Source organism: Aquimarina amphilecti (genome assembly GCF_900109375.1).
Lineage (GTDB): Bacteria > Bacteroidota > Bacteroidia > Flavobacteriales > Flavobacteriaceae > Aquimarina > Aquimarina amphilecti.
This window is the reverse complement of the sequence record NZ_FOAB01000003.1, coordinates 437186-494856: the sequence shown is the minus strand read 5'-3', so window position 1 is coordinate 494856 and position 57671 is coordinate 437186. Positions and strand designations below refer to the sequence as shown.

Annotated in this window: 47 protein-coding genes (2 of these 47 running past the window's edge); 41 read left to right on the top strand and 6 right to left on the bottom strand. The window is 33.6% G+C overall.

Annotated elements, in window-relative coordinates; translation table 11 throughout:
• A protein-coding gene (gene nusA / locus BMY33_RS09900; RefSeq protein ID WP_091407940.1) for a transcription termination factor NusA crosses the window boundary here: on the top strand, window positions 1–372 show its final stretch. The gene continues 861 nt to the left of window position 1, outside the view; the window shows 372 of its 1233 coding nt (coding positions 862–1233); the start codon falls outside the window, past its left edge; it ends in the stop codon at window positions 370–372.
• Between the two features lie 45 nt (window positions 373–417).
• Window positions 418–3225, top strand: a complete 2808-nt coding sequence (gene infB / locus BMY33_RS09895; RefSeq protein ID WP_091407938.1) for a translation initiation factor IF-2 — start codon at window positions 418–420, stop codon at window positions 3223–3225.
• Window positions 3226–3300: 75 nt separating this feature from the next.
• On the opposite strand, the gene BMY33_RS09890 is transcribed toward infB, so the two are convergent.
• Entirely contained in the window at window positions 3301–3753 is a 453-nt protein-coding gene (locus BMY33_RS09890; protein WP_091407937.1) for an SPOR domain-containing protein, read from the bottom strand.
• Between the two features lie 223 nt (window positions 3754–3976).
• Between BMY33_RS09890 and BMY33_RS09885 the strand changes: the two genes are divergently transcribed.
• The 37 genes from BMY33_RS09885 to tsaB all read left to right on the top strand — a co-directional run bounded on the left by BMY33_RS09885 (window position 3977) and on the right by tsaB (window position 51602).
• On the top strand, window positions 3977–5293 hold the full coding sequence (locus tag BMY33_RS09885; protein ID WP_091407935.1) for a c-type cytochrome: 1317 nt from the start codon (window positions 3977–3979) through the stop codon (window positions 5291–5293).
• A 57-nt stretch (window positions 5294–5350) separates the two neighbouring features.
• Window positions 5351–8464, top strand: coding sequence for a TAT-variant-translocated molybdopterin oxidoreductase (locus BMY33_RS09880; RefSeq protein WP_091407933.1), 3114 nt, complete (start codon window positions 5351–5353; stop codon window positions 8462–8464).
• A 34-nt stretch (window positions 8465–8498) separates the two neighbouring features.
• Window positions 8499–10247 (top strand): NrfD/PsrC family molybdoenzyme membrane anchor subunit, encoded by a 1749-nt coding sequence (gene nrfD, locus BMY33_RS09875; RefSeq protein WP_091407931.1) that lies wholly within the window; start codon window positions 8499–8501, stop codon window positions 10245–10247.
• Between the two features lie 4 nt (window positions 10248–10251).
• Window positions 10252–10791, top strand: a complete 540-nt coding sequence (locus BMY33_RS09870; protein ID WP_091407930.1) for a DUF3341 domain-containing protein — start codon at window positions 10252–10254, stop codon at window positions 10789–10791.
• Between the two features lie 5 nt (window positions 10792–10796).
• On the top strand, window positions 10797–11444 hold the full coding sequence (locus tag BMY33_RS09865; RefSeq protein ID WP_091407928.1) for a c-type cytochrome: 648 nt from the start codon (window positions 10797–10799) through the stop codon (window positions 11442–11444).
• 40 nt (window positions 11445–11484) lie between these two features.
• Window positions 11485–12831, top strand: coding sequence for a quinol:cytochrome C oxidoreductase (locus BMY33_RS09860; RefSeq protein ID WP_091407927.1), 1347 nt, complete (start codon window positions 11485–11487; stop codon window positions 12829–12831).
• Between the two features lie 33 nt (window positions 12832–12864).
• Window positions 12865–13941, top strand: coding sequence for a cytochrome c oxidase subunit II (locus BMY33_RS09855; RefSeq protein WP_091407925.1), 1077 nt, complete (start codon window positions 12865–12867; stop codon window positions 13939–13941).
• A 48-nt stretch (window positions 13942–13989) separates the two neighbouring features.
• Window positions 13990–15810, top strand: a complete 1821-nt coding sequence (locus BMY33_RS09850) for a cytochrome c oxidase subunit I (RefSeq protein ID WP_091407923.1) — start codon at window positions 13990–13992, stop codon at window positions 15808–15810.
• Between the two features lie 174 nt (window positions 15811–15984).
• Entirely contained in the window at window positions 15985–16686 is a 702-nt protein-coding gene (locus tag BMY33_RS09845) for a hypothetical protein (protein WP_170837052.1), read from the top strand.
• 183 nt (window positions 16687–16869) lie between these two features.
• On the top strand, window positions 16870–17892 hold the full coding sequence (ruvB, locus tag BMY33_RS09840) for a Holliday junction branch migration DNA helicase RuvB (protein WP_091407920.1): 1023 nt from the start codon (window positions 16870–16872) through the stop codon (window positions 17890–17892).
• A 22-nt stretch (window positions 17893–17914) separates the two neighbouring features.
• On the top strand, window positions 17915–19237 hold the full coding sequence (locus tag BMY33_RS09835) for a cytochrome P450 (protein WP_091407918.1): 1323 nt from the start codon (window positions 17915–17917) through the stop codon (window positions 19235–19237).
• Window positions 19238–19242: 5 nt separating this feature from the next.
• The gene (gene queG / locus BMY33_RS09830) at window positions 19243–20166 is read left to right on the top strand and encodes a tRNA epoxyqueuosine(34) reductase QueG (protein ID WP_091407916.1); all 924 of its coding nucleotides are present in this window, start codon (window positions 19243–19245) and stop codon (window positions 20164–20166) included.
• Window positions 20167–20374: 208 nt separating this feature from the next.
• Window positions 20375–22093 carry a sodium:solute symporter gene (locus BMY33_RS09825; RefSeq protein ID WP_091407915.1) on the top strand — a complete coding sequence of 573 codons (1719 nt, stop codon included), beginning with the start codon at window positions 20375–20377 and terminating at the stop codon, window positions 22091–22093.
• Window positions 22094–22107: 14 nt separating this feature from the next.
• On the top strand, window positions 22108–24042 hold the full coding sequence (locus BMY33_RS09820; RefSeq protein ID WP_091407913.1) for a trehalase family glycosidase: 1935 nt from the start codon (window positions 22108–22110) through the stop codon (window positions 24040–24042).
• A gap of 142 nt (window positions 24043–24184) precedes the next feature.
• Window positions 24185–26497, top strand: a complete 2313-nt coding sequence (locus BMY33_RS09815) for an NADP-dependent malic enzyme (protein ID WP_091407911.1) — start codon at window positions 24185–24187, stop codon at window positions 26495–26497.
• 132 nt (window positions 26498–26629) lie between these two features.
• Window positions 26630–27211 (top strand): Holliday junction branch migration protein RuvA, encoded by a 582-nt coding sequence (ruvA, locus tag BMY33_RS09810; protein WP_091407910.1) that lies wholly within the window; start codon window positions 26630–26632, stop codon window positions 27209–27211.
• A 5-nt stretch (window positions 27212–27216) separates the two neighbouring features.
• Complete coding sequence (gene sov / locus BMY33_RS09805) at window positions 27217–34401, top strand: T9SS outer membrane translocon Sov/SprA (protein WP_342028424.1); 7185 nt, start codon at window positions 27217–27219, stop codon at window positions 34399–34401.
• Window positions 34402–34566: 165 nt separating this feature from the next.
• Window positions 34567–34947, top strand: coding sequence for a glycine cleavage system protein GcvH (gcvH, locus tag BMY33_RS09800; RefSeq protein WP_091407908.1), 381 nt, complete (start codon window positions 34567–34569; stop codon window positions 34945–34947).
• A complete protein-coding gene (locus BMY33_RS09795; protein ID WP_091407907.1) occupies window positions 34940–35332 on the top strand; it encodes a VanZ family protein in 393 nt (130 codons plus the stop codon). The genes gcvH and BMY33_RS09795 overlap by 8 nt, the downstream gene beginning before the upstream one ends.
• Window positions 35333–35485: 153 nt before the next feature.
• Entirely contained in the window at window positions 35486–36211 is a 726-nt protein-coding gene (locus BMY33_RS09790) for an energy transducer TonB (RefSeq protein WP_091407905.1), read from the top strand.
• Between the two features lie 110 nt (window positions 36212–36321).
• Window positions 36322–37065, top strand: a complete 744-nt coding sequence (locus BMY33_RS09785) for an energy transducer TonB (protein ID WP_091407904.1) — start codon at window positions 36322–36324, stop codon at window positions 37063–37065.
• 108 nt (window positions 37066–37173) lie between these two features.
• Entirely contained in the window at window positions 37174–37914 is a 741-nt protein-coding gene (locus BMY33_RS09780; protein WP_091407902.1) for an energy transducer TonB, read from the top strand.
• A 230-nt stretch (window positions 37915–38144) separates the two neighbouring features.
• Entirely contained in the window at window positions 38145–39047 is a 903-nt protein-coding gene (gene cyoE / locus BMY33_RS09775; RefSeq protein ID WP_091408183.1) for a heme o synthase, read from the top strand.
• Entirely contained in the window at window positions 39038–39619 is a 582-nt protein-coding gene (locus BMY33_RS09770) for a cytochrome c oxidase subunit 3 (RefSeq protein ID WP_091407900.1), read from the top strand. The genes cyoE and BMY33_RS09770 overlap by 10 nt, the downstream gene beginning before the upstream one ends.
• 48 nt (window positions 39620–39667) lie before the next feature.
• On the top strand, window positions 39668–40651 hold the full coding sequence (locus tag BMY33_RS09765; protein WP_091407899.1) for a cytochrome c oxidase subunit 3: 984 nt from the start codon (window positions 39668–39670) through the stop codon (window positions 40649–40651).
• Window positions 40652–40678: 27 nt separating this feature from the next.
• Window positions 40679–41038, top strand: coding sequence for a cytochrome C oxidase subunit IV family protein (locus tag BMY33_RS09760; protein WP_027393456.1), 360 nt, complete (start codon window positions 40679–40681; stop codon window positions 41036–41038).
• Window positions 41039–41147: 109 nt separating this feature from the next.
• Window positions 41148–41801 (top strand): hypothetical protein, encoded by a 654-nt coding sequence (locus BMY33_RS09755; protein ID WP_091407897.1) that lies wholly within the window; start codon window positions 41148–41150, stop codon window positions 41799–41801.
• A gap of 3 nt (window positions 41802–41804) precedes the next feature.
• A complete protein-coding gene (locus BMY33_RS09750; RefSeq protein ID WP_091407896.1) occupies window positions 41805–42539 on the top strand; it encodes an SCO family protein in 735 nt (244 codons plus the stop codon).
• Entirely contained in the window at window positions 42532–43077 is a 546-nt protein-coding gene (locus tag BMY33_RS09745; RefSeq protein ID WP_091407894.1) for a DUF420 domain-containing protein, read from the top strand. The genes BMY33_RS09750 and BMY33_RS09745 overlap by 8 nt, the downstream gene beginning before the upstream one ends.
• 44 nt (window positions 43078–43121) lie before the next feature.
• Complete coding sequence (locus BMY33_RS09740; RefSeq protein WP_091407893.1) at window positions 43122–43346, top strand: hypothetical protein; 225 nt, start codon at window positions 43122–43124, stop codon at window positions 43344–43346.
• 233 nt (window positions 43347–43579) lie between these two features.
• Window positions 43580–44281 (top strand): ABC transporter ATP-binding protein, encoded by a 702-nt coding sequence (locus BMY33_RS09735; protein ID WP_027393461.1) that lies wholly within the window; start codon window positions 43580–43582, stop codon window positions 44279–44281.
• On the top strand, window positions 44274–45521 hold the full coding sequence (locus BMY33_RS09730) for an ABC transporter permease (protein ID WP_091407891.1): 1248 nt from the start codon (window positions 44274–44276) through the stop codon (window positions 45519–45521). The genes BMY33_RS09735 and BMY33_RS09730 overlap by 8 nt, the downstream gene beginning before the upstream one ends.
• Window position 45522: 1 nt before the next feature.
• The gene (locus tag BMY33_RS09725; protein ID WP_091407889.1) at window positions 45523–46788 is read left to right on the top strand and encodes an ABC transporter permease; all 1266 of its coding nucleotides are present in this window, start codon (window positions 45523–45525) and stop codon (window positions 46786–46788) included.
• A gap of 57 nt (window positions 46789–46845) precedes the next feature.
• Window positions 46846–47958, top strand: coding sequence for an efflux RND transporter periplasmic adaptor subunit (locus BMY33_RS09720; protein WP_091407888.1), 1113 nt, complete (start codon window positions 46846–46848; stop codon window positions 47956–47958).
• A gap of 125 nt (window positions 47959–48083) precedes the next feature.
• A complete protein-coding gene (locus BMY33_RS09715) occupies window positions 48084–49535 on the top strand; it encodes a TolC family protein (protein ID WP_091407886.1) in 1452 nt (483 codons plus the stop codon).
• A gap of 77 nt (window positions 49536–49612) precedes the next feature.
• Window positions 49613–50899, top strand: coding sequence for an efflux RND transporter periplasmic adaptor subunit (locus BMY33_RS09710; protein ID WP_091407885.1), 1287 nt, complete (start codon window positions 49613–49615; stop codon window positions 50897–50899).
• Window positions 50900–50942: 43 nt separating this feature from the next.
• Window positions 50943–51602 carry a tRNA (adenosine(37)-N6)-threonylcarbamoyltransferase complex dimerization subunit type 1 TsaB gene (tsaB, locus tag BMY33_RS09705; RefSeq protein ID WP_091407883.1) on the top strand — a complete coding sequence of 220 codons (660 nt, stop codon included), beginning with the start codon at window positions 50943–50945 and terminating at the stop codon, window positions 51600–51602.
• 110 nt (window positions 51603–51712) lie between these two features.
• Here tsaB and BMY33_RS09700 read toward each other — a convergent pair whose 3' ends face one another.
• The 3 genes from BMY33_RS09700 to BMY33_RS09690 form a co-directional block, all read right to left on the bottom strand.
• Window positions 51713–52417, bottom strand: coding sequence for a hypothetical protein (locus tag BMY33_RS09700; protein WP_139195626.1), 705 nt, complete (start codon window positions 52415–52417; stop codon window positions 51713–51715).
• 422 nt (window positions 52418–52839) lie between these two features.
• Window positions 52840–53040 (bottom strand): dodecin family protein, encoded by a 201-nt coding sequence (locus tag BMY33_RS09695; RefSeq protein WP_091407880.1) that lies wholly within the window; start codon window positions 53038–53040, stop codon window positions 52840–52842.
• A gap of 127 nt (window positions 53041–53167) precedes the next feature.
• A complete protein-coding gene (locus BMY33_RS09690) occupies window positions 53168–54073 on the bottom strand; it encodes a NifU family protein (RefSeq protein WP_091407878.1) in 906 nt (301 codons plus the stop codon).
• A gap of 249 nt (window positions 54074–54322) precedes the next feature.
• Here BMY33_RS09690 and BMY33_RS09685 point away from each other — a divergent pair, with 249 nt between their 5' ends.
• A complete protein-coding gene (locus tag BMY33_RS09685) occupies window positions 54323–55345 on the top strand; it encodes a PorP/SprF family type IX secretion system membrane protein (protein WP_091407876.1) in 1023 nt (340 codons plus the stop codon).
• 59 nt (window positions 55346–55404) lie between these two features.
• Here the strand turns inward: BMY33_RS09685 and BMY33_RS09680 are convergent, their stop codons facing one another.
• Both BMY33_RS09680 and BMY33_RS09675 read right to left on the bottom strand, forming a co-directional pair.
• Complete coding sequence (locus BMY33_RS09680; protein ID WP_091407874.1) at window positions 55405–55908, bottom strand: rhodanese-like domain-containing protein; 504 nt, start codon at window positions 55906–55908, stop codon at window positions 55405–55407.
• A gap of 14 nt (window positions 55909–55922) precedes the next feature.
• A complete protein-coding gene (locus tag BMY33_RS09675) occupies window positions 55923–57095 on the bottom strand; it encodes a vWA domain-containing protein (RefSeq protein WP_091407873.1) in 1173 nt (390 codons plus the stop codon).
• Window positions 57096–57313: 218 nt separating this feature from the next.
• Between BMY33_RS09675 and BMY33_RS09670 the strand changes: the two genes are divergently transcribed.
• Window positions 57314–57671, top strand: the start of a protein-coding gene (locus BMY33_RS09670) for a tetratricopeptide repeat-containing sensor histidine kinase (RefSeq protein WP_170837051.1). It continues 1883 nt past the right edge of the window; only the first 358 of its 2241 coding nucleotides appear in the window; the start codon lies at window positions 57314–57316; its stop codon lies off the right edge, out of view.

Below are 57671 nucleotides of genomic sequence, written 5' to 3'. Positions count from 1 at the left end.
ACTAGAGCGTTAAGTCCGGCTAGGGTAACATCTATAAAGCTTAACGAAGAAGGTAGTCGTGCAGAGGTTATGTTAAAACCAGAAGAAGTTTCTAAAGCGATTGGTCGTGGAGGTCACAATATTAGATTGGCAGGTCAATTAACTGGTTACGAGATTGACGTGTTTAGAGAAGGAGTAGAAGAAGATGTTGAATTGTCAGAGTTTTCTGATGAAATCGACTCTTGGATTATAGCAGAATTTGCTAAAATTGGGCTAGATACAGCTAAGAGTATTTTAGAACAAGATATTAAGGACTTAGTAAAAAGAACAGATCTTGAAGAAGAGACTGTTAGTGAAGTTATTAGAATATTAAAATCAGAATTTGAAGATTAATAACTTCAATTAATTTATATTTGAGCATAAAATAATAAGGCATTTATGGCTGAAGCAAAAACAATGAGATTAAATAAGGTATTACGCGAATTCAATATCTCGTTAGATCGGGCTGTTGACTTTTTGAATTCAAAAGGTCATGAGATAGACTCGCGTCCTACCACAAAGATTTCTACGGAGATCTATCAGCTGTTGTTTGATGAGTTCCAGACAGACAAGAGTAAGAAGGTAGCTTCTAAAGAGGTGGGTGAGGAAAAAAGAAAGGAGAAAGAAGCGCTAAGAGTGCAAATTGAAACGGAACAAGAGGAGAGACGCAAGCGTGCTGAAGCTCGTGAAGTTGTGAAAGCCAAAGCCCAATTATCTGGACCTAAACAAGTAGGTAAAATCGAATTAGATAAGAAAGAAGAAGTTGTTGAAAAGCCCGAAGAAAAAGCAGCAACGGAAACTCCTGAAAAGGAAGAGGTAAAAGAAAAGGAGAAAGAGGTAGAAAAGGAGAAAGAAAAAGCTCCTGAAGTAGTCTCTAATAGACCTGCTAAGAAAGGTATAAAAATAGCGAAAGTTGCGGCGATAGATTTAGAGCAAAAGAAAGCTTCTAAGCCTGTGGAGCAACCTACGAAAAAAGAGGCTTCTGCTCCGAAAGAGCCAGAGCCGCAAGGAGACCCTGTGAAGGTGGAGACTCAGTATAAAAAGCTAGATGGACCTAATTTTACCGGTCAAAAGATAGATTTAACTAAGTTTCAGAAACCTCCAAAAAAGAAAGAAGATAAATCTAAATCTTCAGATAGCGATCCGAAAAAGCGTCGTAGAAGAATTAGTAAAGATGGAGGTGCTAAGTCAGGAGGACCTGGTAATAGACAAGGTGGAAATCGTGGTCGTGGTCCAGGAAATCGTGGCCCAGGAAATCGTGGTCCAGGAAAAGGTAAAAGACCTGCTGTAGTTAAGGAGGAGCCTAGTGAAGAAGAAGTACAAAAACAAGTAAGAGAAACTCTTGAGAAACTTCAAGGGAAATCAAATAAATCTAAGGCAGCTAAATATCGAAGAGATAAGCGTGATCAGCACCGTCAAAAAGCGGAAGATGATGTGGCTCAGCAAGAACAAGCAAGTAAAGTTCTTAAGGTAACTGAGTTTGTTACTGTTTCTGAAGTAGCTACGATGATGGATGTGCCTACTACGCAAGTAATTTCGGCTTGTATGTCACTAGGTATTATGGTGACAATGAATCAACGTTTGGATGCAGAAACGCTATCTATTGTTGCTGATGAATTTGGATATGAGGTTGATTTTGTAACATCCGATATTGAAGAGTCAATTGAAGAAATAGTTGATGCTCCAGAAGATCTTGTGTTAAGAGCTCCAATTGTTACTGTAATGGGACATGTAGATCATGGTAAAACTTCCTTGTTAGATTACATTCGTGAAGAGAATGTGATAGCAGGTGAGAGTGGGGGTATTACTCAGCATATTGGTGCTTATGGTGTGCAGTTAGATAATGGTCAAAAAATTGCTTTCTTAGATACGCCAGGTCACGAAGCGTTTACCGCAATGCGTGCCCGTGGTGCTCAGGTAACAGATTTAGCGATTATTGTGATAGCGGCAGACGATGATGTGATGCCACAAACAAAAGAAGCAATCAGCCATGCTCAGGCAGCTGGTGTTCCTATTGTTTTTGCAATAAATAAAGTAGATAGACCAGAAGCTAATCCTGATAAGATTAAGGAAAAATTAGCTTCTATGAATTTACTAGTAGAAGATTGGGGAGGAAAAATTCAATCCCACGATATTTCTGCTAAAACAGGGCAAGGAGTTAAGGAACTTTTAGAAAAAGTTCTTTTAGAAGCCGAAATATTAGAGCTTAAGGCGAATCCAGATAGATTAGCATCTGGAACTGTTGTAGAAGCATTTTTAGATAAAGGTAGAGGTTATGTGTCGACTATTTTAGTGCAAACTGGTACGCTTCAGGTGGGAGATTATGTCTTAGCTGGTAAAAATAGTGGTAAGGTTAAAGCTATGCAGGATGAACGTGGTAAAAACGTTAAAAAAGCGGGCCCTTCTACACCTGTATCTATTTTAGGTCTAGATGGTGCTCCTCAAGCTGGTGATAAGTTTAGTGTGTTGGAAGACGAAAGAGAGGCGAAAGATATAGCTTCGAAAAGAGCTCAGTTGCATAGAGAACAATCTGTACGTACACAGAGACATATTACACTGGATGAAATTGGACGTCGAATTGCACTTGGAGACTTTAAGGAATTGAATATTATTCTTAAAGGAGATGTGGATGGTTCTGTGGAAGCATTAACAGATTCGTTCCAGAAGTTGTCGACAGAGGAAATTCATGTTAATATTATTCACAAGGCAGTAGGAGCGATAACGGAAAGTGATGTGTTATTAGCATCTGCTTCTGACGCAATTATTATAGGGTTTAATGTGAGGCCTGCGGGTAATGCTCGTCAGGTTGCTGATAAGGAAGAAATTGATATCAGAACATATTCGATCATATACGATGCAATTAATGATCTAAAGGATGCAATGGAAGGTATGCTTTCTCCGGTTATGAAAGAGGAGATTACTGGAACGGCTGAAATTAGAGAAACTTTCAAGATATCTAAGGTAGGAACAATTGCAGGTTGTATGGTTCAGACTGGTAAGATAATACGTAACGCTGGAATTCGATTAATACGTGAAGGTGTGGTTGTTTATACTGGTGAGCTAGCTTCTCTGAAAAGATTTAAAGATGATGCAAAAGAGGTTTCTAAAGGGTATGATTGTGGATTGCAGGTTAAAAATTACAATGATATTAAAATAGGTGATGTAATTGAATCATTCCAGGAAGTGGCTGTGAAGAAAAAATTATAAAGCTATTATAGAGGTTATAATTAAAAAGCCCGATCATAAATGATCGGGCTTTTTGTTTTTGAAAAGTAATGGTATTTATTTTTTTTCTGGCTTAAAAGGAAATGCATTAGGGAATTCTTTTCTGATTTCTTTTAAAGCACGATCTGTTTCTAATTTACTTCGGTAATTTCCTATCCATACTTTATGATTAGGAGTTTCGTAAACAATATCAGCTCTCCATTGCGGAAAAGTTTTTTCGGCATTGTTTCTAATGGTGTTTGCTTTGTTTAGATCTCCTGTGTATAATTGAATTCTATAATTTTCGCTAAGAACACCGTCTTTATCCATTTTTGTTTTGATATCCAGTAATTGATTAATTCTTGGATCTTGGTTGATAGTAATGGTCGGTTCGACTGGTGGAGTCATTTCTACAGTGGTAAAAACTGTTGGATTGTCTAAATTAGTTGAGTCTTGTGCACTTATATAGGTGATTCCTGTGAAACAAAAACCTAATAATAAAAGGTTGTTTTTTTTGTTTAAAATTCTCATTACAAATAGATTTGATACAAAGGTAAAGTTTAATAACTCAAAATCCTTTAAAAATATTATTTAGAATTATTATAAATTACCACTTAACACTTCGCTAACATTTCTAAAATCGACTTATTATAGTACTTTTGCTGTCGAATTAAATGGACGTGGTTTTTGTCTCATTTTTTACGAATAATGAAAAAACCATACCAAAATTTAGACGATAATTCTACTTAATAATATGAAACAGGTGAAATACCGAAATTCAGCCTCAAAACTCCTACTCTTAGGAACTGTTTTTTTATTCTCTTTATTGAATCCAGTTTTTGCTCAGGAAGAAGCTGTATCAACAGAAGCTGCTGCTGTAGAAACAGCTGCAGGTGGAGATGTAGCAAAAGGAGAAGCGTTATTTAAATCGTTATGTGCAGCTTGTCACAAACGTTATAAGAAAATGACAGGCCCTGCGCTTTTTGGAGTAACAGAGAAACACGATAGAGAGTGGTTGTACTCTTGGGTTAAGAATAGCGCGGCAATGATTGCTTCAGGTGATGCAGCAGCCGTTGCAATTTGGGAGGAGTATAATAAGACTCCAATGAATGCATTTCCTCAATTGACTAATGTTGATATAGATAATATATTGGCGTATGTTATGGTTCCTAAAGCGGAGCCTAAGGTTGTAACAGAAGACGTTGGTAGTAAAGGCGGTTCTGATTCTGGAGTGTCTTCTAATCTTGTATTAGCTGCTTTGGCATTAGTGTTTCTGATGTTAGTGGTAGTGTTGTTTTTGGTTAATAAAACACTTAGAAGTTTTGCAGAGGCAAATGGTGTAGAGTTGTCAGAAGCGGAAGCAAGAACTCCAATATGGAAAGCGTTTGTGCAAAACCAATTTTTAGTATTGGTGTCAGCGATATTTGTATTGCTAGCTAGTGGGTACTTTGTATATGGTTACTTTATGCAAGTAGGAGTTGATCAAGGATATATGCCGATTCAACCAATACATTATTCTCATAAAATTCACGCTGGAGATAATAAGATAGAGTGTAAGTATTGTCACTCTTCTGCTAGAGTTTCTAAGCATTCGGGAATTCCTTCTCTTAATGTGTGTATGAACTGTCATAAGTCAATTAGTGAAGTTGCGGAAGGAACTGCAACTGCTGATTATTCAAAAGAGTTCTATGATGGAGAAATCAAGAAGCTATACAAAGCTGTAGGTTGGGATGAAAACTCGCAATCTTATACCGGTGAAACTGAGCCAGTGAAATGGGTGCGTATTCACAATCTTCCAGATTTCGCATATTTTAATCACTCTCAGCACGTAAGTGTGGCTGGTATAGAATGTCAGAAATGTCATGGTCCCGTAGAAGAAATGGAAATTATGTATCAACATGCTCCATTAACAATGGGTTGGTGTATTAATTGCCATAGAGAGACAAATGTGAAGATGGAAGGCAATGAGTATTACGATAAGATACATAAAGAATTGTCTAAGAAGTATGGTGTGGATAAGCTAACAGCTGCTCAGATGGGTGGTCTGGAATGTGGTAAGTGTCACTATTAATAAAATGATTTGTTCGTTTAAGCGAAAAAATAAGTAAGAAGCTAATATCAATTATATATGTCATCAAACAAGAAATACTGGAAAAGTGTTGAAGAGCTGAACGAAAATAGCTCTATTGTTGAGACGCTACAACAAAATGAATTCGTTCAGGAGATTCCTACGGATGAGTTTTTAGGAGATAAAGAATCTCTAGAAAGTTCTTCGACTTCTCGTCGTGACTTTCTTAAATATGTAGGTTTTAGTACAGCAGCTGCATCTTTGGCAGCTTGTGAAGGACCAGTAATTAAATCAATACCTTATGTAGTTCAGCCGGAAAGAATTGTTCCTGGTGTTGCTAATTATTATGCAACTACTATTGCTGATGGTTTTGATTTTGCAAGTGTTTTAATTAAAACAAGAGAAGGTCGTCCGATCAAAGTAGAAAATAATAATCTTGCTACTTCTAATGGAGATGCAAACGCAAGGGTACATGCTTCAGTATTGTCCTTATATGATAATACTCGTTTGCAAGGTCCTAGAAGAGGTGATGAAGATATTAGTTGGGATGATCTGGATAAAGAAGTAGGAGCAAAACTAAAAAGTTTAGGAGGAAAACAAATTGTATTGTTGACTCAAACTTTTGCAAGTCCTTCTACATCTAAATTGATCTCAGAATTTAAAGCAAAATATTCAAACGTTTCTCAAGTTGTATATGATGCAATATCTTATAGCGAGGCATTAGATGCTTATGAGATGATGTATGGTGAAAGAGCGTTAGGTGATTATGATTTTTCTAAGGTAAATACAATAGTTAGTGTTGCAGCAGATTTCTTAGGAGATTGGCAAGGAGGTGGTTATGATAGTGGGTATGCACAAGGACGTGTTCCTAAAAATGGAAAAATGTCAAGACATATTCATTTTGAGGCAAATATGTCGCTTTCCGGAGCGAATGCAGATAAAAGAGTAAAAGCAACGCCAACTCAGCAAAAGCAGGTGTTAGCAGCTTTGTATAAGTATGTTACTGGTGCTGGTTCTAAAGGAGCTTTGGATGCAGGATTAGATGCAGAGGTTGTTAAAGCAGCTAAGCAGATACAGAAAGCAGGAAGCAACGCAGTTGTAGTTTCTGGAATTCAAGATGTCGATGCTCAATTGTTAGTTTTAGCGATTAATAAATATATTAGTAGTAAAGCATTTAATGAAGCTACGCCAAGAAAAATTCGTCAAGGTAATGCTAAGGCGGTTGCTCAGTTGGTGAAAGATATGAATGCTGGACGCGTTGGAGCGCTTTTAATAGCAGGTGTTAATCCAGCATATTCTCTTCCGAATGCAAATGAATTTAAGGAAGGTCTTAAGAAAGTAGATGTTTCTGTGGCATTTAGTATGCATAATGATGCTACCGCATCTGAGTGTACTTATATTGCTACTACACCTCATTATTTAGAATCATGGGGAGATGTAGAGTTAAAGAAAGGTAGTTATAGTTTAATGCAGCCTACTATTCGTCCTTTGTTTGATACAAGACAATTTCAAGAAACATTATTAAAGTGGACAGGTAATACTGCTGCTTATAACGATTATATTAAAGACGCTTGGACAGGTGTTCTGGGAGGTACCTCTTGGAATCAGGCATTACACGATGGAGTATTGGTGAAGCCAGTACTTGCTAAGGAGTCTTTAGAAACAGCTATAGCTACCCCAGAGGGTGATGCAGAAGTTGTAGAGGCAGTACCTGCTGGGCCTAATGTTGGTGCCGCGGCTAGGAGGTTATCTACGGCAAAATCAAATGGATTAGAACTTACTTTATATACAAAAACTGCTTTAGGTGATGGACAGCAGGCTAATAACCCTTGGTTACAAGAGATGCCTGATCCAATAACTAGAGCTTCGTGGGATAATTATCTTACAATTTCTAGAGCAGATGCTGAAGCGAACAGCCTGATAAATGAAAATGTTGCCAATGGTGCTTTGGATGGTAGTTATGCTACTGTAACGGTAAATGGAGTTAATGTGACGGCGCCTGTTATTATACAACCTGGTCAAGCACAAGGAACTGTAGGTTTAGCTTTAGGGTATGGTAAGAAAGTTGGTGTAAAAGAAGAAATGCAAGTAGGTATCAATGCATTTGCTTTATATCAGAATCAAAATGCGGTTCAATCTGTTTCTATTGCAGCAGCTGAAGGCACACATGAATTTGCTTGTGTGCAATTACATAATACATTGATGGGTCGTGGAGATATTATTAAAGAAACGACTCTTGAAATATTTAATACAGGCAATCCGAAAGATTGGAATAAAATGCCTCAAGTAAGTAAGGATCATATAGAGTTTGATGTTACTTCGCCAGAGGTTGATCTTTGGGATGAGTTTGATCGTTCTGTAGGACATCATTTTAATCTTTCTATCGATTTAAATGCTTGTACAGGATGTGGAGCTTGTGTTATTGCTTGTCACGCAGAGAACAATGTTCCTGTTGTTGGTAAGTCTGAAATTAGAAGATCTCGTGATATGCATTGGTTGCGTATTGATCGTTATTATTCTTCAGAAGAAAGTTTTGATGGAGATAATAAAAAGAAAGATGCTATTTCTGGTCTAGGTAGTTCTCTATCGGAATTCGGCGAAATGGAAGTTCCTTCTGATAATCCAGAAGTTGCATTCCAACCAGTAATGTGTCAGCATTGTAATCATGCACCTTGTGAAACTGTTTGTCCTGTAGCGGCAACATCACACGGTAGACAAGGTCAGAATCATATGGCTTATAACCGTTGTGTAGGTACAAGATATTGTGCAAATAACTGTCCTTATAAAGTACGTAGATTTAACTGGTTCTTATATAACGAAAATGATGAATTTGATTATCATATGAACAATGACTTAGGTCGTATGGTATTGAATCCAGATGTTACTGTTCGTTCAAGAGGGGTTATGGAAAAATGCTCTATGTGTATCCAAATGACGCAAAAAACCATTTTGGACGCTAAAAGAGATGGTAGAGCTATCAAAGATGGAGAATTTAAAACTGCTTGTTCAGCTGCTTGTTCTTCTGGAGCAATGACATTTGGTGATATAAATGATAAGGGTAGTAAAGTAGCTAAATTAACAGAGGATAATCGTATGTATCATTTACTTGAACACGTAGGTACTAAACCAAATGTTATGTATCAAACGAAAGTAAGAAATACTACGGAAGCCTAATTAACTAAATAAAGAATCAATTCAATTATAAAGGATTATGTCTCATTACGAAGCACCTATAAGAAAACCTTTAGTAACTGGCGATAAAACCTACCACGATGTAACTGTGGATGTGGCTGCACCAGTTGAAGGAAAAGCAAATAAATCTTGGTGGATTGTCTTTTCTATCGCGCTTATTGCTTTCCTTTGGGGAATAGGTTGTATAATTTATACAATTTCCACAGGTATTGGTACCTGGGGACTTAATAAAACAGTAGGATGGGCCTGGGATATTACCAACTTCGTATGGTGGGTAGGTATTGGTCACGCCGGAACATTAATTTCTGCTGTATTATTGTTATTCCGTCAGAAATGGAGAATGGCGATTAACAGATCTGCAGAAGCGATGACCATATTTTCGGTTATTCAGGCAGGATTATTCCCTATTATTCACATGGGTCGTCCTTGGCTAGCATATTGGGTACTACCTATTCCAAATCAGTTTGGGTCACTATGGGTAAACTTTAACTCACCACTACTTTGGGATGTATTTGCGATCTCTACGTATCTCTCAGTTTCTTTAGTATTCTGGTGGACTGGATTGTTGCCTGATTTTGCAATGATAAGGGATAGAGCGATTACGCCTTTCAATAAAAAAATATACGGTATTCTATCTTTTGGATGGAGTGGTAGAGCAAAAGATTGGCAACGTTTTGAAGAAGTTTCTTTGGTTCTTGCAGGTTTAGCAACACCATTAGTACTTTCGGTACATACCATTGTATCGTTTGACTTCGCAACCTCGGTTATTCCTGGATGGCATACTACGATATTCCCTCCTTATTTTGTAGCAGGTGCGATTTTTTCTGGATTCGCAATGGTAAATACCTTACTTATTATAATGAGAAAGGTGTCTAACTTAGAAAATTATATTACAATACAGCATATCGAATTAATGAACATTGTAATAATGATTACAGGTTCTATAGTTGGTGTTGCATATATAACCGAACTGTTTGTAGCTTGGTACTCTGGAGTAGAGTATGAACAATATGCTTTCTTAAATAGGGCAACTGGACCTTATTGGTGGGCTTATTGGGCAATGATGTCCTGTAATGTGTTCTCTCCACAGTTTATGTGGTTCCCGAAACTAAGAAGAAGTATAATGTTTTCATTCATTATATCTATCGTAGTAAATATAGGAATGTGGTTTGAACGTTTTGTAATTATTGTTACTTCGCTTCATAGAGATTATTTACCATCATCTTGGACGATGTTCTCACCTACTTTTGTAGATATCGGAATATTTATAGGAACAATTGGATTCTTCTTTGTGTTATTTTTGTTGTATGCGCGTACGTTCCCTGTTATAGCACAAGCGGAAGTGAAAACAATATTAAAATCTTCTGGAGAAAAATATAAAAAGCTTAGAGAGGCAGGTATAGATCATAGAGATGAATTGCCTAAAGTAACTACTAAGATTACATCAGAAGAAGTGGTAACTGAAAATACATCTGAAGAAGTAAAGGATGTAGAGGAAGCTAGTCAAGATGATATCAATAATTTATTAGGAAACTTAGGGACGTTTGATGCAGCTACACAAACTGCGGATGATCTTAAGAAGGTGAATGGTATCGGACCAGTAATGGAGAAAAAATTGAATGAAATAGGGATTTATACTTTCGATCAAGTAAGTAAGATGACCGAAATAGAGTACAATTTATTAGATAGTATCACAGGGTCTTTCCCAGGAAGAGCACAACGCGATGATTGGGCTGGACAAGCTGAAAAATTAAAAAACAACTAGAAGTATGGCATCTAAAGTTATACATGCATTATATACAGATGATGATGTCCTGATGGACGCTGTGAAGCAGGTTCGTGGAGAGCATTATCATATTGAAGAGATTTATACACCTTTTCCTGTTCACGGTCTTGATAAAGCAATGGGATTAGCTCCTACAAGGTTAGCGATAACATCATTTATGTATGGATGTGTTGGTCTTACAGTAGCAATTACTATGATGAATTTCATTATGATTGAAGATTGGCCTCAAAATATTGGTGGTAAACCAAGTTTTAGCTATATCGAAAACATGCCTGCATTTGTTCCAATTATGTTCGAACTAACGGTGTTCTTTGCAGCACATTTAATGGTTATAACTTTTTATATGAGAAGTAAATTATGGCCATTTAAAGAAGCTGAAAATCCAGATGTAAGAACTACAGATGATCACTTCTTAATGGAAATAGATGCTAGTCATAAAGATGTTGATGAAATGACAAGTTTCTTAAGCAATACAGGAGCTGTAGAGATTAAAGTAATAGATAAGCAAGAAGATAACCATTAGTAATAATGAAGAATAGTTTAAATATAATAGTAGTAGCAATAATGATGATTAGTATTGTTTCTTGTAAAAAAGATTCAAAGCCTAATTATCAATATATGCCTAATATGTATGAACCAGTGGGTTACGAAACTTATGGCCAGTATGGGGTTTTTCCAGGAGGTCAAGAAGCTATGTTGCCTGCAGAAGGTTCTGTTCCAAGAGGTTGGATGCCTTATGATTATAAGAATGCTCCAGAAGGTTACCATATGGCTAAGGACTCATTAAGGAATCCTATTCGCTATACTAAATCAAACGAAGAGAATGGTAAAGCATTATATGATATTTATTGTGCTATTTGCCATGGAGAAAAGGGAGATGGTAAGGGTACTTTAGTAAAGAGAGAAAAAATTCTTGGAGTTCCTAGTTATGACGACGTGGGTAGAGCAATTACTGAAGGTAGTATTTATCACGTAATGTATTACGGTATAAACTCTATGGGATCATATGCTTCTCAAACGAATGAGAACGAACGCTGGCAGATTGTGCAATATGTACAAAAGTTAAAGGCAGATCTTGAAGGTAAGCCTACGCGTATTGATACAGATGTGGTTTCTGTAAAAGTAGAAGAGACTGCACACAGCGCAACTGAAGAGAATCACGATAACGCACACTAGTGCATTTGTTAAAAGTTAAGAATAACGATATTATATAAATATGTATACGCTATCAAGTAAATTAAGATTATTTTCTATCATTCTTGTGGTTATAGGTGCAATAGGGTTAACTTATGGTTTCCTTTCTGCTCCTAATACTATCGAAGAGGTAAAAGAAATGATGGCAGCACACGATGCGCACGGAAGTGGACATGGTGATACGCAGGCAACAACTGATTCACATGCTTCTGATGGGCATGGTACTGAAACTCATGATAAAGCGGATGCACATGCAGGTGATGCACATTATGAGCATACCTTACATCAATTACAAAATAAACCTTGGGCAGCATTATATGTAGCCGCGTTTTTCTTTTTCATGATCGCTTTAGGTGTTCTTGCATTTTATGCAATACAATTTGCGGCACAGGCAGGATGGTCTCCTGTACTTTTTAGAGTTATGGAGGCGATTACGGCATATTTGGTTCCTGGAGGAATTATTTTGTTTGTGATCTTAGCGTTATCAGGTTTTCATATAAATCACCTTTTTGTTTGGGCTGATCCAGAAGTAGTTGCTCATGATGAATTAATTCAAGGTAAAGTAGGATGGTTAAATGGAACTGGATTTATATTTAGAGCAGCCATTTTCTTAGGAGGTTGGATGTTATATCGTCATTTTGCAATAAAATATTCTAGAAAACAAGATGAGGATGCTACTGGTAATAAGTGGTATAAAAAGAGTTTTAAAATATCTGCTGGTTTTTTAGTGTTCTTTATTTATACGGAGTCTATGGCATCTTGGGATTGGATAATGAGTTTTGATCCACACTGGTTTAGTACATTGTTTGGATGGTATGTTTTTGCAAGTTTATTTGTATCTGGTATAACTACAATTGCTTTGATTACTATTTATCTTAAGTCTAAAGGATATATGGAATTTGTAAACAATAGTCATATTCATGATTTAGCAAAATTTATGTTCGGTGTTAGTATATTCTGGACGTACCTTTGGTTCTCTCAGTTTATGTTGATTTGGTATTCTAATATACCTGAAGAGGTGACGTATTTTATAACACGTATTGAAGATTATAATTTACCTTTCTTTGGAATGTTAATTATGAATTTTATATTCCCACTATTGGTATTAATGAATAGTGATTACAAGCGCATCAATTGGTTTGTGGTAATGGCAGGTATTATTATTTTATGCGGACATTATATAGATGTATTTAATATGGTAATGCCGGCTACAGTTGGTGAGTCTTGGTTTATTGGTATTTCAGAAATTAGTGCTGTGTTGTTATTTTTAGGGTTGTTCCTATTAGTAGTATTCAAGGCTCTTACAAAAGCACCATTATTAGCAAAAGGGAACCCTTATATTGAAGAAAGTAAACACTTTCATTATTAAAAATTAGATCGTAAAAAAGAAGATAGATAAAAAATGACTGTATTCTTAACCATAGTAGTTATAGCACTTATAGGGATCTCCTTATGGCAGATGTCAAAAATATTGAAATTGTCTCAAGTTAAAGGAGCGGATAATTCTCAAGTTGCTAACGACAAGGATAATAACTTACAAGGTAAGTTAATGCTTGCTTTTGTAATATTCATGTACCTTTTAACTATATATTGCTTTGTGCAATATCATACATTTTTCCTTCCAGAATCAGCTGCGGAGCATGGTATTGAGTATGATAGATTGATGATTATATCAATGATCTTAATTTTTATTGTTCAATTTATTACTCAAGGACTATTACACTTTTTTTCGTATAAGTACAGAGGTAATAAAAATAACAAAGCATTATTCTTTGCGGATAATGATAAGTTAGAGTTTATTTGGACTATTATTCCTGTGATTGTTTTGGCAGGATTGATTATATATGGATTGTTCACTTGGACTGATATCATGAATATCGATGAGGAAGAGGGTGATCCGTTAATTATAGAATTATATGCATACCAATTTGATTGGAGGGCAAGATACTCTGGAGAAGATAATGTATTAGGGAAAGCAAATGTTCGTTTTATAGAAGGTGTAAATACACTAGGATTGGATGGGTCTGATTCTTATGGTATGGATGATAAGATTGTAAATGAATTACATTTACCAGTGAATAGGAAGGTGATTTTTAAGATGCGTTCTCAAGATGTTTTGCATTCAGCTTACATGCCGTTTTTTAGAGCACAGATGAATGTAGTTCCCGGTATGATTACGGAATTTTCTTATACACCGATATTAACTTCCGATGAGATGCGTAATAGTGAGTTTATGGTAGAAAAAGTAGCCACTATTAATAAAATTAGAAAAGAAAAGAGTAAGCAATTAGTTGCTGCAGGAGATGAGGCTTTGGAGACTTATGAATTTGACTATTATTTATTATGTAATAAAATTTGTGGTGCTTCTCACTACAATATGCAAATGAAGATTATAGTGGAGTCAGAGGAAGATTATAATGCTTGGTTAAAAACGCAACAAACGTTTAAAGAGCAACTATCAGCTCAGGCAAGTAATTAAGAGAAAGAAAAAGAGAAATTATTATATTTTTATTAAAAGAATAACTGTATGTCAGCAATAGCACACGTAGATGATCACACAGAAGATCACGATCACGGACATCATCATAAAGAGACATTTATAACTAAATATATTTTTAGTCAGGATCATAAGATGATTTCTAAACAGTATTTAATTACTGGATTGATTATGGGAATCATCGGTATTGCAATGTCTTTATTATTTAGAATGCAATTAGCATGGCCTGACCATAAATTCACAATTTTTGAAGTACTGTTGGGTAAGTTTGGAGAAGATGGAGTAATGGATCCTAGTATGTACCTTGCTTTGGTAACAATACATGGTACAATAATGGTATTTTTCGTTCTTACTGCTGGTTTAAGTGGTACGTTCAGTAACCTTTTGATTCCATTGCAGATTGGTGCTAGAGATATGGCTTCTGGTTTCTTGAATATGGTTTCGTATTGGTTGTTTTTCTTAAGTAGTGTAATAATGGTGTTATCTCTGTTTGCAGAAGCAGGACCAGCATCTGCAGGATGGACAATTTATCCGCCATTAAGTGCCTTGCCACAAGCAATAGGTGGTTCTGGTACTGGGATGACATTGTGGTTAGCATCTATGGCAATCTTCATTGCTTCGTCATTACTGGGGTCGTTAAACTATGTAGTAACGGTTATTAACTTACGAACAAAAGGAATGTCGATGACACGTATGCCATTAACTATTTGGGCATTCTTTGTTACGGCAATTATTGGTGTAGTATCTTTCCCTGTTTTATTGTCAGCTGCTTTACTATTAATAATGGATAGAGGTTTTGGAACTTCATTCTATTTAAGTGATATTTATATTGCTGGGGAAGTTTTGCATAATCAAGGTGGATCACCAGTACTTTTTGAACATTTATTTTGGTTCTTGGGTCACCCAGAAGTATATATTGTATTATTACCGGCTTTAGGGATAACATCAGAAATTATAGCTACTAATGCACGTAAACCTATATTTGGATATAGAGCGATGGTTGCTTCAATTTTAGCAATTGCATTTTTGTCTACGATTGTATGGGGTCACCATATGTTTATTTCGGGGATGAATCCATTTTTAGGTTCGGTATTTACGTTTACAACTTTATTGATTGCGATACCATCTGCGGTAAAAGCATTTAATTATATAACTACGCTTTGGAAAGGTAATCTGCAGCTCAATCCCGCAATGTTGTTCTCAATCGGATTAGTATCCACTTTTATTACAGGAGGTCTTACAGGGATTATTCTTGGAGATAGTACTTTAGATATTAATGTGCACGATACGTATTTTGTAGTTGCGCATTTCCACTTGGTGATGGGTATCTCTGCACTATATGGATTATTTGCTGGAGTATATCATTGGTTCCCTAAGATGTATGGAAAGATGATGAATAAAAATCTTGGATATGTTCATTTCTGGGTAACGGCAATAGGAGCTTATGGAGTATTTTTCCCAATGCACTTTATTGGTATGGCAGGATTACCACGTCGTTATTATACGAATAGTAATTTCCCATATTTTGATGATTTAGCTGATACTAATATATTAATTACTGTATTTGCATTGATTACAGCAGCTGCACAATTGGTGTTTCTTTATAATTTTATACATTCTATTTTCTATGGAAAGAAAGCTGTTCAGAATCCTTGGAAATCAAATACTATGGAATGGACTACTCCTGTAGAGCATATGCATGGTAACTGGCCAGGTGCAATTCCACATGTATATAGATGGCCATATGATTATAGTAAAACTAGAGAAGATGGTGAATATGTAATTCCTGGACAGGATTATGTTTCTCAAATTACTCCAATGCAAGATGGAGAAGAGGAAATGCATCATTAACTAATCTCTTTATATAAGAAATTAAATAAAACCCTTTTGAGTTAATCTCGAAAGGGTTTTATTTTTTGATAGTATAAAAGGTTTTATCAGATCAATATTATATAGAAGCATAGTTTAGTAGTTTGTTAAATTGAATTTTAGTGCTATTTTAGAGTGTTAATACAAAATTCAAAATTGAACTACCTATCTCCGGCATATGTCTTTTGTTATATAAGTATAGTTATTGTGTTTTTTTGTGGGTTATTTTTTGGGAATCAAGAGTTAATCTATGTAAAACCGATTTCTTCTTTTACACTGATTTGGATTTATTATGAAAACAGGAAGAGGGTAAGTTTTCTATATCCATTGATTATCATCATTATTATGATAAATGATGTTCTTGTTTTAAAAGATTTTGATTTATTTTTTGAATATATAAGTATATTGTTATTGTTGTATTATTTTTTATGCTCATACTTGTTGTTGCCGTTTATTTCTTTAAAAAATATTAGGTATAAAGAAGTGCTTTCTCCTTCGGTAGTAATTGGCCTGTTATTAGTAGTTTATCTTGCCATTTCTATTTTTAATATGACAATGCCAGGTTTTCAGGATTCTATTGGTAATGGTGTAATAATAGTTGTTTCTTTATTTTATTTTTTGGGATGCTGTTTTATAATTTATTTGAGAAATCATTATCAATATTCTTACTATCTGTTAATTGCGGCAAGTAGTTGTATTTTGGTTAATGCTTTAGTCCCTGTACAAGAGTTATATTATAATAATGTCGTTTTTGAAGCTATTATATATTCTGTAGATATAATTGCGATGTTATTTTATTTAAAATTTTTGATACGTACTAAACCTATGGAAGAAACTAAAGGATCTAATTTTATTTAATATGGCGGTGCATGATAATCGATATAATATTTGTTTAATTATTATATGTTGAATGTAGTAATAATTAAGTATCTAAAGAATTATTATAATGAAGACACTCTTTCTTTTTCCAGTATATTTGTTTACGCTGATGTCTATTGCTAAAGAGATGACTTCTAAACTCAGTTAATTTTATTTAAAATAATGAACGAAAACCTTAACCCATCAAGTGAGAATTTTTCTAATGAAGATCTTGATATAGAAAGAGCTTTAAGACCACTGGCGTTTGAAGATTTTGCTGGTCAGGATCAGGTATTGGAAAATCTTAAGATTTTTGTTCAAGCTGCTAATCTTAGAGATGAGGCATTAGATCATACATTATTTCATGGACCTCCAGGTTTAGGTAAAACTACGTTAGCACATATTTTAGCTAATGAATTAGGAGTAGGGATAAAGGTAACATCCGGACCAGTGTTGGATAAACCAGGTGATTTAGCAGGTCTGTTAACCAATCTTGATGATCGAGATGTTTTATTTATAGATGAGATTCATCGATTAAGCCCAATAGTAGAAGAGTATTTATACTCGGCTATGGAGGATTATAAGATTGATATAATGATCGAAAGTGGTCCTAATGCGCGTACAGTTCAGATTAATTTAAATCCATTTACATTAGTTGGAGCAACTACAAGATCAGGACTGTTAACTGCTCCGATGAGAGCACGTTTTGGTATTCAATCTAGGTTGCAATATTATACAACGGAATTACTGGCTACGATAGTAGAAAGAAGTGCACATATATTAAATGTTCCGATTTCAATGGAAGCAGCTATAGAAATTGCGGGACGAAGTAGAGGAACTCCTAGGATTGCAAATGCTTTATTACGTAGAGTGCGTGATTTTGCTCAAATTAAAGGTAACGGTAAGATTGATATAGAGATTTCTAAATTTGCTCTTAAAGCCCTTAATGTGGATGCTCATGGTCTCGATGAAATGGATAATAAAATTCTTACGACTTTAATTGATAAATTTAAAGGTGGTCCAGTTGGGATCACTACTTTGGCAACCGCTGTAAGCGAAAGTGCAGAAACTATAGAAGAAGTTTATGAACCCTTTTTGATTCAACAAGGGTTTATTATGAGAACTCCTAGAGGGAGAGAGGTTACAGAAGCAGCCTATAAGCACCTAGGACGAGTTAAAGGAGGCATTCAAGGAGGATTGTTTTAGTCTTTTTGAAAATAATAATAATATGACAATACCTAAGGTTTCTTTTTTTAATGTTCTTAAGAATGCTAAAAGTATTCTTAGTAATCCATTACCATTCCATAATAAGAATTTTGAGAAGCATGGAGATGTTTTTGAAGTAAATTTAGGGTTTGGAAATTCAGTTATTTTTACCAGAGATGCGGGTTTTGCAAAACACATGTTACAAAATCAACATAGGAAATATTATAAATCCCCGCTTCAGACAAAAGACTTGGGGAAGTATATAGGTAATGGTCTGTTAACTTCTAACGGTGATCACTGGTTAAGACAAAGAAGACTTATTCAGCCTGCTTTTTATAAGAAAAAGATAGATGTAATTGCAAAAACAATTAGAGAAACAATTAATGAAGAACTCTCTAGAATAGAAGTCGACGTTTCCATGGATATTTATCCGTTGATGAATGATCTAGCTTTTAAGGTAGTTGCAAAATCGTTATTCAGTTATACTGATACAGGTAACACTATGGCTAGACTACAACATATAACGGAGGCCGCTCAAAAATCCTTAATCAGAGAAATTAGACAACCATATAAAAGATGGTGGTTTTATCTGAGTGGTCAAATAAAAAGTACGCTCACTTTAACCCAAGAAGCTCGGGATATTTTGAACGATATTATTGAAGAAAGAAGAAGGTCTGAAGACACATATGATGATCTTTTAGATATGTTATTGAGTTCTAAGTATGAAGATGGTAGTTCGATGGATAATGAAAGATTGATAGATGAAATATTGATTTTATTTGTTGCGGGACACGAAACTACTTCTAATGCATTGTCATTTTGTTTAAGTTTGTTAGCATTGCATCCAGAAATTCAGGAGTCAGCGTATGCCGAAATAACGAAGTATGGCGATCAAGAATTGTCTTTAATGGAACAGTTCGAGAAAAGTAAATATGTAGCTCAATGCATTGAGGAGTCTATGCGCTTATATCCACCAGCATATTTTTCTGACAGAGTAAATATTGAAAAAGATGAATTTAATAATATAGAGTTGTCAAAAGGCACAACAGTGCTTATCTCGTTTTTTGAAATTCATAGACATAAAGATTTCTGGGAAAACCCTACAGTTTTTGATCCAAACCGATTTCATCCAGATAATAAAAAGAAGTATTCGGACTGGTATTTTCCCTTTGGTGCAGGGCCAAGAATGTGTGTAGGGAGTAATTTTGCTATGTATGAAATGATTTATGCTGTGAGTGAATTAATTAGAAAATATAAAATTTCGACATCCATATCAGAAATAGAGATTAAGCCACTTATTACGTTAAAGCCCGTGAACGCAATATTAAAGTTTGAAAAAAGATAAAGGCTTTGAGTAATATAGCTTTACATACCCAATTAATAAAAACCGAAGCCAAGCGCCTCGGTTTTCTGTCTTGTGGAATTAGTAGAGCAGAATTTTTAGAAGAAGAAGCTCCTAGGTTGGAAAAATGGTTGCATCAAAATATGAATGGTCAAATGTCATATATGGAGAACCACTTCGACAAACGGCTAGATCCTACAAAGTTAGTTCCAGATTCGAAAAGTGTAATATCATTATTACTTAACTATTTTCCTTCAGAAACTCAAAAAGATTCAGAAGCTCCTAAAATTTCTAAATATGCTTATGGTCATGATTATCATCATGTAATTAAATCAAAGCTTAAACAACTTCAGGAGTTTATTTCGGAACAAATAGGAGAGGTTCATGGTAGAGCATTTGTAGATTCAGCTCCAGTTTTAGATAAAGCTTGGGCGGCAAGAAGTGGATTGGGATGGATAGGAAAGAATAGTAATTTGTTAACTCAAAAAGTTGGATCCTATTATTTTATTGCTGAGCTTATTATTGATCTAGATTTAGATTATGATACTCCAGTAACAGATCATTGCGGTACTTGTACAGCATGTATTGATGCTTGTCCAACTCAGGCGATCGTTGATCCTTATGTTGTGGATGGTAGTAAATGTATTTCTTATTTTACAATAGAGTTAAAAGAGGAGATTCCTGCTGATTATAAGGGGAAGTTTGATAACTGGATGTTTGGTTGTGACGTATGTCAGGATGTGTGTCCCTGGAATCGTTTTTCAAAACCGCATAGTGAACCACTTTTTAATCCCAATCCAGAATTATTAGAAATGACCAAGAAAGATTGGGAGGAAATCACTCAAGACGTGTTTTCTAAAATTTTTCAAAAATCTGCAGTGAAACGAACTAAGTTTTCTGGTTTGAATAGGAACATTCAGTTTTTGAAGTAAATACTTTTATTGTTTGATGATTTGATAATACAAACGGTTGTATATATCGTTTTACCTGTTTTTGGTGTCAAAAAATTAATATTTTTAAGAGAAACTTGTATATTCATCAGGTTTTTGGCTAAATGATTGATGCATATTGACTTATTTCGTTCTTTGTGTTAAGATTCTATATGGCTCTAAATAATATCAAGCACTAAACATTTCACACATGAATGAATTATCTTATATCGACATTACAGTAATTGTAGTGTATCTCATTGGAATTATTATTTACGGAATATCAAAATCAAAACGAGGAAGCTCTGAAGACTATTTTTTAGGAGGAAGAACAATGACTTGGCCAATTGTGGGTATTGCATTATTTTCTGCAAATATTTCTAGTTCTACTTTAGTTGGACTCGCCTCTGATGCTTATCAAACAAATATTAATGTTTATAATTACGAATGGTACGCGGTTGTTGTGTTAATTTTCTTTGCAATCTTTTTTCTTCCTTTTTATTTAAAATCTGGTGTGTATACAATGCCTGAATTTTTGGAGAGAAGGTATGATAAAAGATCTCGTTATTATTTTTCATTTATTACTGTAGTTGGTAATATTTTGGTGGATACTGCAGCAGGACTATATGTGGGTAAGATAGTGTTAACGTTGTTGTTTCCTTCAATGGATTCTACATTGATTCTAGTTATTTTGGCGGTTGCCGCTGCAGCATATACTATTCCTGGAGGATTAAATTCAGTAATTCAAACTGAAGTTATTCAAGCGATACTACTTATAATAGGTTCCTGTTTGTTAACATATTTTGCTTTTAATCAACTTGGAGGAGGTTGGTCGGGAATGATGGCAAAATTGGATACCATGTTGTCTGCAGGAGATGTTAACTTTGGAAATCGCTTAGAAGAAGGAAAATATATACCTGCTAATTCTGATGAAGTTTTTAGTCTAGTAAGGCCTAGTAATGATGAATTTATGCCTTGGTGGGGATTGTTAACAGGAGTTCCGTTATTAGGATTTTACTTTTGGGCAAATAATCAATTTATGGTACAACGTGTTTTGGGAGCAAAAGATCTTAATCACGGACGTTGGGGGGCATTATTCGCCGGATTCCTAAAATTACCTGTGATTTTTATTATGGTAGTTCCTGGGGTATTAGCATTGTTGCTATTTAGCACTTTGGATATTACAAGTCTAAATTATGCACTGACCGATGGGACTATTTGTAATAACCTTTCCGATTGTCCAAATCTTACCTACCCGGTTTTATTGTTTCAGCTATTGCCAGTAGGGGTCTTAGGTTTAGTAGTAGCTGGGCTTATGGCAGCAATGATGTCATCGGTTTCGGCAACATTTAATTCTGCATCCACTTTAGTTACTATGGACTTTGTTAAACAGTTAAAGCCAGAACTTACAAGTAAGCAATTAGTAAGAGTAGGACAAATTACTACAGTGATTTTGGTAGTTTTGGCTATTTCTTGGGTGCCATTTATAGAAAGTGTCAGTGATTCTTTATGGACATATTTACAATTGGTGATCGCATATACCTGTCCTCCGGCAGTTTCAACTTTTGTTCTTGGTCTTTTTTGGAAACGTGCTAATGGGAATGGTTCAATTGTAAGTTTGTTAACAGGTTTTTCTTTGGCTGTGTTTATGATTTTATCACAAACGTTTGATTGGATTCCTGCTATAAATGAATTACATTTCTTGGCAAAAGCTACTTGGTTATTCATACTATGTGTTATTCTTCATATAATTGTTAGTCTATTGACTAAACCGCAATCAGAACAACAGATAAAAGAGTATACATATAAGAAGGAAATGTTTAGGGAGGAGTCTAAGGAGCTTGTAGATTTACCTTGGTATAAAAATTATAGAATATTATCTGTAATATTGTTGGTGATAACTGCTATTGTAGTTGGTTTTTTCTGGTAATTAAATAATTAAATATGCGAAATTTTAAGTTTCTAGCTACATGTTTACTTGCTGTATTTCTTTTTAATTGTAATGATGATAAGAAAATTGAATATTTAGGTCATCAGCAAACACTTGATAAATTAATTTCACAAGAAGATACAGATGGTGATAAGAAAATAACAATTGACGATAAAGGGCCTAAACAATTTGAATTTATTGATGGGAATGGTAATGTGAATTTGATTGAAGGAACGTATCATTTGTCGAACTTGCTTCAAGAGTTAGCTATAGCTGATAAAAACGATACGATTTCTTTAGATAAAATCAAGGAATCTCCGAGTAACCGAATTTCAAGATTAATTAAAACTAGATACTGGGATAATCTAACAAGATCAGTAGATAAAAAAGGATTAGCAAAAGTATTAGAAGATACTAAATCAGACACAGATACTTTTAGACTATATGTGCCATTTAATGATAAAGAAGCGATTGATTATTTTGAATCTATTAAATCGCATATTCCAAAGTTAAAAGTGATAACATTACCTGAAGATATTACACCAACATATGTGAAAACATTAAATGAAGTTTCTGGTATTCTAAATTTAGCTCATAATGTAGATGAGGAAGGAAACTATCAAGCTAAACCATTTGTGGTTCCTGGAGGGCGATTTAATGAAATGTATGGTTGGGATAGTTATTTTGAGTCTGTGGGATTATTGATTGATGGACGGGCGGATTTGGCAATGTCAATGGCGGATAATTTTGGTTATCAGATTGAGCACTACGGTAAGATTCTTAATGCCAATAGAAGTTATTATCTTACCAGGACACAACCCCCGTTTTTTAGCTCATTACTTAGAGAAATATATCAACAAAACCCAAAAGTGTCAAGGGATTGGTTGTCAAGTAACCTTAAAATGGTAATAAAGGAATATAAAGATGTTTGGTCAGAAAAGGATGTTCGTTTAACAAATACTGGCTTAAGTCGCTTTTATGCAGAAGGAATTGGAATTCCTCCAGAGACAGAAAAAGGACATTTTGATTTTATATTAAATAAATATGCTGAAAAACATAAGCTTAGCTTAGATGTGTTTGTAGAGAAGTACGACTCAGGTGAAATTAAAGATAAAGAACTTGATTTGTATTTCACACATGATAGGTCCATGAGAGAAAGCGGACATGATACTTCTAATAGATTGGATGATGTTTGTGTTCATCTTAATACAGTAGGAATTAATAGTCTTTTATATAAGTATGAAAAGGATATAGCTTATTTGATAAGAGAAGCGTTTAATGATAAATTTGTTATAGATTCTAAGGAATACTCCTCTGTTTTTTGGTTAGAAAAAGCAGAAGAGAGAAATAAACTAATGAATGATCTATTATGGGATAAAGAAAAGGAAGTTTATTATGATTATAATTTTGTAACAAAAACAAAACAAGAGATAGAATCTGCTACTAATTATTATCCACTTTGGGCTGGATTAAGTACTAAAGATCAGGCAGCTTCTTTGGTGAAGAATTTATTTGATAATTTAGTGCAAAAGGGTGGTGTTGCGGCAACAATGGATATTGCTAATAAAGAAGATCCAAATGCGCCCCAACGCCAATGGGATTATCCTAATGGTTGGGCACCACATCAAATGATGATATGGAGAGGTCTTATAAATTATGGGTATGAAAAAGAGGCTCAGGAATTGGTGTATCGTTGGTTATGGATGATTACGAAGAACGCAGTCAATTATAATGGTACTATTCCCGAAAAGTACGATGTAGTAAAATGTACACATAAAGTATATGCAGAATACGGTAACGTTGGGACAGAATTTGATTATATAACGCCAAGTGGATTTGGATGGATGAATGCATCTTATCAATTAGGGTTAAGTATTTTAGATAAAACACTACAATCTCAATTAGATCAGCTAGTGGATCCTGATGATATATTTAATAAAAGAGATTAATAGTTGTGTAATTCGCAATATAATTCATAAAAAACCAATAAGTTTTTTGAAACTTCAATTTTTTTAAAGATTACCTTGTTTTGTCTTTTGCATCTCGCATAGACTTGTACCTTTGTATAGCACACAATTTTATTGATATAGTATGAGTATCGAAAGTAAACGAAGAGAAGCGTTAATTTATCACGCGAAACCTACTCCTGGTAAAATCAAAGTAGTACCTACCAAAAAATATGCTACGCAAAGAGATTTGTCATTGGCATATTCTCCTGGAGTGGCAGAACCTTGCTTAGAAATCGAAAAAGATACAGCAAACGTATATAAGTATACTGCAAAAGGAAACTTAGTAGCAGTAATATCTAATGGAACAGCTGTTTTAGGATTAGGAGATATTGGTCCTGAAGCCTCTAAGCCCGTTATGGAAGGTAAAGGATTATTATTTAAAATCTTTGCAGATATAGATGTATTTGATATTGAAGTTGACACTAAAGATGTGGATGCGTTTATCGAAACAGTGAAAAATATAGCACCAACTTTTGGCGGGATTAATCTAGAAGATATTAAAGCTCCGGAAGCTTTTGAAATAGAAAGACGCCTAAAGGAAGAGTTAGATATCCCTGTGATGCATGATGATCAACATGGAACTGCTATTATTTCTGCAGCGGCATTATTAAATGCATTAGAAATTGCTGGAAAAGATATTGGCAAAGTCAAAATAGTAGTAAGTGGAGCCGGAGCTGCAGCAGTTTCTTGTACAAGGCTATATAAAGCTTTTGGAGCAAAAGCTGAAAATATAGTAATGACTGATAGTAAAGGTGTAATTCGAAAAGATAGAGATACTCTAACTCCAGAAAAAGCAGAATTTGCAACAAATCGAGATCTTGATACTCTTGCAGATGCTATGAAAGATGCTGATGTGTTTATTGGTTTGTCTATGGCTAATTTGGTGGAGCCAGAAATGTTATTATCCATGGCTAATGACCCTATAGTATTTGCTATGGCGAACCCTGATCCAGAAATAAGATATGATCTAGCTGTACAAACACGTAAGGATATTATTATGGCTACAGGACGAAGTGATCATCCTAATCAGGTTAATAATGTTCTTGGTTTTCCGTTTATATTTAGAGGAGCCCTAGATGTAAGAGCTACTGGTATTAATGAAGAAATGAAAATGGCGGCTGTAAAAGCATTAGCAGATTTAGCTAAAGAACCAGTACCTGAGCAAGTAAATATTGCTTATGGAGAAACCAGACTAAATTTTGGAAGAGATTATATTATACCGAAGCCTTTTGATCCTAGATTAATTGCAAAAGTTCCTCCAGCTGTGGCTAAAGCTGCTATAGAGAGTGGTATCGCTACAGAACCAATAGAAGACTGGGATAAATATGAAAGTGAGCTTCTTGACCGGATGGGGAATGATAATAAATTGGTTCGATTATTAATGGATCGAGCTAAGTTAAGCCCTAAAAAAGTTGTTTTTGCAGAAGGAGATCATCTAGATGTATTAAAAGCAGCGCAGACGGTAAAAGAAGAAGGAATAGCTTTCCCAATATTATTAGGGCGAAAAGATATTATTGCTGAGTTGATGAAGGAGATCGATTTTGATCCTACAGGAGTTACTATCATTGATCCTAAAGCAGATGAGGAAATTGATAGGAAAAATAGATATGCTCAGAAATATTGGCAAGATAATAGTAGAAAAGGAATAACACTTTATGGAGCACAACGATTGATGCGTGAGCGTAATTATTTTGCTGCAATGATGGTTAATGAGGGTGATGCAGATGCTTTGTTGTCGGGGTATTCACGAAGCTATCCTACGGTGTTAAAGCCGATGCTAGAACTTATAGGTTTGGCTAAAGGAGCTACCAGAATAGCTACAATGAATGTAATGATGACTAATAAAGGCCCTTTGTTTATAAGTGATACTTCTATTAATATTGACCCTACATCTAAAGAGTTGGCAAAAATTGCTCAAATGACAGCAAGAACTGTGGAGATGTTTGGAGTTGATCCTGTTATTGCAATGATATCTTATGCTAACTTTGGATCTTCAAAACATCCCAATGCTTCTAAAGTAAAAGACGCAGTTTCATATTTACATCGTTATTACCCGAATCTTATTGTTGATGGAGAATTACAAATGGATTTTGCTTTAAATAGGGATATGAGAAAAGATAAATTCCCGTTTTCTAAACTTAATGGTCGTAAAGTAAATACATTGGTTTTTCCAAATTTAGATTCTGCTAATAGTACATATAAAATGCTTAAAGAATTAAATAATTCGGAATCTATAGGGCCTATAATGATGGGGATGAAAAAACCAGTTCATATACTTCAGTTAGGTGCAAGTGTAGAGGAGATGGTTAATGTTGCTGCCGTTGCTGTAATAGATGCTCAGGAAAAAGAAAAAAGAGAAAAAGAGATGTTTTCACTTGTTTCCGGTGATGTGTAGTGATTAGATACTCCTGAAAGAAATTTAATAGTAAAATAAGCTTCAAAAAATATAAGTTTTTGAAGCTTATTTTTTTAAACCGTATTGTAGTATAATTTTCTTACTTTTGGATGCTTAACACTCATTTAACTAATGATTACACAAATCAAGGGGCGACTTGTAGAAAAAAATCCAACAGATGTAGTGATAGATTGCAATGGTGTCGGATACCTTTTACATGTTTCATTGCATACATTCTCGTTAATACCAGATCAAGAAGTTTTACAATTATATACGCATCTGCAAGTAAAGGAAGACTCTCACACATTATTTGGTTTTGCGGAAAAATCTGAACGTGAAATTTTTAGACTTTTGATTTCTGTTTCTGGTATTGGAGCAAGTACAGCTAGAACTATGCTCTCTTCGTTACACCCTGATCAGATAAAAGATGCCATAGCTTCTAATGATGTAGCAACTATACAATCCATTAAAGGAATTGGAGCTAAAACCGCTCAACGTGTAATTATTGATCTAAAAGATAAAATTCTTAAAGTTTATAATATTGATGAACTTTCTGTGTCCCAAAACAATACTAATAAAGATGAAGCGTTATCTGCATTAGAAACCCTTGGATTTAATAGAAAACAATCAGAAAAAGTTGTAGATAAAATTCTTAAGGTCAGCCCCGACGAAACAGTAGAAAATATTATTAAACAAGCACTAAAAAATTTATAAAAACATTGAGTTCATTACATTCCTTATATTTTAAATTTTTCAAAAGACTAGTTTGTTTAATCGTACTTTATGGGGGAGTACTTTTTGGTCAGGAAAATGAGACAGTACGTGATTCTACAAGTACCACATTTTCTTTAGGTGAAATTTCTTTACCTGATCCTAACAGTATCATAAATAAATATGAATATGACCCAATAACAAATCGCTATATATATCGTGAAATGTTAGGGACATTTAATGTTAGATACCCTTTGTTTCTTACTCCAGAAGAGTTTGAAGATTTAGTAGAACAAGAGCAAAGAAGAGATTATTTTAAAGAGAAAATAAGCGCCTTTAGTGGGAAAACTGATGGAAGCGAAGAGAAGCGTAAAAACCTTCTTCCAATTTTTTATGTGAATTCAAATTTTTTCGAATCAATTTTTGGGGGTAATGAAATTGAAATAATCCCTCAAGGATCTGTTGAGATGGATCTAGGGATTTTGTATACAAAACAGGATAATCCAGCTTTTTCTCCTAGAAATAGAAGTAATTTTACCTTTGATTTCGATCAAAGAATTAGCCTTAGTTTGTTGGGTAAGGTTGGTAAAAGATTACAGATTACAGCAAATTATGATACAGAATCAACTTTTGATTTCCAAAATCAAATAAAGTTAGAGTATACTCCAACAGAAGATGATATTATTAGAAGTATTGAGATTGGTAATGTAACAATGCCTATCAATAATTCATTGATCCAAGGGTCTCAGAGTCTTTTTGGAGCAAAGCTTGGACTACAGTTCGGGAAGACCAGTGTTACTGCTGTATATTCTGAACAAAGATCAGAAACAAGATCAGTTAATGTGCAAGGAGGGGGAACTGTTGAGGATTTTGAAATTTTTGCTTTAGAGTATGATGATAATAGACATTATTTCTTATCACATTATTTTCGAGATACTTATGATGGGGCGTTAACCAATTATCCTTTTATTAATAATAATATTCAAATTACTAGAATAGAAGTTTGGTTAACGAACAGAGCTACAAGTGCGCAAACGCTAACCGATGCAAGAAATATTGTTGCAATTCAAGATTTAGGGGAATCACCAGATGCGGGTAATTTTACCATACCAGTTTCGTTGTTTAATCAACCGGCAGGATCTTTTCCTGATAATAGAAATAATGATTTAGATCCTTCTGCGATAGGACCTGGAGGACCAATTACTGATGCAGTACGTCAGATACCAACAGTACAGCAAGGGTTTACAGGAGCGATTACAGGATTTAATGAAGGGTTTGATTATGCGGTTTTGGAAAATGCAAGACAATTAAATCAAAGTGAGTATACTTTAAATACTCAGTTGGGGTATATATCTTTAAATCAAAAGTTAAATAATGATGAGGTTCTTGCCGTTGCGTTTCAATATACAGTAGGAGGAGAGGTATTTCAAGTAGGAGAGTTTGCAAATGATGGAGTAGATGCTACAATCGGAGATAATTCAGGAACGGGTGTTGAGTCAGGTTCTAGTAATAGTTTGGTTGTAAAAATGTTGAAAAGCCCCATAACTAATGTAGATCTTCCAATCTGGGACCTGATGATGAAAAACATCTATAGTACTGGAGCCTTTAGATTAAATGCGGAAGATTTTAGGTTAAATATAGTATACACTAATCCGTCTCCCGTTAATTATATTACGCAGGCAGAGGGTTCTGCTACAATATTACCGGACGATGTTGCTGATACAAGGTTATTGAGTGTTTTTAATATGGATCGATTAAATCCGAATAATGATCCTGTACAAGGAGCGGATGGTTCAGGAGATGGTTTCTTTGATTATGTTCCGGGATTAACTATTGATCCCGAAAACGGAAGAGTAATTTTTACCACAGTAGAGCCTTTCGGACAGCATCTTTTTAATAAGTTAGATAACGACGGTATTACTAATCCCAATGATTATAATAATCCATTAAATTATAATGATAACCAAAGTAAGTATGTATTTCGAGAGTTGTATACTGAAACAAAAGTAATAGCAGATCAACAGGCAGCAGAAAATAAATACTTCCAGTTAAAAGGAAGATATAAATCTTCTGGACAGGATGGAATACCACTGGGTGCATTTAACGTTCCTCAAGGATCTGTTACGGTTACCGCAGGAGGAAGAACATTACAAGAAGGTGTAGATTATACTGTGAATTATTCGTTAGGAAGGGTGAATATATTGGACGAAGCTTTGTTAGCTTCTAATACACCAATTCAAGTTTCTACGGAGAATAATGCTGTATTTGGTCAACAGACTAAACGTTTTACAGGAGTTAATATAGAACATAAGTTTAGTGATAACTTTATTCTAGGTGGAACGTATTTGAACCTTAATGAAAGGCCTATTACTCAAAAATCTAGTTACGATTTTGAGCCAATCAATAATACTTTGTTAGGATTTAATCTTAATTACTCTACAGAGGTTCCTTTCTTAACCAGGATGGTAAATAAATTACCTAATATTGATACAGATGTACCTTCTAATGTTTCTGTTAGGGCAGAAGGTGCTTATTTGATTGCAGGAGCTCCAAAAGGTGCAGATTTCGGAGGGAAAGTAACTACATATATAGATGATTTTGAAGGCGCACAGACACAAATAGATGTGAGTTCGGCTTTGTCTTGGGAACTTTCTAGTATACCAATAGGTTTTGATTCTAGAAGTAGTGATGCGGTTCTTGATGGAATAGAATCAGGATTTAGAAGAGCAGATTTATCTTGGTATACAGTTGATCCTATATTTTATACAAATGATAAACCTAGTGGTATTTCTGATGAAGATGAAGAGTTTAATCCAGCAAGAAGGATTTTTCTAGATGAAATTTTTCCTGATACAGATAGACCTCCTGGACAGACATTATCCTTATTTCCGTTGGACCTTCATTATAGACCATCAGAACGTGGCCCTTATAATTATAATGATCAAGCTGCTGCTGATAATGTATTGCCAAACCCTGAAGATAACTTTGCTGGGATTACACGTCAATTGACATCAACTAATTTTGAGCAATCAAATGTAGAGTTTATAGAGTTTTGGTTAATGGATCCATTTTTTGATCCTGGAGGTGGAGGTGCTCCATTGACAAATGCTACAAATGGAACAATAGTTTTTAACCTTGGTAACATAAGTGAAGATGTTCTTAAGGATGGAAGAAAACAGTATGAAAATGGACTCCCAGCGGACGGTACAGATACAGATACTTCTCCAACGGATTTTGGTAAAGTTCCTGTAAATCAATCTTTAATTTATGCATTTGACTCAGAAGGACAGGCAAGAGTAAATCAAGATGCTGGATATGATGGATTAAGTGATGCAGAAGAAGGAGCTTCTTTTCCAACTTTTGATCCTAATGATCCTGCCAATGATAACTATAGATATTTTTTGCAAGGAGAAGGTAATATTGTACAACGATATAATGATTATAATGGAACGCAAGGAAACTCGCCAACAAGTGTTTCTAATGAAGATCGGGGGAATACTACGTTTCCAACAGCAGAGGATGTGAATCGTGATAATACTATGAATACTATAGATAGTTATTTTGAGTATGAAATACCGATTTTTCCTAATATGGATGTTGGTACCGATGGAGGTACTGGTTATGTTACTGATATTAGAGAAGGTAATAGAACGATCTTAAATGGCCAGAATCATGCGTACAGGTGGCTTCGTTTTAAAGTTCCGATTTATGAGCCAACTAATGCTAGGAACATTAGTGATTTTAGGTCTATCCGATTTATGAGGATGGTGGTAACTGGTTTTGATGAGCCGGTAATATTAAGATTTGCTACATTAGATCTGGTTCGAGGAGATTATAGAAGGTATGTTCAGCTAGGAAATGTAACTAATGATCCAACAAGTGGATTGAATGTTTTTGGAGACAATGAAGTGTTGGTAACTTCGGTTAGTGAAGAAGAGACTCCTAATTATGTGACTCCTCCCGGAGTAAGAAGGGAAGAGTTGATAAATAATAATACTACAATACGAGAAGATGAAAGATCGTTGGCCTTAACAGTAAATGATCTTCAAACGGATGACTCTAGAGGTGTTTATAAAAATTTTAATGTAGACATGCGTCAATATGAAAATCTCGAATTATTCTTGCACGCAGAAAATCTTCCCGGTCAATCTTCATTAGCAAATGATGAGTTAGTCGCTTTTGTAAGGATGGGTAATGACTTTACGAATAACTTTTATCAGATAGAATTACCGCTTCAAGTTTCTGATTTGAATACAAGGGTTCCTGATCAGGTATGGCCTGAAGGGAATAGATTAAACCTTCCTTTAGAATTTCTTCAGGAAGTAAAAGCCACAGTAATAGGAGATGGTTCTTTAAATAGTTCAAATCTTAACTTTTTTGATGGACCAAATAATCTAAGAGTTGGAATAAAAGGAAATCCAAATTTTGGAGATATTCAGGTGATGATGGTTGGAGTTAAGAACGCCAGCAATACGAGTGAATCTGGTTCTGTTTGGTTTAATGAAATGCGTTTAAGTGATCTTAAAAACCGTGGAGGTTGGGCTACTGTGGGTAGTGTGGATGCTAATATAGCTGATTTTGCAACCGTTAGTGCTTCTGGTAGGATTAGTACAATAGGTTTTGGGGGTATAGAACAAGGACCAAACGAACGAAGTATTGAAGATGTTAAACAGTACGATCTTACTACCAATGTAAATTTGGGTCAATTACTACCTAAGAAATGGGGATTACAGGTTCCTTTTAATTATAGTAGAGGAGAAGAGTTAATTACACCGCAATATGATCCAGAATTTTTAGATTTAGAATTACAAGATAGGTTGGATAATGAGACAGATCCGGAAGAAAAAGAAAGAATAAGAAGACAATCTGTAAATTATACAAAAAGACAAAGTTTTAATGTAATTGGGCTTCGGAAAGATAGAACAGGTGATAGTAAACCTATGCCTTATGATGTAGAAAACTTAGCGTTCTCTGGGACATATAACCAAACAGATCATCATGATTTTGAAATAGAGAATTCATTAGATCAAAGTGTACGTTTGGGCGGAACTTATGACTTTAGTTTTCAGCCTAAAGAAGTTGAACCATTTAAGAAGGTGAAGTTTTTAGGAAAGAGTAAGTATTTTGATTTGATAAAGGATTTTAATTTTAATTTATTACCAACAAGTATTTCTGTTAATTCGAATATTACAAGGCAGTTTAATGAGCAAGTGTTTAGGGATATAACATTAGGGCCAAATGATTTAAGGTTGCCGGCACTAACACAGCGTAATTTTCTGTTTGATTGGCAATTCGGTATTAATTACAACTTAACAAAATCACTTAATTTTAGTTTTAATTCTGCTAATAATAGAATTGTAAAGAATTTTATCGATGATGATGGTAATGTAGATGATTCTATTGGTGTTTGGAGTGGTTTGTTTGATGTAGGAGATCCTAACTTTCATAGTCAACAATTACAGGTTAATTATGAAATACCGTTTAATAAGATTCCTTTATTTAAGTTCATGAGAGCAACCTATTCTTATTCTGCGGATTTTCAGTGGACCAAAGGAAGTGAAGCTTTAAAGAATCTAGATGGAATACCTGATTTAGGAAACACTGTACAAAATGCAAATATCCATACGGTAAATGGTTCTCTGGATATGGGAACTCTTTATAAATATGTTGGTTTGACTAAGAAGAAACCAGGAAGAAAGAAAGCTAAGAAAAAGAAAAAAGCAAAAGAGGGCGATGATGGTAAAGAAGCTAAGCCTGCTTTAGCTGATTCGAAAAAGAGAACTAAAAAGAAATCAAGTAAGCTTACTATTGGTGATAAAGTGCTTAATACAGCGATAGGTTTGGTTACTGCTGTTAAGAAAGTTAATATTAATTACCAGCAGGATAATGGTATTTTCTTGCCAGGTTATGTTCGTGAACCAGGATTTGTTGGAACATTAAAACCTACCGTTGGATTTACCTTCGGAAGTCAAGCCGAAATAAGAGATTTAGCGGCAAGAAATGGATGGTTAACCTTGTATCAGGATTTTAATCAGCAATATCGAGAGGTAGAAGGAAGACAATTGAATATACAGGCTTCCGTAGACTTGCTTAAAGATCTTAAGATTGATATTAGTGCTAGTAGGAATTATTCTGAAACTTATACAGAGAATTATAGAGTTAATTTGGATGTAGAAGATAATTTTGATGGAAATATAAACTTAGACAATCCATATTCGACCTTAACAGGAAATACTTTCGGAAACTATACTGTTTCAACTCTTTTAATAGGTACCGCTTTTAAGAAGAGTGATGAATTGAATTCAGAAACTTTTGATAAATTTCGAGAGAATAGATTAATTATTGCAAGGCGCTTAGCTTTGGAAAGAGGTATAGATCCAGGAACTGGGAATAATTTCCCTGTTGGTTTAGGGCCTACAAATCAAGCAGTACTTTTACCAGCGTTTCTTGCTGCGTACACAGGAGCAGATCCTCAAAACGTTCAAAAAGGAGCCTTTAGAGATGTTCCTTTGCCTAATTGGGATATTAAATATACTGGGTTAATGAACCTAAAATGGTTTAAAAAACGTTTCAAGAGATTCTCGATGGCACATGGGTATCGTGCGAATTATACAATTAATCAATTTCAGACAAATCTGGAATTTAATCCGAATAATCCGGATGAATTAGATCAAGGAGATAATTTTAAGAATCCAGAATTATACGCAAACGTTAATCTTACAGAACAATTTAGTCCATTAATTAGGTTAGATATGGAGATGAAAAACTCTATAAAAATTCTTGCGGAATGGAAAAAAGATAGGGCTTTGTCCTTAAGTTTTGATAATAATTTGCTAACAGAGATTCAAGGTAATGAATATATCATTGGTCTTGGTTATAGGGTGCAGGATTTGACTTTTGTCACTAGAATTGCGGGAAAAAAGACCACCTTAAAGAGTGACCTTAATTTTAGAGCTGATTTATCACTTCGTCAAAATGAGACAATAATTAGGTATCTGGATATAGATAATACGCAAGTTACAGCTGGACAGGATATTTATGGGATTAAGTTTACAACCGATTATGCGTTGAGTAAAAATTTGACAGCCTTGTTGTTTTATGATCATACTTTTTCCAAGTATTCAATTTCAACAGCTTTTCCACAAACTACGATTAGAGGAGGCTTTACATTAAGATATAATTTTGGGAATTAGTGATGGTTTTGTGTGATTGATTAAAAAAGAGATTTGTTAGTTTTTTTTAATTAAACCCGTTAATGATTAATTTTTAATAAATTTTAGATCTGTTTTTCTAAAATTTGATAAAATAAATTTATTTTCGTCTTCAAAATAATAACAACATTTTAAATACTATTTCGGATGAATATTCCTTCAGAATTAAAATATACAAAAGATCACGAATGGATCAAGATTGATGGAGATATAGCTACGGTAGGAATTACTGATTTTGCGCAAGGAGAATTAGGTGATATCGTTTATGTCGAGGTTGAGACAGTTGGAGAAGAATTAGAACAAGAAGAAGTTTTTGGAACCGTGGAGGCTGTAAAAACAGTTTCGGATTTATTCCTTCCATTAACAGGAGAGATTACTGAATTCAATGAGACTTTAGAGAGCGATCCAGAACTAGTTAATACAGACCCATACGGTGACGGATGGATGGTGAAAATTAAAATTGCTGACGCTTCTCAGGTGGATGAGCTTTTATCTGCTGATGGGTACAAAGAACTTATAGGTGCGTAGATATTTGCTTTGGCTAGCGGTATTGTATACCTGCGTGATAACCTGGTTATCTTTAGCAAAAGTTCTTATTCCAGTTGATATTAAGGTAGAAGGAAGTGATAAAATCGGACACTTTTTAGCATATTTTGTATTTGCAATAGTTTGGTTTTTGTTTTTCTTTTTTTCGAGAAAACAGTCAATGAGTTTTTCTAAAAGTTTGTTAATTTCAGCTGTTTTTGCCTTTTTGTTTGGGTTGTTGATGGAATTTTGTCAAGATACCTTAACTAGCTATAGAAATTCTGATTGGAATGACGTTTTAGCAAATACTTCTGGCATTGTTTTAGCAGTAATAGTGATGATAATGCTTAAAAACAAATTAGTTAGCTTTAGAATAAAAGTTTCGTAATATTAAATTTATGGAACTATGTACGTTTTATGAGATAGATAAAATGTGTGTTTTAAAAGTTAAAAATTGCATTTTTAGGTTTACATTTTTACGTTTAATTGGAAATTACAAAAGAAATTAGCTATTTTAGCAATCATATAATAACATTGTAGTATGGAACCGAAGAAAAATCCTAAAGCAGATTTGACCAAAAAAAGTGCCTTGTTTTTACAACTTGGACTAATTTTAGTTTTGTTTGTTACTTGGCAAAGTATAGAGTGGAAAACCTATGACAGAAGTAATATTGATATAGGTCAAGTTAACCTTGATGAATTAGAGGAAGAGGAAGTGCCTATTACTCAGAATTTAAATACACCACCTCCACCTCCACCTCCACCTCCAGCACCAGAAATTATCGATGTTGTAGAAGATGAGGAAGAGGTAGAAGAGACTATTATCGAATCTACTGAAACAAATCAGGAAGAAGAGATAGTTGAGGTAGAAGAGGTAGAAGATGTTGAAGAAGAAGAAGAAATTGCTGATGTTCCTTTTGCAGTAATTGAAAATGTACCGGTTTTTCCTGGTTGTGAAAAAGAGGCTGGAAACACTGCAAAAAAGAAGTGTATGAGTGATAAGGTTAAGAAGTTTGTTAACCGTAAGTTTAATACAGAGTTAGGAAGTGAATTAGGTCTTTCTGGAGTGAACAGGATTTATGTTCGTTTTAAAATTGATAGAAGTGGTAAAATCGTTGGTGTTCAAGCCAGAGGGCCACATCCAAGATTAGAAAAAGAAGCTCAAAGAGTTATAAAAATGTTACCTAAAATGACACCAGGTAAACAAAGAGGAAAAGCGGTAGGTGTACTGTATTCTTTACCAATTGTTTTCCAAGTTCAGGATTAAGTAAGGTATTTTTTAAAATATTTTGATCCCCTTTGTAATAATACAAAGGGGATTCTTTTTTGGTATGCTTGTTGTGTTTAGTATTAACTGTAACGTTAAAACTAAATAATATGAGTAACAAGCATGATGCTAATGTGCGAAAAGGCACATTAGTGAACTTTCAGATTGGACTTGTAGCAAGTCTATTATTCACTTATGTGATGTTTGAGGTGTACACCTCACAACCCATTAATAAAGCTTCTGATAAAGAAGTAGTTTTAGAGGATGAGTCATTTGTTTGGGATGGCGCATTTGAGGTTTATCAAGAGCCGGAACAAAAGGTAGTTGCACAAAAGAAGCCTGTTCCCATTCCAGATCCAACTGATTTTGATGTTGTAGAAGATGATGTGGTTCTAGATGATGTAACAGAAGAGTTTAAAAATGAAGAACCTGAGGAAACTACTTCATTTAATCCTGATGCAATAGAGGATAAAGAAGAGGAGGAAATTCCTGATAATGTGCCTTTTTCAGTAGTAGAGGATGTGCCTATTTTTCCTGGGTGTGAACGTTTAAAGACTAACAAGGAAAAAGCAGCATGTTTTTCTGAGAAGATTAGTAAAATCATTTCTAGAAAATTTAATACAGGTATTGGAAGTGATTATGGCCTTAGTGGTGTGCAAAGGATATATGCATTGTTTGATGTGGCGGCAGATGGAACTATACAGAATATACAGGTACGAGCTCCGCATCCAAAACTAAAAAAGGAAGCAGAAAGAGTAATTCGTCTATTCCCAACAATGACGCCAGGTAAACAGCGCCAGACACCAGTAACAGTGAAATATCAATTACCGATAGTGTTTAAGATTCAAAACTAAACGAAATAGTATATAATATTAGAATCCCGTTACGATAATCGTAAGCGGGATTCCTTTTTGGTATGCTTGTTGATCCAGATTTTAATTGTAACGTTAAAACTAAATAGTATGAGTAACAAGCATGATGCTAATGTACGAAAAAGTACATTGGTAAGTTTTCAAATTGGGCTTATAGCTAGCCTATTATTCACTTTTGTAATGTTCGAGATGTATTCCTCTATTTCTGTGGTTGAACCTCCTGAAATTGCTTCTAATGAAAATGAAGAAGTGAGTTTTACGATGGATGTGTTTAAGGTTGAAGAAGAGCCTAAGAAAGAGGTTGTTAAAACAAAGATGACCAAGAAACCTGACTGGACAAAGCCAAAAGAGGTGGATGATAATACAGCTTTAGAAGATCTTAAAAAGGTGCTAACCACAGGAGGCGATGATTCAAGGTCCAAGGAAGTTCCGGTAGATTCTATTCCTGATATAGGTAATACAGAGGAAGTTGTTTATGATATTGATAAAGTTGCCGTAGCACCTATTTATCCAGGATGTGAGGATTTAGACACTAATGATGAGAGAATATCATGTCTTTCTGGTAAAATTAAACAAATTGTTTCAAGAAAGTTCAATGCTGACCTCGGTGCTGAGTATGGTCTTAAAGGATTGCAAAGGATTTATGTTCAATTTCAAGTAGATAAAGATGGGGTTATAAATGACGTTAAGGTTAGGGCGCCACATCCTGCTTTGGAAAAAGAAGCTAGAAGAGTGGTAAAGAAATTTTCAAATATGAGGCCTGGTAAAATAGGTGATGAATCAGTGAAGGTTAAATATATTTTACCTATTACATTTAAAATTCAAAATTAAGTTTTTAAAACCCTATCTGTCTTTGATAGATCGGGGTTTTTTTTAAAGTTTGTTTTCTCCATAAGTTGATTGCACTTCATTATTGCTCCCTTAATTATAGCTAAATGACTGTTTTAAGATAAAACAGTTGTTAAAAGGTGAATTATAAATAGTTATAAGTTGTCTATAATCCATTTAAGGCATATCTTTGCACAACTTTTTTAAAAAGACATTTAGTTAACGTGCAAAATTTGAGTATAACCCAAGTCGATACTGCCAAAGTTTCTGTTATTCAGGATTTTAAAGAGATCACTAAAATGCGTTTAGCATTAAGTGTAGTATTCTCTTCCGTAGCTGGTTATCTTTTAGGAGTAGACACTATTTCTTGGAGTACTTTAGTGCTTTTGGCAATAGGAGGGTATTTTATGGTCGGGGCATCTAACGCTTTTAATCAAATTATAGAACGAGATCTTGATGTTTTGATGGATCGTACTAAAAACAGGCCAATTCCTTCTGGTAGAATGACGGTAAACACTGCCTTCATTATTGCTGCGGTATTTACTATTTCGGGTATTTCTGTTTTATATTTTATTAATCCTCAAACTGCCATGTTTGGTGCGATTTCTATATTTATTTATGTTAGCCTGTATACACCGTTAAAAACAAAAACACCTTTATCTGTATTTGTAGGAGCTATTCCTGGTGCTATTCCGTTTATGTTGGGATGGGTTGCAGCTACCAATGATTTTGGAATAGAGCCTGGTACCTTGTTTATGATACAGTTTTTCTGGCAATTTCCTCATTTTTGGGCAATAGGTTGGTTTTTATTTGACGATTATAAAAAAGGAGGTTTCTTTATGTTGCCTACTGGTAAAAGAGATAAAAGTACTGCTACACAAATTGTAATATACACTGTGTGGACTGTAGCAACGTCATTAATACCAGTATTTGGTGTTACTGGCAAATTATACATTACTCCGATTTCGGGAGTTCTAATATTGATACTAGGAGTCTTTTTATTGCGATATGCAATTCGTTTATATAAAGTTAGAGATGCTAAAACAGCTAAACAATTAATGTTGGCTAGTGTGTCTTATATAACATTGTTACAAATTATATATGTAGCAGATAAATTTATTCGTGCATGGATTTAACCCAAGGAACAACAAACGAAAAACAGAAGAGAGCAAAAAAGACCATGATGTGGTTTGCGATGATAAGCATGACTATGACGTTTGCGGGTCTTACAAGTGCTTATGTAGTTAGTAAAACAAGGGAAGATTGGTTAACAGATTTAGTTTTTCCGAATGCTTTTATTTTAAGTGTTTTGGTAATTATAGCTAGTAGTATATCGTTTTTTCTTTCAAAAAAGGCAATTGATAATCAAAATCGAAGTTTAGCAACATTATTGTTGTTAACTACGTTTGGGTTAGGAGTATTATTTGTTTTTATGCAATTTCAGGGTTTTGAAGATATTATGTCACAAGGCTATTATTTTACAGGGCCATCTGCTAATATTGTTCCAACATTTTTGTATATCATTGTAGTATTACATATAGTTCACGTAATTGTTGGGCTACTAGTACTTTTAGTCGTAATTTATAATCATTTTAAACAAAAGTATAAAAGAGGGCAAACCCTTGGTTTAGAACTGGGTGCTATGTATTGGCATTTCGTAGATGTTTTGTGGGTTTATCTCTTTTTATTTTTATATTTTGTGAGATAATAAAATTGATTACTTTTGTGGAAAATTTAACAATACCAAATTCTTTATATGGAAACAACTGTTACTAATACAGGTACAGAAGGTAAAACTTGGGGCGGAGGCAATCAGCCACTCAAGGTGAGTTATGGTAAGATGATGATGTGGTTTTTTATCCTATCTGATGCGCTTACATTCTCTGGGTTTCTTGCTGCTTACGGTTTTTCGAGATTTAAATTTATTGATTCATGGCCGATAGCGGATGAAGTGTTTAATCACTTCCCGTTTCTTCATGGCGTAGATGCACCGATGTACTATGTGGCATTAATGACATTTATATTGATATTTTCTTCTGTGACAATGGTACTTGCTGTAGATGCTGGTCATCAAATGAAACAAAAGAAAGTTATTCTTTATATGTTTCTTACTATTATTGGAGGTGCAATATTCGTTGGTTCTCAGGCTTGGGAGTGGAAAAATTTCATCAAAGGAGAGTATGGAGCTATAGAGACTAAAGGTGGTCAGATATTACAATTTGTTGATAAAGATGGTCATAGAGTAGCATTACATGATATTGCTGTTGTAGATAATCACAAGGAAAGACTACAGCATGAAAGTAAAATGGGTATTTGGTACGATAAGGAAGGAACGCTACCTACATACACTGTTGATGAGATTAGAGCAGGTTTTTCTAAAAGAAGCGATCTTTTGATAAGAACTCAAATTCTTACCGAGAAAGGAGAAAAAACAATATTAACTAGAGAAGAATCTTTAAGAAGATTGAATACTGATGCTATTGGTGTTGTAGAAGGAGCTAATTTGGTTCATAATGAATATGGAACACCTTTGTTTGCTAATTTCTTTTTCTTTATTACTGGTTTTCACGGATTTCACGTATTATCCGGTGTTGTAATTAATATCATCATATTTTTTAATGTGATAATAGGAACCTATGAAAGAAGGAAGAACTATGAGATGGTCGAAAAAGTAGGTCTTTATTGGCACTTTGTCGATTTGGTATGGGTATTTGTATTTACATTCTTCTACCTAGTTTAATAATTAAAAGAATTTATAATAGATATTATGGCACACGATACAGCACATCACGAATCGAATACGGCTAAAATCTGGAAAGTATTTATTTTATTATCTGTAGTTACGATAGTAGAAGTAATTTTAGGTATTATAAAACCTGCATTTTTAATAGAAACTACAGTAATTAGTATGAAATTACTTAATTGGATTTTCATAATTCTTACTATATACAAAGCCTATTATATTACTTGGTCTTTTATGCACATGGAAGGTGAAACTAAAGGTTTACGTAGAGCAGTAGTATGGACGGCAGTATTCCTTATTAGTTATTTAATATTTATATTATTAACAGAAGGTGATTACATTTATGAAGTATTTAAGGCTGGACACAAAAGTTGGGACTTTTAATTAAAGCCCATCGTTGTTTTTAAGTTAAAAACATAATAAAAGATAGTAAAAGACGGTTGTTTTCAACCGTCTTTTTTATTTTTGTAAACGAAGTAAAGTAAATGATTTAATGAAAAAATTTTTAGTTCTTGGGATACTATTTATACTACCAATAGTAATGTATTTGTTTTTTGCTTCAGCAGTTGATAATTTTTCTAAACTTCCTGTGCTAGAAAAGTCTATAGGAAATTTAGATGATTTTGAAAGTCTTACAAAAGAACGAATTACATTAGAAGATAAGATTACAATTTTAGGTTTTTTTGGGGAAGATGTAGCTAACAAAAAAGGGAACGCGTTTAATCTAAATCAGAAAATTTATAAGAAGAATCAAGAGTTTAGGGATTTTCAATTAGTAATGGTATTGCCATACGGAAGTGAAAGTGCTGCTAAAGATCTTTTAGAAGAATTAGATGATATTACTGATGTTTCTGGTTGGAAGTTTCTTTTTGGTACTCCAGAGAGTATACAACGGTTTTTTAAAGGACTTAAAACACCTTATGAATTAAATGATAAAAATGCTACCAATTATGTTTTTATTATTGATAAGGATGCAAATCTAAGAGGAAGGGAAGAAAACCAAGCGAAAAATGAACTAAAGGTTTACGGATACGATACTAGTTCTGTTGCTGATCTAAACAACGTAATGGTAGATGATGTAAAAGTTATCCTAGCTGAATACCGTTTAGCATTGAAAAAATATAAAGCAGATCGTAAAGAAAGATAAGGGATGAAAAAATATTCATATGTAGGTATATCATTTGTAATTCTGATTTTTGGAATTATTTTTATTCCTAAAATTGTAAATAGAGTAAAGGATACTTCTATTGTTAAAAATGATAGAATGAGTGCTGATAATCCTGTAGCTAATGAAAAACTTTCATACTTAAAGATTAATGGCAAACCTAGAAAAGTTCCAGAATTCGCATTTCTAAATCAAGATAGTTTATTGATTACTAATCATGATTATAAAGGGAAAGTATATGTAGTGGATTTTTTCTTTACTAGTTGCCCTACTATCTGCCCTAAAATGAGTCGTAATCTAGTTTATTTACAAAATAAACTTAAAGATTATCAAAATTTTGGAATAGCATCTTTTACGATTAATCCTAAAAGAGATACACCTCGGATTCTTAAAAAATATGCAGAAAATTATGGAATAGTTAATCCAGATTGGAACTTGCTTACAGGAGAGCGAGAAGATTTATATGAATTGGCTAATGCTGGTTTTAATATTTATGCAGCAGAAAATCCGGAGGTTCCTGGAGGATTTGAGCATAATGGATATTTTGCACTTATAGACCAAGAAGGGTATATTAGGTCACGTTATGATGCTTCGGGTAATCCTATTATTTACTATAGAGGTACAATAGGTGTTGAAGAAAAGATGGATGAAAACGGAGAAGAAGAACAAGTTACAGTGCTATTAGAGGATATTAAAAAGTTATTAAAAGAAAATGAATAAAAGTACTTCTGAGGTAGAAAAGAAATATAATAAGTGGATTGTTATCTTATCGATTGTAATACCAATAGCTGTAGCTGCGTTGTTTGGTGTGAACTTACGCAAATTGGGTTATGATGTTGAACCACTTACTTTTTTACCACCAATTTATGCAAGTATTAATGGATTAACGGCTGTTGTTCTTATGGCAGCGCTTTGGGCTGTTAAGAATAAGAAGTTACAACTACACGAGAACTTAATGAAATTTGCTATTACCTGTTCGGTAATGTTTTTAGTGATGTATATTGCTTATCATATGACAAGTGATTCTACGAAGTTTGGAGGAGAAGGAGCGATAAGGTATGTGTACTATTTCATATTAATAACACATATAGTTTTATCCATTATTGTGATCCCATTTGTTTTGATTACATATGTTAGAGCTTTGGCAAAAAGTTTTGATAGACATCGGAAAATTGCAAAAATCACCTTTCCTATATGGTTATATGTTGCAATAACAGGAGTAATAGTTTACTTGATGATTTCGCCGTATTATAATTAATGTTAAAAATCTAGTTTGTTGTTAAGGTAGACTAGAATACAAAAATGAAAACAAAAATATTCTACATATCAATTTTGTTACTATTCTTTGCAATCCCAGTTGATGCTCAATGTGCTATGTGTCGAGCGGTCTTAGAAAGTGAAGAAGGGCAAAAAACAGCCAAAGGAATTAATAATGGAATCGTATATTTAATGATTGTCCCTTATGTACTTATTGGGGTCGTAGGATACTTTATATATCGAAATAAAAAAAAGCCTGCTAAAGTCTAATATCCTAATCATTTTCGTGATTTTAAATCTTTAACATATTCATAACATATAGAAGTGTAACGAATGTGATGTAGGAGAAGTCTTATGATATAAGACTACACTAACCAATTAAATTTATTTCTAAGGGGAAACTAGAAATTGATCTACTAGAATTTATTACACGATACAGTGTAAGTCTTGTTAAAAAAAACAGGGATACCAATTAGGTGTCTAATAAATTTTAATCTTGTGTTATGATTGAAATCAAAGACTTGCATAAATCTTACCAAATGGGAAGCAATTCCCTTCATGTCCTAAAAGGAATTAATTTCAACGTTAAAGAAGGTGAGCTTGTAGCTATTATGGGATCTTCGGGTTCCGGAAAATCTACATTGCTTAATATTCTTGGAATGTTAGATGAAGCAGATACTGGGAGTTATTTTTTGGATAACATACCGATTAAAGATTTGAATGAAAAAATAGCAGCTAGGTATAGAAATAAGTTCTTAGGGTTTATATTTCAATCATTCAATCTTATTAATTATAAAAATGCACTAGATAATGTAGCAATGCCATTGTATTATCAAGGCATTAAAAGAAAAGAAAGAACAGATAAAGCACTTCACTATTTGGAAAAAGTTGGTTTAGCAGATTGGGCCACCCACCTTCCTAATGAATTATCAGGAGGACAAAAACAACGTGTGGCAATTGCGAGAGCTCTTGCCTCAGAACCAAAAGTTTTATTAGCAGATGAGCCCACTGGTGCCCTTGATACAAAAACCTCTTATGAGGTAATGGAATTGATTCAAGGTATTAATGATGAAGGAAAAACCATTCTGATTGTAACACATGAAGAGGATATAGCTCATATGAGTAAGCGTATCGTTAATCTTAAAGATGGTCTTATCATTGATGATGGAATAGTAGAACAAGTAAGAGCAAATTCATATGTTTAATATAGAGCGTTGGCAAGAAATATTTGATACAATTGCTAAGAATAAACTGCGTACTTTTTTGACGGGACTTTCTGTTGCTTCAGGAATATTCATCCTAGTAATTCTTCTTGGAGTAGGTCAAGGTATGCAAAACGGAATTTCACAAGAGTTTGAGGGAGATGCATCTAATAGTATTTGGGTTTGGACAAGACCAACTTCTGTTGAGTATAAAGGTTTAAATCCAGGGAGGTTTTTTAGTATGACTAATGAGGATTTTGATTTTATTCATAAAACCAATGAAGATGTTATAGAATATGAATCTTCTAGAGTTAGAATATGGAATTCAGTTATTTCTTATAAAAAGGAATCTGGAAATTATAGAATAGAAGGAATTTTTCCTGGTTTTCAATTTATAGAAAACCAATCAATGGTTTCTGGTAGATTCATTAATCAACAAGATATTAATGAAAAAGGTAAAATTGTAGCCATTGGTAACAAAGTAAAAGAAGCTTTGTTCAAAAATGACGAAGATCCAATAGGGAAATATATAAAGCTTAATGATATTCCTTTTAAAGTAGTTGGGGTTTATATTGATAAAGGAGGTGAGCGAGAAGAAGAACAAGTTTCTGTTCCATCCACAACCGCTCAACAAGTCTTTAATAGAGGGCAGAACATTAATAACCTGTCTTACACCCTAAAACCTGAAAAAGATTTCGAAACGGCAGTTGCTAAGTCAGAAGAGTTCGTTGCGGCAATAACTACTTATTTGAAAAACAAACACATAATAGCTCCAACGGATGAGAGAGCTATTGGGATAGGTAATTCTTTAGAACAGGCAAAAAGGTTCTATAGCTTGATTTTTATGATTAAAGCTTTCTTTTGGTGGGTAGGAGTATGTACGATTATCGCGGGAGTAGTAGGTGTAAGTAATATCATGCTTATCATTGTTAAAGAGCGAACCAAAGAAATTGGTATTCGTAAAGCAATTGGAGCAATGCCTTCTTCAATAATAGGTATGATCTTACACGAAGCAATATTTGTAACTGCAATTGCAGGCTTTACCGGATTAATTTTTGGATTGATCTTGTTAGAATTATTAGGACCAATGATTAAAACTGATTTTATATCTAGTCCGTCAGTGAATTTTAATGTCGCTTTGACGACCGTATTTATATTGATTTTTGCAGGAGCAATTGCAGGTTTTTTTCCGGCTTGGAGAGCAGCAAAAATTAAACCTATTGTAGCACTTAGAGACGAATAATATGTTTAACAGAGATCGATGGAATGAAATTATAGAGGCACTTACTGCTAATTGGTTTAGAACTTTACTTACCGCTTTTGGAGTGTTTTGGGGTATTTTTATACTTGTTATTTTATTAGCAGCAGGTAAAGGTTTGGAAAATGGTGTTAAGCGTGGTTTTGGCGATATAGCTACTAATACCATGTTTATGTGGACTCAAGTAGCTTCTAAACCTTACAAAGGATTGCCAAAAGGAAGAAGATATAATTTTAAGATAGGAGATGTTAGTTCTATTAGAGAGAAAGTTCCTGGATTAAGGTATATATCACCACGAAACCAATTAGGAGGTTTTGGGGGAACAAACAATGTTATTAGAGGTCTAAATGCAGGTGCATTCAATGTATATGGTGATTATCCAGAAATAATTAATCAAGATCCAATAACAATAACTTCTGGGAGATTTATTAACTATGGTGATATAGATAATAATCGAAAAGTAGCGGTAATTGGAGAAGGGGTGAAGAAAGAGCTATTTAAATTTGGGGAAGAGCCAATAGGAGAGTATATAAAAATACAAGGAGTAAGTTTTATGGTTATTGGCACTTACATGAAAAAATCCAATAATGGCGACCGAGAGCAAGGTCAAAAAGAGATATTTGTTCCGTTTACTTCTTTTTCACAAGCATTTAATCGTGCAGATAATGTCGGTTGGATGGCAATTACTGCGGAGGATGATAATTCAATTACAAATCTTAAAAAAAGCATTATTGATGTTGTAAAAACCAATCATACAATTCACCCAGAAGATAATCGAGCAGTTGGAAATTTTGATTTGTATGAAGAATTCAGCAAAATTAATGGGCTTTTTATAGCGCTTAGGGGGGTAGCATATTTTGTCGGAACCTTAGTGTTGTTATCTGGTATTATTGGAATTAGTAATATTATGCTTATTGTAGTAAAAGAAAGGACTAAAGAAATAGGTATTCGTAGAGCACTAGGGGCTTCTCCTTGGTCAGTGCGAGGGCAAATATTATTAGAATCAATTTTTTTAACAATCATATCTGGAATGACGGGTATTGCTGTTTCTACAGGTGTTATATTTTTGGTAAATAAACTGTTAGAAGGAATGCCTGCAAGTGATGAAACCATGTTTGCTAATCCTAGTGTGGACCTTACTGTGGTTTTTGTAGCTTTGTTAATTTTAATTTCTAGTGGACTTTTAGCCGGTTTAATACCAGCTCAAGTAGCTATAAGAACTAAACCAATAGATGCTTTAAGAGCAGATTAAGTGTAAAATCAATCAAATTTACTGTTACAAAAGTAAAGAAATCAATAAATACTGAAAATGAAAAAAACAATCACTGTCATTATTTTGCTTCTCATTGTAGTTATATTCGGAGGAGCCTTGTATTATTTATATCAAAAAAACCAAGAAGATCCTGTTACTTATAAAACAGAGCAGAGTACTACAGAAACAATCATAAAAAAAACGGTTGCAACGGGTAGCATAGTGCCTAAAGAAGAGGTTTTAATAAAACCTAATATTTCTGGAATCATTGAAGAAATATATATAGAGGCTGGTGATCAAATTAATTCAGGAGATTTGATTGCTAAGATTAGAGTAATTCCTAATGTGTCTTCCTTGCAGAGCGCTAAAAATGCTGTTCAAACTGCAAAAATAGATCTAGACAATCAAGAAAGGGTTTTTAATCGTCAAAAAGAACTATTTGATAAAGGAGTGATATCAGCAAATGAATTTGATGGAGCTGATGTTACTTACAAGCAATCAAAACAGAACTATGAAGCTGCTCAACAGAATTACCAAATTGTAAGAACAGGAACAACAAGAGGTTTAGGAAGTGCAGCAAATACATTAATTCGTTCTACAGTTACAGGAATGGTATTAGAAGTTCCGGTTAAGCAGGGAAATCAGGTAATAGAATCTAATAATTTTAACGATGGAACTACTATTGCAGCTGTAGCTGATGTAGGGCAAATGATTTTTGAAGGTAATGTAGACGAAAGTGAAGTTGGAAAAATAAAGGAAAATTTACCTTTAGAAATTACGGTTGGAGCAATAGAGAATAAAAAGTTTGATGCAGTTTTAGATTATATTGCACCTAAAGGGAAAGAAGAAAATGGAGCAATCCAATTTGAAATAAAAGGAACCTTAAATAAAAAAGATACAACTTTTATAAGAGCTGGATTAAGTGCTAATGCATCCATAATTTTAGCAAAAGTAGATAGTGTGATGGCTTTAAAGGAATCACTTATCCAATATGACCCTAAAACTCAAAAGCCTTTTGTAGAGGTAGCTGTAGGAGAACAAGAGTTCGAAAATAGAGATGTAGAATTAGGTGTTAGTGATGGGATTAATGTAGAAGTAAAAAGTGGAATTGATAAAGAAGATAAGATCAAGGTTTGGAATCAAATTAAGAAACCAGAATTTGGAAATTAATTTTTTTTAACAAAAAGTGTAACAATAATAATCAATAGTATACAAATAGGTATTGTGAAGTGAACTATAAAACTTTGTTGTTTTAGTGAGCTTCCATTCTGACCTCTTAAAATAAAGAAAAACGGATGAAAGTTAAAATTTCAATTATTTGCTGTATCCTTCTTGGGATGATCACTGCGCAAGCGCAAGATAAAAAGTGGACATTACGAGAGTGCGTAGAATATGCTTTAGAGAATAATATTACGATTAAACAATCTGCACTTAATGTAGAAAATGCAGCTATCGATAAAAGCGATGCCTTAGGTAATTTCTTACCTTCCTTAAATGGTTCTATTTCTAATTTCTGGAGATCAGGTTTAGCAACGGATCCAATTACAAATACCAATAGTACTCAGACTTTTAGAAGTTCTTCTTATGGGCTTAATGTAGGGATCACTTTATTTGACGGTTTACGAAATGTAAAACAATTCCAGAGAGCAAAGTTGAACAAATTACTTAGTCAATATAATCTAGGGAAGTCAAAGGATGATATTGCACTTTTTGTCGCTAATAGTTATTTGCAAGTACTTTTAAATAAAGAATCATTAAAAGTAATAGAGAAGCAACACGATATTACTTTAGAACAACTTAAAAGGACTAAAGACCTTGTTGATGCTGGGGTATTACCACAAGGAGATTTATTAGAAATAGAAGCTACTTCTGCGGATGAATTAACACGTATTGTACAGGCTGAAAACGCTGTTTTAATCGCTCGTGTTGGATTAGCTCAAACATTGTTAATTAAAGATTATGAGAAGTTTGATATTGCAGAACAAGAATATCTGATTCCATCAGCTTCTATATTAAATAAGCCAATTGAAGAAATTAGATCTAGTGCTAGAGAGGCTAGATATGAAGTTCAAATAGCAGAACAGAATAAATTAATTGCAGAAAAAGATTTGCAAATAGCTAGGGGAGCTTATTACCCAACATTAAGTGGTTCTTTTGGATATAATACAAGTGAGGTTGGTAATAATACATTCGTTAATGGAGGGATTGATCCTGATAACCCAATAAGTGTTCAAGAAATTGGATTTGTTGGTAATTCGGGAGATGCAGTTTTTCAAAACAGTCCTAATTTCCTTATTAGAGAAGCTGGTCCAACACCTTTTATAAAACAGTTATATCAGAATGATGCACTTTCTTATGGGTTATCTCTTTCTGTTCCTGTTTTTAATGGTTTCGCTACAAGGAATAATGTGAAAAGAAATAAAATAAATGTGAAGCGAACAGCTTTTCAATTAGAGCAAGCTGAGTTAGATCTAGATAGTAATGTATATCAAGCTTATTTAGATGCTAAAGGTTCTGCAGAAGCGTATGAAGCTTCATTAGTTGCAGTAAAAGCTCAAGAAAGAGCATATGAGTATGCTAAAGACCGATATGATGTAGGGAGAACTAATGCATTTGATTTTAGTCAATCAAAGTTTAGATTAGAAAATGCTCAAAGTAATGAGGTACAAGCAAAATTTGATTATATTTTTAAAATCAAAGTGTTAGAACTTTATTTTGGAATAAAAATAGCGGACATTAAGTTGTAAATAAATAACGGTCTATTTGGGCTGTTACCCAAAAGATTGTAATTTCATCCAATAGAATTAATTTTTTAAAGTAAGCCATGAGTAGAAAAACTTTACTAATCATATTAATAATTGTTGTCGTTTTAGTTGTAGGACTCGTCTTTGGTAAAAAGGCAGGATTGTTTGGTAAAGACGGAAACTTAAAAGAAGTAGAAACATCAACAATTGAAAAATTAGATATTATTGAAACTGTTTCTGCTACAGGAAAAATTCAACCAGAGGTAGAAGTTAAACTTTCTTCTGAGGTTTCTGGTGAAATAATTGACTTACCAATTAAAGAAGGACAACAAGTAGACAAAGGAGACCTATTGGTTAGAATTAATCCAGATATTATACAATCAGGGTTAAATCGATCTCAGGCAGCTTTAGAAAACACTAGAGCAGGTTTACGACAGGCAGAAGCTAGTCTTAAAGAAGCAAAATTAAGTTATGATCGTAATAAAGAGTTATTTAATAAAGGAGTGATTTCTAAAGCAGAATGGGATAGTTCCGTTTCTGCATATGAGGTTGCAGAAGCAGCAAAACAATCAGCATTTTATAGTGTAAAAAGTTCTCAAGCTACGGTAAATGAAGCAAAAGATAATCTTAATAGAACAACTATTTATGCTCCTATGAGTGGAACTATTTCTAAATTATCTGTAGAATTAGGAGAACGAGTGGTAGGGACACAGCAAATGGCTGGTACAGAAATAGTGAGAGTTGCTAATTTAAGCAATATGGAGGTTGAAGTAGATGTTAATGAAAATGATATTGTAAAGATTTCTTTAGGTGATTCTACTATTGTTGAGGTTGATGCGTATCTTAAGAAACAATTTAAAGGATTGGTGACAGAAATAGCAAACTCTGCAGAAAGTACATTAAGTGCGGATCAGGTTACTAATTTTAAAGTGAAGGTTCGTATTCTTGAAGAATCTTATAAAGACTTAATAAAAGATAAACCAGAGAGTTATTCTCCTTTTAGACCAGGGATGACGGCAACGGTAGATGTTATTACTAATAAAAGGGAGAATGTTATAGGTGTTCCTATTAGTGCAATAGTTATAAAAAGTGATACTTCTAGCACTGTGAAAAGATCTTACACAAAAGAAAAGTTGAAGGAATCTGATGAGAAGTTCGAATGTGTATTTGTAAAAGATGGAGGAGCCGCTAAATTACGGGTGATTAAAACAGGAATTCAAGACGATAGTAATATAGAGATTACAGAAGGTTTAGAAGTTGGAGAAGATGTAATTATAGGGCCTTATAATGTTGTGACCAAAACACTAAAAACAGGAGATAAAGTAACTTCTAAGGATGACAAGAAGGATAAGAAAGCAGAAGAGTAATATATAATAATTAAGGGTATCTTTGCATAAATTTTTTTAAAAGATGGCCTATATTCTTTGTTTAGAAACTTCTACAACTAATTGTTCTGTTGCTTTGTCTAAAGATGGTAAAGTGATCGCTTTTAAAGAAGATTACGATACTAAATATTCTCACGCAGAGCGTCTGCATCAGTTTATAACAATTGTTATTAAGGAAGCAGGTATAGCTTTAAACAACCTCGATGCTATTGCAGTAAGTAAAGGACCTGGTTCATATACAGGTCTAAGGATTGGTGTTTCTGCGGCAAAAGGTCTTTGTTTTGGACTTAATATTCCTTTAATTTCTGTTAGCACATTAAAATCACTTGCACTACAGGTAAAATCCGAAGAAAGTTTTATTATTCCTATGCTAGATGCAAGAAGAATGGAGGTATATTCTGCGGTTTTCTCAAATGATAATGAACAAGTTCGTAGTATAGAGGCCGAAGTATTATTAGAAGACTCCTTTAGTGTATATTTAGAAAAAAAACCAGTATACTTTATAGGTAATGGAGTTGCTAAGTTTGAAGAAATTTGCAATCACAAGAATGCTATATTTATAACAGATAAGTTGCCATCTTCTATTGAGATGGGAATACTTGGTTATGCTAAGTTTTTAGAAAATGATATTGAGGATGTTAGTTATTTCGAGCCCTATTATTTAAAAGACTTTGTCGCAGGCTAGATTAAAATCTTTTTTTAATTATTCTAATTTTGTTCATAAATAGAAAAGCCATCTTAGAAAGATAGCTTTTGTCGTTTAATTTAAAAGTATTCCATTTACTTATAGGCCGTCTAATTTCTTCTACTCCTAGTGCTAAGAAGACTTCTTGATGGATTCCCATCCATATTTTTTAGTGCATTATATCTGGAAACAAGACGTATAAGATCTTCTTCTTTTCTCACCTTTATTTTTTCTTTTTTCATGTAAGTTTTTAACTCTTCTTCCTTATCACTAAGAGCTGCTAAAACTTTCTTTTTGTTCATGGGAAGTTCCATAATAACTCCACGTTCTTCTAAAAAATATTTAGTTTTTATCTGAACTTTTCCGGGAGTAGCAGTGCCGCTTGCAGATCCTCTTTTATCTGGTTCCGTAATTTTTACGTTATATTTCTTATATATTCTATATTGTTCATTTAATTCAACAAGAACATAATACCCCGGCCTTTTTAGACCTCTTTGTGTTTTAAAATTGCAGTAATAATAATAATCTCCATCTATCCTAGCGTGGGCAGTAGGACTTTTTAAAAGTTCAAATAAATCTGAACCTTTTTTAAGCTCTAAAGCATCACTATAGGCATTGTAGCGGAGTTTTGTGTCAAAAGTTCCAGACTTTTCATCTATGACACTTGCATCTTTGTATCGCATGGTCTTAAATATAGTACCATCGAATTCGTCAAAAGTAGTTATCCTTTTGGCCGGTTTTAATAAAGATTGCGGTAGCTGTGCAAATAAAACCGGTGACATTATTAGAAATAAGAATTGTAATATTTTTCTCACGGTATATTGATTTAGGTGAATTAAACTTAATAAAACGGAAGATTAAATGCAAAAATATAAGTTTTAATACAATATTTTTATTGATTTATCAATATAATGACATTTTTGACTATTGATTAGTTAGAAATATTAAGTTTTATTAAAAAATTAGCATCGTTTTTCTGTGGTTAAACAGTAAAAAAGCAACGAAAACGTTGTTAATTTGTACGAAAAATCTTCAACTAAAAAGCTAAAAGCTTGATTTTCTTTACTAAACAAATGTTAGATAGTGTCTTATAAAGATGTAAAGATTATAATGCTTTTTTCCAAAAAAAACATTTTCAATAAAAAAATTAGAAAAATAGATTTCCTACTATTTAATACTGTATATAAAAAGCATCCCAATATTATTGGGATGCTTTTTATATAGAAAGAGTAACTTTTTAGTTTATTTCGAAAGAAATCTTTAAGATTACTCGATACTCCTTAATTTCGTTACCATCAATAATCATTTTTTGATCAGAAACCCATGCAGATTTAATGTTTTTTACTGTTTTACTAGCTTCTTTTACACCATTTCTAGCTGCGTCTTCCCAACCTTTTTCTGATGATGCTATTACTTCTATTACTTTAACAATTGCCATTTTAATAATTTTTTGGTTAATATTTTATAAAAGAGTCTCTAATATACAAGATACTTTGATCTTTTTTTAATATTTACCACTATTATTTTTATGGTTTTTTCGATATGATTAAGGATTACCCGATGAACTACCCATTTATAGCTTCTACAAACTCTACTTTGTCTTTTAGCATCTCCTTTAGCATATTTTCTATACCATTTTTTAATGTAAATGTAGAGGAAGGACATCCGCTACAAGCTCCTTGTAAAATAACTTTTACTCCTTTACTTTCCGGATCATAAGAATCAAACATTATATTACCTCCGTCACTTGCTACTGCGGGTTTAATGTATTCTTCTATTATATTTACGATATCTTTAGAGGTATCATCTAATTTTTCGAAATCGGCATCAGCTTCTTTTTCTGCCTGATCTTTTGATGCAGTAGCATTTTCCGATAATACTTCTTTGCCTTCTTCAAGGTATTCCCTTAAAAATTCCCTGATTTCTAAAGTAATGTCATTCCAGTCTGCCATATCGTATTTATTGATGGAAATATAATTCTCATCAATATAAACTTCTTTAACAAAGGGGAGATGAAATAATTTTTCTGCGAGTGGTGCTTCTTTGGTGTCATCAATACTCTTAAACTCGTGCCCGCTGGTTACAAGTTTTTTATTTGCCACAAATTTAAGTACAGCAGGGTTAGGAGTACTTTCTGCATATATTGTGATAGGTACTTTTTTTGTAGAAGAAGTTTCGTTAATAATTGGTTGCCCACTGTTTAGATATGTTTTTATTTGTTCTGCAACTTCATCCTGTACATCACCCCATTCTACAATATCAAATTTATCAATCGCAATAAAATTTTGCGCTATAAATACTCTTTTTACAAAAGGGAGATAAAACAATTGTTGCGCCAATGGAGAATTTTTGGCGTGATCTATATTTTCAAATTCATAGCTTGTATGTTGGGTTAAAAAATAATTAGCCTCAAACTTTATAATACTAGCATTAGAAGTTGGTTCTATTTTTATTTCAAAAATCTTTTCCATAATCAAATTTTTGACAAATTTACTAAAAACAAATTCTACTTGGTAGTAGGGTTTATAAGATTAAGAATGTTTTAATACTGGGCTTTAAAGATATGTTCTGGTAAAAATTTATATATTTGAAGCTGGCAAGAAATAATATTTTAATTTGGGAAAAGAAATATTAAAGCCCCACAATATAAGCTGGATTAAATAGTTTATATTGAAATAATTAACCTAGTTTTTCCTTTTTTTTTAAACCTAAAGCCTCTAATGAATTTGAAGAAATATTATTTGTTGTTTGCTATACTGACCTCACAATTTATTTTTTCTCAGGAAGGAATTCCAGTTTATGCGGATTATCTTTCTGATAATTTATATTTGGTACATCCTTCTATGGCAGGAGCCTCTAATGCGAATAAAATAAGACTTACAGCAAGAAAACAATGGTTTGATGTAGATAATGCTCCAAGTACGCAATCTGCTAATGTTAATTTTAGAACAGGTGATAAAGTTGGCCTAGGAGCTATTGTATATAGAGATGAAAATGGACGTTTTTCGCAGACAGGAATATTTACAACCTTTGCATATCATTTGCTTTTTTCTCGTGATCGAACGGACCTTAATATGTTGTCCTTTGGTATAAGTGGTGCCTTTATTCAATCTAATGTTGATGAGAGAGGACTCGATGACCCTTTAGATCCAGATCCAGTAATTATTGGAAGGGAGCAAAAAAGTGGGTATTTTAATTTAGATGTTGGGATGTCTTACCATTATCTTGATTGGTATGCACATTTTACGGTTAAGAATATTTTACCTTCCACAAGAGAAATTTTCGATAATGCTAATAACACTATTCAAGAATCAAATAATCAGAGAAGATATATTTTTTCGGTAGGATATGTATTTGGATTAGGAAATGGTCCTTGGAGTTTAGAACCTTCAGTTTTGTATCAATCAACAGATCAAACAAAAGAAAGTACTATTGATGGTAATCTAAAAGTATATAGAAGATTTGGTGAATTAGCTACTTTATGGGGCGGGTTGTCTTACAGAAGAAGTTTTGATGGTGCAGAGTTTTCCCAGACAGGAGCAGAGATTGAAAGCCAAAAACTTCAATATATCACCCCCTTCTTAGGTATAAATTATAAGAATTGGATGGTCGGGTATACCTATAGTTATCAGTCCAATTCAGTTGTTTTAAGTAATGGTGGCTTTCATCAGTTGACTTTAGGGTATGATTTCGGGAAACGAAAAGAACGTTGGAATTGTCATTGCCCAGCAGTTAATAATTAAGAAAATATAATTAGAACATAAAACAATAAATGCAAGCCTTAAAAGCTTGCATTTATTGTTTATTTCACTTTTGTTCCTGTAAATTTTAATCGTTTATCCTTTATTGGAACTAATGATGATAGTTCATAAACGTTTTTATAACCATACCCATATAGGTTTATATAAGTTGGTATATTCAACGCTAAAGAAAGACTTTTGGTAGGAAAATTTATGCCATCTCCATCTATGTTATTATTACAATAGATTAAGATCCTAGTTTTCTTATCGGGAATTAGTTTTGCAAGTTTTTCTTTCGTGAAATCCGAAAAATTTAAATGTACAGCTCCTTTCAGGTGTTTTTTATTGTAAGCAGCTTCGGATCTGGTGTCTAATAAAATAGTGTTGTTTTCCTTAGCAAAATTCAGAAATGTATCTAAATGAATTAATCTCGATTGTCTGTATTCCATAACTTCTTCTGTGATTGCAATAAATGAATTATAATCAACTTTTGAATTTTGTAATTCGTTTTTCTTTTGAGATATCATAGTTATGGGAATTAGTAAAATGATAAGACTTTTTTTCATGGGTTGTATATGTTTTATTTTTTCCAGCTAAAAGATTTTCTTTCTCCCTGAGTTTTGATTGCTTTAATTAATGCAGCTTCTAAATTTGTATCATCCTTTTTGCTATTATTTTGGATATAGACCATACGTTTCTTGTTTAGCTCCTGTATTTTTTTCTGTATTTCTTTTCGTTCATTACTTTTTTTAGCCACATATTGTTTTAATTCTGTCTTAGATTTGTTTTTAAGTTCTTGAGGTAATTCTTCCTTTTCAACTTCCTCTAGTTCGAAATCTTTATCTTCCGCTGCATCCACAAGATCCCAGCTTTTGTTTTTATAAAATCCAGAACTTTTGCTAATCGTTCTACTAACTGCATTAGCAGCACTGTAAGACCTGGCATTACGATCTTGTTCTGCCTGTAACCCAATTTTTTTAGAACCTTCGTTACCATAGTAGATATAGGTGTTGTTTAGTCTTCGATTTAGTTGTAAGATAATATCATCATAAGGTGTTGCTATATGTATAGTTTCTCTATTATGATCAATAGCACTGTATTCTCCATTAGTAAGATTAGCTCCGTCTTTCCATTTGGTTTGCATACCTTGTTTGTAATTACCACAGAATATTGTATTTACAGTGATATCTTTTTCTTTTGCATCAGTAGCGGCATCTTTATAGTCTATTGGACCTTGAGTAAAAGGTTCATTACCTGCTATGAAAATTAGTTTTAGGTGATCATTACTTTTTTTCCAGTCTAATTGATTTATAGAGGTATTAATAACCTTACCACAGTATTCATTTCCTCCGTTAGTAGTTAATGCAAAAAGTTCTTTAGAAATTTCATCCAGATCATTAGAGAAGGGAAGTACTTGTCTGATATAGCCTTCTTGAGATGGCAAGCGATCATTACCATATTCATATAAGGCAATTTGAAGTTTTATGTTGTAATGACCACATTTTGCGTAAGATAGTTCATTTACGATTTCCCATAGTTGAGCTTTTGCTTGATCAATTAAGCCATCCATACTATTACTAGTGTCTAGTAATAGAGCAACTTGTATGTTTCTTGTATCTGGATCTGTTTTGGTTGTATAAATCTCCTGAGATTTTTCGGGCTTAAATGCTAGGTTAGAGTTATTGTTGTTAGCATTACAGGATACAGGAACTATTAGTAGACATAAGAGGCTCCACACATATATTGTTTTCATAATTATTGCTTTTTTATTTAGGTTAAAACTATGATCAACTTTTTTATATAAAAATCAAGAATGAGTTAATGGACATTACGAATGAGTGAAAAACCTTAATGAGTTAGGGAAGTGCTATTTTTGAATATAGAAATGAATAGAAATGCAGAATATGGTTATTTTCTGATTTTAATATCCCATTAAATTGGATTAAGTTTACCTTGATTATTTCGTATATGATGAATAAATTTTGTTTTATTTTATTGATAATGTGGTTTCTCCCTAATGTTGGGTTAGCTCAGGATGATGCTAGAAGACTTGAGAATAACCAACAAGTTACCATAAGAGGTACTGTGAAGGAAGATGGAACTCTTAGGCCTTTAAAAAATGTAGAAATTAGGATCGTGGGCGGTAAAATATATCGTACGGATGGTTTAGGAGATTTTAAGATACAGGCTAGGATAGGAGATGAGATCATTATTAGTCACGATAATTTTAATACTGTTTATCATACTATTAGTAGTGGAGAAAGAATAGATGTAAAAGTTCAAGAAGATCCAGAAGTGTCCAGTAGAGGAAATGACAGGAAACAAAAGA

Excerpts from the sequence above, each read along its gene's own strand:
- infB (WP_091407938.1), top strand. The coding sequence starts at position 418 with ATGGCTGAAGCAAAAACAATGAGATTAAATAAGGTATTACGCGAATTC.
- BMY33_RS09890 (WP_091407937.1), bottom strand. The coding sequence starts at position 3,753 with ATGAGAATTTTAAACAAAAAAAACAACCTTTTATTATTAGGTTTTTGT.
- BMY33_RS09885 (WP_091407935.1), top strand. The coding sequence starts at position 3,977 with ATGAAACAGGTGAAATACCGAAATTCAGCCTCAAAACTCCTACTCTTA.
- BMY33_RS09880 (WP_091407933.1), top strand. The coding sequence starts at position 5,351 with ATGTCATCAAACAAGAAATACTGGAAAAGTGTTGAAGAGCTGAACGAA.
- BMY33_RS09870 (WP_091407930.1), top strand. The coding sequence starts at position 10,252 with ATGGCATCTAAAGTTATACATGCATTATATACAGATGATGATGTCCTG.
- BMY33_RS09865 (WP_091407928.1), top strand. The coding sequence starts at position 10,797 with ATGAAGAATAGTTTAAATATAATAGTAGTAGCAATAATGATGATTAGT.
- BMY33_RS09860 (WP_091407927.1), top strand. The coding sequence starts at position 11,485 with ATGTATACGCTATCAAGTAAATTAAGATTATTTTCTATCATTCTTGTG.
- BMY33_RS09855 (WP_091407925.1), top strand. The coding sequence starts at position 12,865 with ATGACTGTATTCTTAACCATAGTAGTTATAGCACTTATAGGGATCTCC.
- BMY33_RS09850 (WP_091407923.1), top strand. The coding sequence starts at position 13,990 with ATGTCAGCAATAGCACACGTAGATGATCACACAGAAGATCACGATCAC.
- ruvB (WP_091407920.1), top strand. The coding sequence starts at position 16,870 with ATGAACGAAAACCTTAACCCATCAAGTGAGAATTTTTCTAATGAAGAT.
- BMY33_RS09835 (WP_091407918.1), top strand. The coding sequence starts at position 17,915 with ATGACAATACCTAAGGTTTCTTTTTTTAATGTTCTTAAGAATGCTAAA.
- BMY33_RS09825 (WP_091407915.1), top strand. The coding sequence starts at position 20,375 with ATGAATGAATTATCTTATATCGACATTACAGTAATTGTAGTGTATCTC.
- BMY33_RS09820 (WP_091407913.1), top strand. The coding sequence starts at position 22,108 with ATGCGAAATTTTAAGTTTCTAGCTACATGTTTACTTGCTGTATTTCTT.
- BMY33_RS09815 (WP_091407911.1), top strand. The coding sequence starts at position 24,185 with ATGAGTATCGAAAGTAAACGAAGAGAAGCGTTAATTTATCACGCGAAA.
- ruvA (WP_091407910.1), top strand. The coding sequence starts at position 26,630 with ATGATTACACAAATCAAGGGGCGACTTGTAGAAAAAAATCCAACAGAT.
- gcvH (WP_091407908.1), top strand. The coding sequence starts at position 34,567 with ATGAATATTCCTTCAGAATTAAAATATACAAAAGATCACGAATGGATC.
- BMY33_RS09790 (WP_091407905.1), top strand. The coding sequence starts at position 35,486 with ATGGAACCGAAGAAAAATCCTAAAGCAGATTTGACCAAAAAAAGTGCC.
- BMY33_RS09785 (WP_091407904.1), top strand. The coding sequence starts at position 36,322 with ATGAGTAACAAGCATGATGCTAATGTGCGAAAAGGCACATTAGTGAAC.
- BMY33_RS09780 (WP_091407902.1), top strand. The coding sequence starts at position 37,174 with ATGAGTAACAAGCATGATGCTAATGTACGAAAAAGTACATTGGTAAGT.
- BMY33_RS09770 (WP_091407900.1), top strand. The coding sequence starts at position 39,038 with ATGGATTTAACCCAAGGAACAACAAACGAAAAACAGAAGAGAGCAAAA.
- BMY33_RS09765 (WP_091407899.1), top strand. The coding sequence starts at position 39,668 with ATGGAAACAACTGTTACTAATACAGGTACAGAAGGTAAAACTTGGGGC.
- BMY33_RS09760 (WP_027393456.1), top strand. The coding sequence starts at position 40,679 with ATGGCACACGATACAGCACATCACGAATCGAATACGGCTAAAATCTGG.
- BMY33_RS09755 (WP_091407897.1), top strand. The coding sequence starts at position 41,148 with ATGAAAAAATTTTTAGTTCTTGGGATACTATTTATACTACCAATAGTA.
- BMY33_RS09750 (WP_091407896.1), top strand. The coding sequence starts at position 41,805 with ATGAAAAAATATTCATATGTAGGTATATCATTTGTAATTCTGATTTTT.
- BMY33_RS09745 (WP_091407894.1), top strand. The coding sequence starts at position 42,532 with ATGAATAAAAGTACTTCTGAGGTAGAAAAGAAATATAATAAGTGGATT.
- BMY33_RS09740 (WP_091407893.1), top strand. The coding sequence starts at position 43,122 with ATGAAAACAAAAATATTCTACATATCAATTTTGTTACTATTCTTTGCA.
- BMY33_RS09735 (WP_027393461.1), top strand. The coding sequence starts at position 43,580 with ATGATTGAAATCAAAGACTTGCATAAATCTTACCAAATGGGAAGCAAT.
- BMY33_RS09730 (WP_091407891.1), top strand. The coding sequence starts at position 44,274 with ATGTTTAATATAGAGCGTTGGCAAGAAATATTTGATACAATTGCTAAG.
- BMY33_RS09725 (WP_091407889.1), top strand. The coding sequence starts at position 45,523 with ATGTTTAACAGAGATCGATGGAATGAAATTATAGAGGCACTTACTGCT.
- BMY33_RS09720 (WP_091407888.1), top strand. The coding sequence starts at position 46,846 with ATGAAAAAAACAATCACTGTCATTATTTTGCTTCTCATTGTAGTTATA.
- BMY33_RS09715 (WP_091407886.1), top strand. The coding sequence starts at position 48,084 with ATGAAAGTTAAAATTTCAATTATTTGCTGTATCCTTCTTGGGATGATC.
- BMY33_RS09710 (WP_091407885.1), top strand. The coding sequence starts at position 49,613 with ATGAGTAGAAAAACTTTACTAATCATATTAATAATTGTTGTCGTTTTA.
- tsaB (WP_091407883.1), top strand. The coding sequence starts at position 50,943 with ATGGCCTATATTCTTTGTTTAGAAACTTCTACAACTAATTGTTCTGTT.
- BMY33_RS09695 (WP_091407880.1), bottom strand. The coding sequence starts at position 53,040 with ATGGCAATTGTTAAAGTAATAGAAGTAATAGCATCATCAGAAAAAGGT.
- BMY33_RS09690 (WP_091407878.1), bottom strand. The coding sequence starts at position 54,073 with ATGGAAAAGATTTTTGAAATAAAAATAGAACCAACTTCTAATGCTAGT.
- BMY33_RS09685 (WP_091407876.1), top strand. The coding sequence starts at position 54,323 with ATGAATTTGAAGAAATATTATTTGTTGTTTGCTATACTGACCTCACAA.
- BMY33_RS09680 (WP_091407874.1), bottom strand. The coding sequence starts at position 55,908 with ATGAAAAAAAGTCTTATCATTTTACTAATTCCCATAACTATGATATCT.
- BMY33_RS09675 (WP_091407873.1), bottom strand. The coding sequence starts at position 57,095 with ATGAAAACAATATATGTGTGGAGCCTCTTATGTCTACTAATAGTTCCT.